This is a genomic window from Streptomyces sp. NPDC037410 (assembly GCF_055602235.1).
Map to the genome: position 1 here is coordinate 65,622 of NZ_JBVJWR010000018.1, position 55,200 is coordinate 120,821.

At 70.0% G+C, this 55,200-nt stretch carries 54 protein-coding genes, 1 tRNA gene and 2 pseudogenes; 46 read left to right on the forward strand and 11 right to left on the reverse strand.

The features are described from left to right. Window positions 1-12: 12 nt before the first annotated feature. On the reverse strand, window positions 13-1,086 hold the full coding sequence (locus tag ACZ7HT_RS27155; protein ID WP_471170742.1) for a helix-turn-helix domain-containing protein: 1,074 nt from the start codon (window positions 1,084-1,086) through the stop codon (window positions 13-15). Window positions 1,087-1,361: 275 nt separating this feature from the next. Between ACZ7HT_RS27155 and ACZ7HT_RS27160 the strand changes: the two genes are divergently transcribed. The 12 genes from ACZ7HT_RS27160 (at window position 1,362) to ACZ7HT_RS27215 (ending at window position 13,099) form a co-directional block, all read left to right on the forward strand. Next, complete coding sequence (locus tag ACZ7HT_RS27160) at window positions 1,362-1,829, forward strand: NUDIX hydrolase (RefSeq protein WP_471170744.1); 468 nt, start codon at window positions 1,362-1,364, stop codon at window positions 1,827-1,829. 3 nt (window positions 1,830-1,832) lie between these two features. Continuing rightward, window positions 1,833-2,480: a hypothetical protein gene (locus tag ACZ7HT_RS27165; protein ID WP_471170746.1), complete on the forward strand. Its 648-nt coding sequence runs from the start codon at window positions 1,833-1,835 to the stop codon at window positions 2,478-2,480. Further along, window positions 2,477-4,276, forward strand: coding sequence for a DUF4254 domain-containing protein (locus tag ACZ7HT_RS27170; RefSeq protein WP_471170748.1), 1,800 nt, complete (start codon window positions 2,477-2,479; stop codon window positions 4,274-4,276). Before ACZ7HT_RS27165 ends, ACZ7HT_RS27170 begins: the two co-directional genes overlap by 4 nt. A gap of 47 nt (window positions 4,277-4,323) precedes the next feature. Then, window positions 4,324-4,899 carry a phosphoribosyltransferase gene (locus ACZ7HT_RS27175; protein ID WP_471170750.1) on the forward strand — a complete coding sequence of 192 codons (576 nt, stop codon included), beginning with the start codon at window positions 4,324-4,326 and terminating at the stop codon, window positions 4,897-4,899. Further along, entirely contained in the window at window positions 4,896-6,053 is a 1,158-nt protein-coding gene (locus tag ACZ7HT_RS27180; protein WP_471170751.1) for a glycosyltransferase family 9 protein, read from the forward strand. The genes ACZ7HT_RS27175 and ACZ7HT_RS27180 overlap by 4 nt, the downstream gene beginning before the upstream one ends. Continuing rightward, a complete protein-coding gene (locus tag ACZ7HT_RS27185; RefSeq protein ID WP_471170753.1) occupies window positions 6,050-7,186 on the forward strand; it encodes a hypothetical protein in 1,137 nt (378 codons plus the stop codon). The genes ACZ7HT_RS27180 and ACZ7HT_RS27185 overlap by 4 nt, the downstream gene beginning before the upstream one ends. Continuing rightward, window positions 7,171-7,932 carry an SDR family NAD(P)-dependent oxidoreductase gene (locus tag ACZ7HT_RS27190; protein ID WP_471170755.1) on the forward strand — a complete coding sequence of 254 codons (762 nt, stop codon included), beginning with the start codon at window positions 7,171-7,173 and terminating at the stop codon, window positions 7,930-7,932. Before ACZ7HT_RS27185 ends, ACZ7HT_RS27190 begins: the two co-directional genes overlap by 16 nt. Further along, window positions 7,925-8,494: a histidine phosphatase family protein gene (locus tag ACZ7HT_RS27195; RefSeq protein ID WP_471170757.1), complete on the forward strand. Its 570-nt coding sequence runs from the start codon at window positions 7,925-7,927 to the stop codon at window positions 8,492-8,494. The genes ACZ7HT_RS27190 and ACZ7HT_RS27195 overlap by 8 nt, the downstream gene beginning before the upstream one ends. A gap of 338 nt (window positions 8,495-8,832) precedes the next feature. Continuing rightward, on the forward strand, window positions 8,833-9,681 hold the full coding sequence (locus ACZ7HT_RS27200; RefSeq protein WP_471170759.1) for an SLATT domain-containing protein: 849 nt from the start codon (window positions 8,833-8,835) through the stop codon (window positions 9,679-9,681). 419 nt (window positions 9,682-10,100) lie between these two features. Then, window positions 10,101-10,538 (forward strand): hypothetical protein, encoded by a 438-nt coding sequence (locus ACZ7HT_RS27205; protein WP_471170761.1) that lies wholly within the window; start codon window positions 10,101-10,103, stop codon window positions 10,536-10,538. A gap of 74 nt (window positions 10,539-10,612) precedes the next feature. Then, entirely contained in the window at window positions 10,613-11,149 is a 537-nt protein-coding gene (locus ACZ7HT_RS27210; RefSeq protein ID WP_471170762.1) for a hypothetical protein, read from the forward strand. Window positions 11,150-11,626: 477 nt separating this feature from the next. Next, window positions 11,627-13,099, forward strand: a complete 1,473-nt coding sequence (locus ACZ7HT_RS27215; RefSeq protein WP_471170764.1) for an AAA family ATPase — start codon at window positions 11,627-11,629, stop codon at window positions 13,097-13,099. Window positions 13,100-13,158: 59 nt separating this feature from the next. Here the strand turns inward: ACZ7HT_RS27215 and ACZ7HT_RS27220 are convergent, their stop codons facing one another. Next, on the reverse strand, window positions 13,159-13,500 hold the full coding sequence (locus tag ACZ7HT_RS27220; RefSeq protein ID WP_471170766.1) for a hypothetical protein: 342 nt from the start codon (window positions 13,498-13,500) through the stop codon (window positions 13,159-13,161). A gap of 558 nt (window positions 13,501-14,058) precedes the next feature. Between ACZ7HT_RS27220 and ACZ7HT_RS27225 the strand changes: the two genes are divergently transcribed. The 4 genes from ACZ7HT_RS27225 to ACZ7HT_RS27240 all read left to right on the forward strand — a co-directional run bounded on the left by ACZ7HT_RS27225 (window position 14,059) and on the right by ACZ7HT_RS27240 (window position 18,331). Continuing rightward, window positions 14,059-16,491, forward strand: coding sequence for a helicase-associated domain-containing protein (locus tag ACZ7HT_RS27225; protein ID WP_471170767.1), 2,433 nt, complete (start codon window positions 14,059-14,061; stop codon window positions 16,489-16,491). Window positions 16,492-16,610: 119 nt separating this feature from the next. Then, window positions 16,611-16,826: a type II toxin-antitoxin system VapB family antitoxin gene (locus tag ACZ7HT_RS27230; protein ID WP_471170769.1), complete on the forward strand. Its 216-nt coding sequence runs from the start codon at window positions 16,611-16,613 to the stop codon at window positions 16,824-16,826. After that, window positions 16,823-17,245, forward strand: coding sequence for a PIN domain-containing protein (locus tag ACZ7HT_RS27235; protein ID WP_471170771.1), 423 nt, complete (start codon window positions 16,823-16,825; stop codon window positions 17,243-17,245). The genes ACZ7HT_RS27230 and ACZ7HT_RS27235 overlap by 4 nt, the downstream gene beginning before the upstream one ends. Window positions 17,246-17,839: 594 nt before the next feature. Continuing rightward, a complete protein-coding gene (locus ACZ7HT_RS27240) occupies window positions 17,840-18,331 on the forward strand; it encodes a hypothetical protein (RefSeq protein ID WP_471170773.1) in 492 nt (163 codons plus the stop codon). Window positions 18,332-18,950: 619 nt separating this feature from the next. Here ACZ7HT_RS27240 and ACZ7HT_RS27245 read toward each other — a convergent pair. Next, window positions 18,951-19,445 (reverse strand): annotated as a pseudogene (locus ACZ7HT_RS27245) (tyrosine-type recombinase/integrase); the annotation flags it as partial. Between the two features lie 94 nt (window positions 19,446-19,539). Here ACZ7HT_RS27245 and ACZ7HT_RS27250 point away from each other — a divergent pair. The 3 genes and pseudogenes from ACZ7HT_RS27250 to ACZ7HT_RS27260 form a co-directional block, all read left to right on the forward strand. Next, a pseudogene (locus ACZ7HT_RS27250) lies at window positions 19,540-19,632 on the forward strand (short-chain dehydrogenase); the annotation flags it as partial. 130 nt (window positions 19,633-19,762) lie between these two features. After that, a complete protein-coding gene (locus ACZ7HT_RS27255) occupies window positions 19,763-20,302 on the forward strand; it encodes an SDR family NAD(P)-dependent oxidoreductase (RefSeq protein ID WP_471170775.1) in 540 nt (179 codons plus the stop codon). Then, window positions 20,295-20,639, forward strand: a complete 345-nt coding sequence (locus tag ACZ7HT_RS27260; protein ID WP_471170777.1) for a histidine phosphatase family protein — start codon at window positions 20,295-20,297, stop codon at window positions 20,637-20,639. Before ACZ7HT_RS27255 ends, ACZ7HT_RS27260 begins: the two co-directional genes overlap by 8 nt. On the opposite strand, the gene ACZ7HT_RS27265 is transcribed toward ACZ7HT_RS27260, so the two are convergent. Next, window positions 20,628-20,984 carry a hypothetical protein gene (locus ACZ7HT_RS27265; RefSeq protein ID WP_471170778.1) on the reverse strand — a complete coding sequence of 119 codons (357 nt, stop codon included), beginning with the start codon at window positions 20,982-20,984 and terminating at the stop codon, window positions 20,628-20,630. The two genes, ACZ7HT_RS27260 and ACZ7HT_RS27265, sit on opposite strands and share 12 nt — an antisense overlap. Before the next feature lie 342 nt (window positions 20,985-21,326). On the opposite strand from ACZ7HT_RS27265, the gene ACZ7HT_RS27270 reads away from it, so the two are divergent. Then, complete coding sequence (locus ACZ7HT_RS27270; RefSeq protein WP_471170780.1) at window positions 21,327-21,701, forward strand: hypothetical protein; 375 nt, start codon at window positions 21,327-21,329, stop codon at window positions 21,699-21,701. Window positions 21,702-21,949: 248 nt separating this feature from the next. On the opposite strand, the gene ACZ7HT_RS27275 is transcribed toward ACZ7HT_RS27270, so the two are convergent. Next, the gene (locus tag ACZ7HT_RS27275) at window positions 21,950-23,581 is read right to left on the reverse strand and encodes an Eco57I restriction-modification methylase domain-containing protein (RefSeq protein ID WP_471170782.1); all 1,632 of its coding nucleotides are present in this window, start codon (window positions 23,579-23,581) and stop codon (window positions 21,950-21,952) included. An 89-nt stretch (window positions 23,582-23,670) separates the two neighbouring features. Here ACZ7HT_RS27275 and ACZ7HT_RS27280 point away from each other — a divergent pair, with 89 nt between their 5' ends. Beyond that, complete coding sequence (locus ACZ7HT_RS27280) at window positions 23,671-24,927, forward strand: phospholipase D-like domain-containing protein (protein ID WP_471170783.1); 1,257 nt, start codon at window positions 23,671-23,673, stop codon at window positions 24,925-24,927. 372 nt (window positions 24,928-25,299) lie between these two features. Here the strand turns inward: ACZ7HT_RS27280 and ACZ7HT_RS27285 are convergent, their stop codons facing one another. Continuing rightward, complete coding sequence (locus ACZ7HT_RS27285; protein WP_471170785.1) at window positions 25,300-27,936, reverse strand: WD40/YVTN/BNR-like repeat-containing protein; 2,637 nt, start codon at window positions 27,934-27,936, stop codon at window positions 25,300-25,302. A gap of 353 nt (window positions 27,937-28,289) precedes the next feature. Between ACZ7HT_RS27285 and ACZ7HT_RS27290 the strand changes: the two genes are divergently transcribed. From ACZ7HT_RS27290 to ACZ7HT_RS27305, 4 genes are all read left to right on the forward strand, one after another. Further along, window positions 28,290-28,652, forward strand: a complete 363-nt coding sequence (locus ACZ7HT_RS27290) for a hypothetical protein (RefSeq protein WP_471170929.1) — start codon at window positions 28,290-28,292, stop codon at window positions 28,650-28,652. A gap of 65 nt (window positions 28,653-28,717) precedes the next feature. Then, window positions 28,718-29,392 carry an ABC transporter ATP-binding protein gene (locus ACZ7HT_RS27295; RefSeq protein ID WP_471170786.1) on the forward strand — a complete coding sequence of 225 codons (675 nt, stop codon included), beginning with the start codon at window positions 28,718-28,720 and terminating at the stop codon, window positions 29,390-29,392. After that, entirely contained in the window at window positions 29,389-31,644 is a 2,256-nt protein-coding gene (locus tag ACZ7HT_RS27300) for an FtsX-like permease family protein (protein ID WP_471170788.1), read from the forward strand. The genes ACZ7HT_RS27295 and ACZ7HT_RS27300 overlap by 4 nt, the downstream gene beginning before the upstream one ends. 99 nt (window positions 31,645-31,743) lie before the next feature. Beyond that, window positions 31,744-32,805 carry an aldo/keto reductase gene (locus ACZ7HT_RS27305; protein WP_471170790.1) on the forward strand — a complete coding sequence of 354 codons (1,062 nt, stop codon included), beginning with the start codon at window positions 31,744-31,746 and terminating at the stop codon, window positions 32,803-32,805. A gap of 20 nt (window positions 32,806-32,825) precedes the next feature. Here ACZ7HT_RS27305 and ACZ7HT_RS27310 read toward each other — a convergent pair whose 3' ends face one another. Then, window positions 32,826-33,839: a helix-turn-helix transcriptional regulator gene (locus ACZ7HT_RS27310; protein ID WP_471170792.1), complete on the reverse strand. Its 1,014-nt coding sequence runs from the start codon at window positions 33,837-33,839 to the stop codon at window positions 32,826-32,828. Between the two features lie 238 nt (window positions 33,840-34,077). Here ACZ7HT_RS27310 and ACZ7HT_RS27315 point away from each other — a divergent pair, with 238 nt between their 5' ends. The 4 genes from ACZ7HT_RS27315 to ACZ7HT_RS27330 all read left to right on the forward strand — a co-directional run bounded on the left by ACZ7HT_RS27315 (window position 34,078) and on the right by ACZ7HT_RS27330 (window position 38,892). Continuing rightward, window positions 34,078-34,869, forward strand: coding sequence for an alpha/beta fold hydrolase (locus ACZ7HT_RS27315; RefSeq protein ID WP_471170794.1), 792 nt, complete (start codon window positions 34,078-34,080; stop codon window positions 34,867-34,869). A 16-nt stretch (window positions 34,870-34,885) separates the two neighbouring features. Further along, window positions 34,886-36,061, forward strand: coding sequence for a winged helix DNA-binding domain-containing protein (locus ACZ7HT_RS27320; protein WP_471170796.1), 1,176 nt, complete (start codon window positions 34,886-34,888; stop codon window positions 36,059-36,061). A 131-nt stretch (window positions 36,062-36,192) separates the two neighbouring features. Beyond that, window positions 36,193-36,609, forward strand: coding sequence for a YciI family protein (locus tag ACZ7HT_RS27325; RefSeq protein WP_471170798.1), 417 nt, complete (start codon window positions 36,193-36,195; stop codon window positions 36,607-36,609). Between the two features lie 222 nt (window positions 36,610-36,831). Further along, complete coding sequence (locus tag ACZ7HT_RS27330) at window positions 36,832-38,892, forward strand: TerD family protein (RefSeq protein WP_471170799.1); 2,061 nt, start codon at window positions 36,832-36,834, stop codon at window positions 38,890-38,892. 25 nt (window positions 38,893-38,917) lie between these two features. Here ACZ7HT_RS27330 and ACZ7HT_RS27335 read toward each other — a convergent pair whose 3' ends face one another. Further along, entirely contained in the window at window positions 38,918-40,324 is a 1,407-nt protein-coding gene (locus tag ACZ7HT_RS27335; RefSeq protein WP_471170801.1) for a DHA2 family efflux MFS transporter permease subunit, read from the reverse strand. Window positions 40,325-40,388: 64 nt separating this feature from the next. Here ACZ7HT_RS27335 and ACZ7HT_RS27340 point away from each other — a divergent pair, with 64 nt between their 5' ends. Continuing rightward, on the forward strand, window positions 40,389-41,036 hold the full coding sequence (locus ACZ7HT_RS27340; protein ID WP_471170803.1) for a TetR/AcrR family transcriptional regulator: 648 nt from the start codon (window positions 40,389-40,391) through the stop codon (window positions 41,034-41,036). Between the two features lie 80 nt (window positions 41,037-41,116). After that, window positions 41,117-41,404, forward strand: a complete 288-nt coding sequence (locus tag ACZ7HT_RS27345; RefSeq protein ID WP_030685455.1) for a metal-sensitive transcriptional regulator — start codon at window positions 41,117-41,119, stop codon at window positions 41,402-41,404. A 59-nt stretch (window positions 41,405-41,463) separates the two neighbouring features. On the opposite strand, the gene wrbA is transcribed toward ACZ7HT_RS27345, so the two are convergent. Beyond that, a complete protein-coding gene (gene wrbA / locus ACZ7HT_RS27350; protein ID WP_471170805.1) occupies window positions 41,464-42,072 on the reverse strand; it encodes an NAD(P)H:quinone oxidoreductase in 609 nt (202 codons plus the stop codon). Between the two features lie 189 nt (window positions 42,073-42,261). Between wrbA and ACZ7HT_RS27355 the strand changes: the two genes are divergently transcribed. The 4 genes from ACZ7HT_RS27355 to ACZ7HT_RS27370 all read left to right on the forward strand — a co-directional run bounded on the left by ACZ7HT_RS27355 (window position 42,262) and on the right by ACZ7HT_RS27370 (window position 46,053). Next, complete coding sequence (locus ACZ7HT_RS27355) at window positions 42,262-42,900, forward strand: TetR/AcrR family transcriptional regulator (protein ID WP_471170807.1); 639 nt, start codon at window positions 42,262-42,264, stop codon at window positions 42,898-42,900. 106 nt (window positions 42,901-43,006) lie between these two features. Next, window positions 43,007-43,576 carry an RBBP9/YdeN family alpha/beta hydrolase gene (locus ACZ7HT_RS27360; protein WP_471170809.1) on the forward strand — a complete coding sequence of 190 codons (570 nt, stop codon included), beginning with the start codon at window positions 43,007-43,009 and terminating at the stop codon, window positions 43,574-43,576. 132 nt (window positions 43,577-43,708) lie between these two features. Next, the gene (locus tag ACZ7HT_RS27365) at window positions 43,709-44,305 is read left to right on the forward strand and encodes an HhH-GPD-type base excision DNA repair protein (protein WP_471170811.1); all 597 of its coding nucleotides are present in this window, start codon (window positions 43,709-43,711) and stop codon (window positions 44,303-44,305) included. Window positions 44,306-44,502: 197 nt separating this feature from the next. Further along, entirely contained in the window at window positions 44,503-46,053 is a 1,551-nt protein-coding gene (locus tag ACZ7HT_RS27370; protein ID WP_471170813.1) for a M28 family metallopeptidase, read from the forward strand. Here the strand turns inward: ACZ7HT_RS27370 and ACZ7HT_RS27375 are convergent, their stop codons facing one another. Continuing rightward, window positions 46,054-47,625: a helicase HerA-like domain-containing protein gene (locus ACZ7HT_RS27375; protein ID WP_471170815.1), complete on the reverse strand. Its 1,572-nt coding sequence runs from the start codon at window positions 47,623-47,625 to the stop codon at window positions 46,054-46,056. A gap of 96 nt (window positions 47,626-47,721) precedes the next feature. On the opposite strand from ACZ7HT_RS27375, the gene ACZ7HT_RS27380 reads away from it, so the two are divergent. Further along, on the forward strand, window positions 47,722-48,018 hold the full coding sequence (locus tag ACZ7HT_RS27380) for a type II toxin-antitoxin system VapB family antitoxin (protein WP_030209440.1): 297 nt from the start codon (window positions 47,722-47,724) through the stop codon (window positions 48,016-48,018). Between the two features lie 112 nt (window positions 48,019-48,130). Then, window positions 48,131-48,757 carry a LytR C-terminal domain-containing protein gene (locus ACZ7HT_RS27385; protein ID WP_471170817.1) on the forward strand — a complete coding sequence of 209 codons (627 nt, stop codon included), beginning with the start codon at window positions 48,131-48,133 and terminating at the stop codon, window positions 48,755-48,757. Here ACZ7HT_RS27385 and upp read toward each other — a convergent pair whose 3' ends face one another. Next, window positions 48,758-49,393 carry a uracil phosphoribosyltransferase gene (upp, locus tag ACZ7HT_RS27390; RefSeq protein ID WP_024756127.1) on the reverse strand — a complete coding sequence of 212 codons (636 nt, stop codon included), beginning with the start codon at window positions 49,391-49,393 and terminating at the stop codon, window positions 48,758-48,760. It lies immediately after the preceding gene. A gap of 92 nt (window positions 49,394-49,485) precedes the next feature. Between upp and ACZ7HT_RS27395 the strand changes: the two genes are divergently transcribed. The 9 genes from ACZ7HT_RS27395 (at window position 49,486) to ACZ7HT_RS27435 (ending at window position 55,165) form a co-directional block, all read left to right on the forward strand. Continuing rightward, window positions 49,486-49,683 (forward strand): hypothetical protein, encoded by a 198-nt coding sequence (locus tag ACZ7HT_RS27395; protein ID WP_471170819.1) that lies wholly within the window; start codon window positions 49,486-49,488, stop codon window positions 49,681-49,683. Between the two features lie 217 nt (window positions 49,684-49,900). Continuing rightward, on the forward strand, window positions 49,901-50,437 hold the full coding sequence (locus tag ACZ7HT_RS27400; RefSeq protein WP_471170821.1) for a tRNA adenosine deaminase-associated protein: 537 nt from the start codon (window positions 49,901-49,903) through the stop codon (window positions 50,435-50,437). A gap of 161 nt (window positions 50,438-50,598) precedes the next feature. Next, window positions 50,599-51,027: a tRNA adenosine(34) deaminase TadA gene (tadA, locus tag ACZ7HT_RS27405; RefSeq protein WP_471170930.1), complete on the forward strand. Its 429-nt coding sequence runs from the start codon at window positions 50,599-50,601 to the stop codon at window positions 51,025-51,027. A 55-nt stretch (window positions 51,028-51,082) separates the two neighbouring features. Then, a tRNA-Ser gene (locus ACZ7HT_RS27410) sits at window positions 51,083-51,167 on the forward strand. Window positions 51,168-51,605: 438 nt separating this feature from the next. Further along, window positions 51,606-51,770, forward strand: a complete 165-nt coding sequence (locus ACZ7HT_RS27415) for a hypothetical protein (protein ID WP_181924568.1) — start codon at window positions 51,606-51,608, stop codon at window positions 51,768-51,770. Between the two features lie 9 nt (window positions 51,771-51,779). Next, a complete protein-coding gene (locus ACZ7HT_RS27420) occupies window positions 51,780-52,073 on the forward strand; it encodes a Dabb family protein (RefSeq protein WP_471170823.1) in 294 nt (97 codons plus the stop codon). A 212-nt stretch (window positions 52,074-52,285) separates the two neighbouring features. Continuing rightward, the gene (locus tag ACZ7HT_RS27425) at window positions 52,286-53,131 is read left to right on the forward strand and encodes an RNA polymerase sigma factor SigF (RefSeq protein WP_471170824.1); all 846 of its coding nucleotides are present in this window, start codon (window positions 52,286-52,288) and stop codon (window positions 53,129-53,131) included. Between the two features lie 235 nt (window positions 53,132-53,366). After that, window positions 53,367-54,308 carry an RNA polymerase sigma factor SigF gene (locus ACZ7HT_RS27430; RefSeq protein ID WP_471170826.1) on the forward strand — a complete coding sequence of 314 codons (942 nt, stop codon included), beginning with the start codon at window positions 53,367-53,369 and terminating at the stop codon, window positions 54,306-54,308. A gap of 50 nt (window positions 54,309-54,358) precedes the next feature. After that, window positions 54,359-55,165, forward strand: coding sequence for a hypothetical protein (locus tag ACZ7HT_RS27435; protein ID WP_471170828.1), 807 nt, complete (start codon window positions 54,359-54,361; stop codon window positions 55,163-55,165). The last annotated feature ends 35 nt before the right edge of the window (window positions 55,166-55,200 follow it).

Consider the following 55,200-nt stretch of genomic DNA (forward strand, 5'->3'; position numbering starts at 1 on the left):
TGCCCCGTGTCCTCAGCCGACGCTCTCGCGCAGCGCGTCCTGTGCGGCGCGCAGCCGCTCGGCCAGTCCGCTGGTCTTCATGATGGCCTCCCGCATCAGGACGTGCTGCGCGGTCTCCTGGGCGCGGGCGGTGGTGAGCCGGGAGTAGGCGGCGCGCAGGAAACGCCAGCCGTACTGCTCGGGCATGGAGGGGTCTTGGCCGTCCTCGATCATCTGCTGGATCTGGCGGGTGAAGCACCACAGGGTCTGGACGGTCAGCTCGCACGTGACCAGCTCATCGATGGTGAGGCTGCGCTCGCGGGAGTGGGAGGCGTAGGCGACGCCGGACCAGCCGGCGTAGGCGGTGGAGACACCCCGTACGCCGAAGGGCACCATGTCCGGGTGGTCGAAGCCGGTGGCGAGGAGCGATGCCTCGACCGCGCCGTCCAAGGGCGCGGGCCCACCCGGGGCGCCGCGGTCGACCAGAACCGAGGGCGTGGACAACAGGCGCAGGGCGGTGTCATGGACGTCTCCGGCCCACGGGCCGGAAGTGAGCCAGTACAAGGAGAGGACGTACTCCGGGTTGGGGACGCGGGTGTGGTCCTCGTCCAGGAGGTCGCGGAGCTTGTCTCGTGCCCAGGGCAGGTCGGAGGCGCAGGAGCGGTAGCGCCAGACGGCGAGTTCGGTAAGCACGGTGGGCTCGTGTGGCTGGACGAGGTGGAAGACGGCTACCCCGCACGCGAAGACGTGCAGGACGCAGTCCTGCGCTTCGGGGTGGTCCACGCAGGCTGAGGAGGACTCCAGCCACTGGTCGTCCGCGCTCGATGTCATGTGTGCGCGGAGCCGGCCGGCGCGCTCGACGCCGATGAAGACCGGCAGGAACTTGTGGGAGTCGACTTCGATCCGGCCTGTGACGGGCGGCGCAGCGCCGTTCGTTCCCAGCGCCGCCGCGAATCGGGCCTTCGCGTCGTCCGGCGCGCGGCCGAGTGCGGTATCGAGGACGGCCTGAGATTCAGCACGCGGCTGGTAACTCGACCCGCCGCCCTCCCAGTTCGACACGGTCCTATCGCTGACGCCCAGGTAGGCGGCGAAGTCCCGCAGGCTCATGCGCAGGGCGTCGCGTAACAGCCGGGCTTCCCGGCCGGACCATCGCTGCACCGTGACCACCGTCGTACCCCCTGTCTGTCACCCGGTGGAACGCCGAAACGCCCAGCGTAGTCAGCCTTGTTCGGCAGCGCTGCGGCATTGCTGCAGCACCCGTACGTCACACCCCGCCATCGGCCTCCACCATGCTGGGTCCACCGAGCCGGGGAGGTGCCCACCGCCACCAGGCGGCCCTCCGCCCGTTCTCTCCTGTACCACCACCAGAAGGAGCAAACGGCATGACCGACATCGTCAAGCGCAACGCCCGCGCGATCCTCCTCGACGGCGACGAGCTCGTCCTGATCAAGCGCACCAAGCCGGGCAGGGAGCCGTACTGGGTGTCGGTCGGCGGAGGGGTCGAGGCGGACGACGCGACCATCGAGGCGGCCCTGCACCGCGAGGTGTTCGAGGAGCTGGGCGGCAAGCTGGAGCGCGCCGAGCTCGTCCACCTGATCACCGACGAGCTGGATGGTGGCGTCGGCGTCCAGCACATCTTCGCCGCGCGCCTGGAGTCGATGGACCTGGCCGCGCGGACGGGGACGGAGTTCGCCAAGCCGGAGCGGGGCGGGTACGAGGTGGTCCGGGTGCCCTTCACTGCCCAGGCCGTCCGTGAGCTGAACCTGATGCCGCCGGAGCTCGCCAAGTTCATCGCCGCGAACACGGAGGCGATCGTCTCCGTCCTCGACACCCCGATCCGCGAGGCGTGAACGATGGCGCAGGTCCCGGACTTCGTCAGCCTCAACGGCCCTGACAACGTGGGCAAGACGACCCACCTGGTGCGGCTGGCCGAGCGGTGGGACGGCTTCCAGCCGCTGGGCGCGGTCCACGAGCACGACCCCGAGCCGTGGGCTCGGGTGGCCGCCGGCGACTACGCCCGGTGGTGGTTCGAGACGTCCACGACTGTCGAGCTGACCGAGATGCTGCTCGTCGGCCACGCCAAGCGGGCCGCCGCCCGCGAGGCCGGGCGCACGGGCCTGCTCGACCGGGGCCTGCCCATGCTCCTCGCCGTGGCCACCGCAACCTGCGTGGTCAAGGACGGACTGACGGTCGGCGAGGCGTCCAAGACCGTGACGGGCATCTCCGGTTCGCGCGCCACCGCAGCAGAGACCGCGATCCTCCTGCTCCCGTCACTCGACGCCGAGCGCAGCTACGCCATCGCCAGCGCCCGCGAGGGCAGCCCCTGGACCGGGATCTACCCGGCCTACCAGAAGACGCTGCACACGGTCCTGCTCCACCAGGCCGACCACGGCTCGTACACCGCGGTCGTGGACTGCGAGGACCGCTCCCTGGACGACATCCACGCCGACGTACTCGGCCACGTCGGCCTCCCCCGACTCACTGACGGGAGTCCCCGATGACCCAGAACTCCCCGCCCCTGGTTTTGCCGCCCGGCCTGTCCCGCGCCATCGCCGCGCTTCAGGACAAGGACCGTCACCGCCTGGACGACGCCATCACCCGGCTCCACACTGTCAACGGGCGCCTGTGGCACACCGAGGACCGGGTGCGCAGCTCCTTACTCTCCGCCGCCCAGGTCGCCGACTGCAAGCGCGAGATCGACCAGCTCAACGCCGAACGCAACGCGCTCGCCGAACGGGCTGACGAGGTCCTCGGCTCGCTGGCCGACGCGGGCCGCGCCGACGCGCCGCTGCACACCGAGACGCTCGCCTCCGTCGTCGACCGCCTGTCGGTGCTGACGCTGCGGATCTGGCACAGCGAGCGGGCGGCAGCCCGGGACGAGCTGGCCCGTCGGCGTGTCCCCGCCCTGCACAGCCAGCGGGAAGAGCTGTGCGCCGCCCTCGACACGCTGATCTCCGACGTCGTCGCCGGCCACCGGCGGCTTCCCATACCGGCCCGCTTCAAGTTGTACGGCCGGGACGACGCCGCCCCTGCAGAGATCAAGCCGAGCCGACACCTCCGCCGGGTCCTCGCCTTCGGCGGGCTGAGCGAGTGCGGCAAGAGCACCAGCGCCGAATTCGTCCAGCGCACGTGCGGCGCCCAGCGCCTCAAGATCGGCTTCCTGCTGCGGCAGGCGGCCCACCAGGAGGGCCTTGCGGACCCGTACGCGCTGTCGGCCCGTCGGCAGGCCGAGCTGCTGCTCGGCGAGCTGAATCGCTTCGCGGACGCCCACGTCGACACAAAGCTGTTCACCATCGAGTCCGTCCACGACGACACCTCGATCGCCGAGCTCAAGCAGCTCATGGGCGACTCGCTCCAGATCGTCTACCTGGACGCCTCCTTCGCCGTACGCGTCGAGCGGTCCGGGACGCCGGCCCAGGCCGTCGCCGCGAAGGACGAGATCAAGATGAGCCGTGGTGCCCACCAGGTCGCCGCGCTCGCCGACCACGTCATCGACAACACCGGAAGCATCGCAGCCCTCCGCGCCCGGCTCCGGCGCATCGCCGCCCCACCCGCCGCCACGGCGCTGCGCGTGGCTACCCCGTACGGGCTGGGCCTGCCGGCCGCCATCGCCTCGGCAACGGCCGACTTCACCGACGCGGTACGGGCGTACGGCCCCGGCGTGCGGCTCGCCGCCCTGACCGGCAGCCCCGGCGAGGGCAGCTGGATCGCCGGCTGGTCCGACCTGGACCTCCTCGTGATCGCCGAACACGAAGCCATCTGCCAGGTCCACGAGGCCCTGGAGCAGTACCGGACCGCCCTGGGCAGTACAACCTCCCTCGGCCCCACCCTCGTCACCCCCGGCGAACTGACCGGCCGACGTCTCACCCCGCGCCTGGCGTTCGTCCTCCACCAGCTCCAGCAGGGCAGCCCCGTCCTGCACGCCACACCCGACCTCGAACTGCCGACGATCAGCCGAGATGAGCTCGCTTTCGCCGCCGTCCGCGAACTCCCCCAGGTCGTCCTGACCATGCGCCGCCTGCGCGCCGAAGCCGGGCCGGCGACGCTGCGGCAGCTCTACAAGCACCTCGTACTCGCCTGCCGCCTCCTCCTCCGCGAGCACAACCAGTGGGAGTCCGGCCCCGACCGGATCCTCGCCGTGGCCTCACGCATGCCGGGCCTGCGCCTCCTCTCGGTGCCCTCCCTGGCCGAGATCGCCAGCGCCTGGCGCGACGGCGAGACCGAACTCGTCCTCAAGCCCGTCACCGCGGCCGTCGACCAGCTCCTCACCTGGTACGCCGCCCAGCTCGCCGCCTGAACGGCCTCCCTCTCCTTCCTCCTTCTCCGTCCGACAGGAGCTTCGCCATGCCCGAAACCATCGCCGTGCCCTCCTTCTCCGCCCGGATCGTCGAACGCCTTAGCGTCGGAGCCACGAGCCGCCGCGAGCGCGTCATCCACTCCCTGGACGGCCTGGAGGACCCGGTCCACCCCACCACCCTCGCCGACACCGGAACCCACCTGTGGCGTCTGCTCCAGGAGCAGGTGACTGACGGACTCGACTCCGTGGACTTCCTCCTCGGCCTGGACGCCGGCGGCATCCTGCCGACCGTCTCCCTCGCCGGCGCCGCCCACCTCCCGTACAAGATCGCCTGGAAGCTGCACCTCCCGCTCGACGGCGCGGTCCGCTTCAGCGAGCCCCACGCGATGCGCACCGACGTCTTCGCGTACGGCATCGCTCCCAGACAGCGCATCGTCATCGTGGACGACGAGATCACCACCGGCCGGACCCTGGCCGACCTCACCCGCCGCCTCCGCGAGGCCGGCGCCGTCCCGCTGGCGGCGGCCTGCCTGGTGGAGGACACCACCCGCGGAGCCCGCGACCTGCTCACCGACCTCGGTCTGCCCCTGGTCTCCCTCACCACGATCGAGGGCACGGCGTGACCGCGGTCGCCCCGGCAGGGATCCGGTTCCACCACGGTTCCCTGGTCATCCCCGCCGGGGCCGTGCACACCACCCCGCTCGGGTACGACCGCGACGGCGTTCCCATCGGCGCACCGCTCCCGCTTGCCGCCTCCGCCGAACTGGTCCACCGCCTGAGCGGGTGCGGTGAGGTCGTGGTGGCCTTCGAGGGGAAGCTCGGCGACACCCTCCTCGCCCTATCGGGTGTCCGCGCGGTCCTCGACTGGCTGCGGCTGCGGTCAGTCCGCGTGACTGTTCGGGCGGTGGGTCCGTACGCGGAGCTGATCGCCCGCACGGGGCTGATCACGCGGCCCCAAGCCACCCCACCCAGCGGCTGGCGGGCCGTGATCGGAGACCGCACGGGAATCGAGGCACACGGCTCGGAAGCGGCGGTGAGCCTGGTGCTCGACCCAGCGGCCCCACCGTGCTGGTCGAGCGACGGCCGCGCCCACCCGGACCTACCCGCCCGCCACTACCTGGCGGTGGAGCGCCGCCTCGGCATCCGCCTGCCCGACACGGCATCCTTCGCTCCCACCGTCGCGACCGGGCCGAACAACCTTGTGGAGGAACTCCGCTCAGTGGGCTGGCTCGGCGGCCTGAACCTCGCCGCCATCACCGCCACCAGCTGGCCGGAACGCAAGGACTACACCGCCCAGCGCTACATCACCCTCGCCGAGCACATCGCCGAGGCCCACCAGGCCCAGGCCCGGCTGCTGCTCATCGGCGGCAACCCGGACGGCGGCCTCCGCATCACCGCGGAGGCTCCCCGACGCCACGTGCAGATCCTCCGCCTCGACGGGATGCCGGCAGACCACCTCACCGACCTCTTCCCGTACTGCCACCTGATCGTCGGCAACGACACCGGCCTCACCCACCTCGCCGCGATGGCCCGCGGCCGGGACGGAACCTCCCCGCCCGTCATCGGCCTGTACGCGCGCCACAGCCACAGCAAGTGGCGCACCGGCCTGCCGCACCACCACGCCGTCGCCACCGCCCTGTCCGACCGCATGCACCAGGGCGACCTCTGCCCCGTCCGCGACGCCATCACCGCGGACACGGACGTTCACATGGACGCCTTCCCGCCCGCCGCGCTGGCCCAGGTCTGCCTCGAACTGCTCAACGGGGTGAGGCCATGACCTTCCAGCCTCTCCTTCGGCTGGGGCCGGTACGGCGCTTCACCCGCAACCTGCTCTGCCCCGTCGACCTCCTCGGCCGCCCGCTGCTCCTGAAGTACACCCGCGACCCGGCCGAGGCCCGCGAGGAGATCCGCGGCCACGCCCAACTGGCCCGGCACTACCGCGTCCCCGCCCTGCACGCCCATCTGCGCGTACCGGGCGGCCACCTCCTCGCGTACGAACGCCTCCCCGGCGGCACCGACCAGGGCCTCCTGCTCGACCTCCTCAACGCGGACGAGCCGAGCAGCGACCTCGACATCTACATGGACCAACTCACAGCCGCGTACCGCGAGGTCATCCTCACCACGGCATGGCCGGCCGATCCGACGCACGTCGTCCGCAAGCTGTACTGGGACCGCGCGGCACCCGGCGGGCGACTCGACACGTACTACGCCGGCAAGGACTTCCTGATCGCCGACGGCCTCATCGACCTCCCGGTCTCCCGCCTCGACACCTACACCCTGAACATCAACGGCCGCCGACACCATCTCGACTGGGCCGCCACCCTCCGCTGGCTCCGCGCCCACTTCGCCACGGCCGAGCCGGTCTGGGCGGCCCTCACCCAGGGCGACCCCACCGACGTCAACCTCGCCCACCCGCTCGCCTGGTTCGACTACGACACCGCCGGGATGAACAGCATCCCCGGCGAGTTCGCCAACTTCCTCTGGTACACCTCCGCCCTCGGCGGCTGGCTGGTCCCCACATACAACCCGACCGCCCTCGCCGACCACCCCGCCACCTTCGCCCACGTCCCGGCCAACACCCCCGAGCTCCAGCGAGCGGGCATCGACCACACCACCAGCACCATCCACATCAACTACACCCCGCGCCTCTCGGCACCCCGGCGAGCCGCGGTGAACGCGTACTGGAACCAGCTCGTACAGCCGGTCGCGGACCGTCTCTGGCCCGGCGAGGACCTGGCGAACCTGCTCCGCCCCTACCTCGCCATGCGCATCCTCGGCGTCTACAACCTGGCCGACCTGACCTCTGAGGACCGGCTCGTCCTCCTCGCCCGGCTCGCCGAAGCCATGAGCCCCGCCTTTGACCCGACCACCTACTTCTGCCCGCTGAAGTCGCCATGCCCGGCCCCCTGAACGGCCGTACCGTCCTGGTCACCGGTGCCACCGGCGGCCTCGGCTCGGCCATAGCCCGACGTCTCGCCGCCGACGGCGCCACGGTCGCCCTCGCCCACCTCGACGACGACCAGGTCGCAGCCGAGCTCGCTGTCCACATCACCGACAGCGGCGGCACCGCAATCCCCCTGGCAGCCGACCTCCGCGAGGCCGAGGCCGTACGCGCCCTCTGCCACCAGGCCCACGACCGGATCGGCCCGATCGACATCCTGATCAGCAACGCCGGCGCCTACCCCCGCCGACCGTGGCCCGAGACGACACCAGCCCATTGGGACGACGTCCTGGCCACCAACCTGACCAGCCACTATCTCCTCGCCCAACAGCTGACCCCCGCCATGACGGTCGTCGGCTGGGGCCGGATCATCACGATCGGATCCGTCCTGGCCACGGCGGGCCGCCATGACCTCTCCGGCTACATCAGCGCCAAGGCCGGGCTCGAAGGACTCACCCGCGCCCTCGCCCGCGAACTCGGCCCCGCCGGCATCACCGCCAACTGCGTCGCCCCGGGCTCCATCCGTGTTCCCGCCGAGGACACCGTCGTCGACGACCCGGAGGCCATGACCGCCCGCCAGCTCGCCCGCCAGTGCATCCAGCGCCGGGGCCGCCCGGACGACGTCGCCGCTGCCGTCGCCTTCCTCGCCACCGACGACGCCGGCTTCATCACCGGCCAGACCCTGCGCGTCGACGGGGGCTGGATCCTTGGCTGACATCTGGCTCATGCGCCACGGCGCCTACGAAGGCCACCGCCCCGGCCACCACGCCCCGCACGAAGCCGCCCTCACGCAGGAGGGCCGCGACCAGGTACGCCGCGCCCTCCCCCTCCCCGACGGCATCACCGCGATCGTCACCAGCCCGATCCCCCGTGCCCGTCAGACCGCCACCCTGGTCTCGCATCTCACGGGCCTGCCGATCGTGGCCACCTCCGGCCTCCTCGCCGAATGGCGCGCCCCGAGCATCGTCCTCGGCCGCACGGCCGAGACCTACCCGCCGGCCTACCGCGCCTGGCGAGCCCGGCGCCTCGCCAACCCCTCCCTACGCTGCGAAGACGGCGAAAGCCTCACCGACCTCCACACCCGCGCCCGCCACTGCGCCGCCTTCCTCCACCACACCACCCAACGCCACGGCCCCCTCCTGGCCGTCTCCCACACCCTCCTCCTCGGCGTCCTCACCCACCTTCCAGAAGGCCCCGCCGCCTTCACCACCGCCGCGAAGACCCCCTGGCAGTTCGCCGAACGCCGTTTCTTCACCCCCCTATCACCGCAGCACTGAGCAGCCGCAAAGCCGCCGATGAACGCTCGTCGTCCGCTGCACACGCCGCATACCGCTGGAGCCTCGTCGACGCGGGATGCCAACCGCATGCCGACGGGAGACCCGGCAGAATCGAGTCGTACCCATACCCGGCTGACAAAGGGGAGCGCCGTAGACCTGTTGCCGACCACCACGAGCGCCGACAGCTCATCCGCGACGGATACGAGGACGCGGACCACGACAGCGGACCCGGCCTCCACGGGAAGGGCAGCGCCATCCGTGGAAGAAGAGCCTCTCGAAACTCAAGCGCTCCTATGATCGGATCGCGAGGTCGTGATGCAGAGTCGTAGTGGGGGGCCATGACACAGTCAGCAGCCGCAGCCGAAAGGGCGATTGAGCAACTCCTTGACCACGACAGGAAGATCCTCGACCTCCGGCAAGAGATCCGCGAAGCCCGCCTTAAGCGGTTCCTACTGGTCTCGACCTACTCCTCTGCACCTGTGCTGCTATTACTCCTATTTGTCGGGAACATCGCTACATGGGGCCGCGTCGACTTGGCCCGCGTCAACCTGGCCTGCATCCCCCTTCTCGTCGCTCTCCTAGTCCTGTGCGCGGTCGTCCGCGCCCACAGCACCAGGGTTGATTTCTGGGACGGCCCTCTCTTCGACGAATGGAAGTCGGGGCACGCGGCGGAAAAGAAGATCGACCTTGAGCTCGCCATCGAACGCAAGCGCCTTTCTGCAGCATCTATCGACCTGCCAACAGAGACCCGCCGCAGCATCTACCGGGAGACCGTGCCAGGAGCCATCGAGCAGTACCGTTCCGACGGACTTCGCTACAGGCGGGTCCACAACCTGTTCCAGAGCGTCGTCATCATCGGCTCGCTGGCGACGTCGACAGCAGCGAGTCTCGCGGAAACCCCACCCCCCTACAAGTGGATCACCGTCGGCACCAGCTTCTCCGTTGGTCTCGCGGCAGGCTTCACCGGCTACTTCAAGTTCCGCGAACGCAGCTTCTACCTCCAGCAGACGGCCGACAGCATCGAGGAGGAGTACGACGCCGTGAACCTGAAAGTTGGCCGCTACAAGAGCAGCGTGGACGACGGAGCTGCCCTTCTGGAGTTCACCGAGCGGGTTGAGACCCTCAAGAACGACCAGCGCAAGCGACAGCAGCAACTGGACCAGCCGACGGAGACGCCCGAGGGCTGACTCCGTTGTCCTGGCCGTTGTCCGGTTCGCTGACGGATGTCACTGTGCGCCGTACACGCACCGCCTTGGCTCGCGCCGCCGGAAGCATGCTGTTCCCAGCGCCAGCGGTCCCATTCCTCGACTTCGGCAGGGTGGTCGGGCCAGTCCTCGCTCCACCTCGCGACGACCTCGTCGGCGCGCTCGCGGTGGAGAATGGCCACAGCATCCCAGGGGCACCACCCGGGTTGGCTGGTCGGCCCCTCGGGCTCAGGGCAGTCCGGACCTTCACCGAAGCATGATTTGCACTGCAACAGGTCCTCTTCGGGGAGGAAACCCTCGAACGAAGGATGAGCTACTCACAGATCGGCCTTTCTGACGCGAAGGTTTTCCAGCGGAGGCATCCGCCTCCAGGCCCTCGGATGAGGAGAAAGGCCACCCCTATGACCACTGGCATAGACCCCGACGCGATCCCTCCGGACAAGCTCATCGTCCAAGACGGCCGCATCACCCCCGCAGGGGAACTGATCATCGCGAAGATGGCTGAGAATCTGGCCGCCCTCTTTCAACAGGCCGACGACCCAATGGCCGCGCTGGAGGCGTTCCGGGAGATCCTCCCCGTGCAGATGAGGGCGATCGTCAACAAGCGTGACGATGCCGAGCCCAGCCCGATGCGGAAGGTACTCTCCTGCCTCGTCGGTTCCGAATGTCTGGAGCGCCGCCCTGGACGCGCCCCTCTGACAGGCGATCGACTCGACGGCGAGCCCGACACCGACGACACCTGGGCAGATCGTCTCCCCTGTACCGAACAGCACGGCCACAACGGCGATCACCAGGACTTCGCCTGCCGAAGCTGGCAGCGGGTGGTGGCGCCCTCATGACGCAGCCCTTCGAGAGCCTCCGCGTCGCACCTCTCCACGTCCACCGAGGCGAAGGTCGTCAGGAGTTGCCCATCATGGCGCGCTACGACGGCAACCGCGTCATCTCCACCTACGACCCGAAGCGGACCTCCGTCGAGACTGCTGCCTACCTCGGTCGTATTCGCCTGGCCTGCGAAGGGATCACCATCTCCGAGGTGATCCTCGAAGGCCATGCACAGGACCTGACAGACCTGTTCCACGCAGCATCGAAACTCTTCCTGGACGTGCAGTTCACCAGCGGGCCGCGGATCACAGACCCCGTCGTGAAGATCATCGATCAGGACACCTCGCAGGCGTCCTACTACATCCCGGAGGGCTGGGACCTGGCTGACGCTCTCCAGCGTCTACCCGACGCTTTCGCCATGGCCCAGCCGGAGGTAGCCCGCGCCCTGCAGCACATCGAGGCGGAGAAGAAAACCAGCAATAAGAAGGTCATCCGCCTCCTCGATCACGTGATTTTGATGATCTTGAAGGCTGGCGATCCATATCCCGTCTTCGCTGATCTGAAGCGCGCACTCGGCCAGGTGGAGACACCGGAGACGGCGGCCCTCACTCCCTCCGGGATGGCTTGAGCGAGCGCCACTTCGAGCACCCGCGATCGGGTACGAGTCGGCCGGCTCCAGGACCACGGTCTCAGGCGGCCGGCAAGGTCTGGTTGCAGTTCTGGTTGCGTTCACCCCTGTCCGGAAGCATCCAGACGGGGCCACCCCGAACGCTCCGCCGCAGGTCAGGACACCTACGCCCCCGCCGGACCCCCGTACGAACATTTGGAAAGCGTGTTGGGGGCAACCCCTCACGAGTTCGAATCTCGTATCCTCCGCAGCCGCCTGAACAGGCGAAACGAAGACCCCGGACCGCTCCAGCGGCCGGGATCTTCGGCATGTCCTGGTCTCAGTTTCGGTCTCATTTACTTGCGACATTCGCGACATTAAACGCATGCGCCAGGGCGCCCTCGAGAGCGGCGGACGTCGAGAACGACGGGGACACGCCATGAACGCCAGAGCTAGGAGTATGTTTTATGTAGGTGTACTTCTATATCTGGAGCCCTCGTGGACAAGCCTGCCGAGATGTTCGACCGGGACTACGAGTGGTCGGCGCTGAGCCGGTTCATCACCGATCCGCAGCCCGGCGCGACTCTGGGCGTGGTCTCCGGGCGCCGCCGCCAGGGCAAGACGTTCCTGCTGGACGCCGCCTGCCGTGCCGCCGGAGGGTTCTATTTCGGTGCGACCGAGGCCGCCGATGCCGAGTCGCTACGGCGGATCAGCACGGCGCTGACAGCCCACGTCCGCCCCGCCAGCCCGTTCCACTTCGCCGACTGGGCAGAGGCCGTCGACGCACTCCTCGCGCTCGGCGCCGAGCGGCCCGTCCCCGTGGTGATCGACGAGTTTCCGTACCTCGCCAAGGCCAACCCCGAGCTGCCCTCGATCATCCAAGAGGCGTTGCGGCCTCTGCGTGACCAGCGCACCGGCTCACGTACCCGGCTGCTGCTGTGCGGCTCGGCGCTGTCCTTCATGGGACGGCTGCTCTCAGGTAACGCCCCACTGCGCGGACGAGCCGGGCTGGAGCTGGTCGTCCGCCCCCTCGACCACCGCCTCGCCGCCGAATTCTGGGACATCACCGACCCTCACCTGGCCATGAAGGTGAACGCGATCGTGGGCGGCACCCCGGCCTATCGGCGCGAATTCGCACGCGGCGACACGCCAAAGGGGCCGGATGACTTCGACGACTGGGTCGTCCGCACCGTCCTCAATCCTGAAACCCCCCTCTTCCGCGAAGCCCGCTATCTGCTGGCCGAAGAACCCGACCTTCGCGACACCGCCCTGTACCTGTCCGTCCTGGCCGCCGTCGCCGACGGCAACGCCACACGCGGGGGCATGGCCGGCTACTTGGAACGCAAGGCCACCGACATCGCCCATCCCATCAACGTCCTCGAAGACGCAGGCCTGCTGCACCGGGACGCGGATGCCTTCCGTGACAACCGTCCCACTTACCGCATCGCCGAACCGCTGATCGGCTTCTACCACGCGATCATGCGACCGGTCTGGGACCAGCTCGAACGCCCGGGCAGCGCGGCACGGGTCTGGCAAGCCAGCCGTCGCCGCTTCGTCAGCAACGTCCTCGGGCCCCACTTCGAGCAGGTCTGCCGGGACTGGACTCTGCATCACGCCGACCCCGAGATTCTGGGCGGTCTGCCCGCCCGCGTAGGACACGGCGTCGTCCACGACCCCAAGGCCCGCACCGGCAATGAGGTCGACGTGGCGGTCATCGGAATCGCGGACGGTGCCAAGCCTCCCCTTCTCGCCATCGGAGAGGCCAAGTGGAACGACACCATGGGCGCCGCCCACATCGAACGCCTTCGGCACATCCGCGACCTCGTCGCTCAGGCAGGACGCTACGACACCACGAATACACAGCTCTTGTGCTTCAGCGGAGCCGGCTTCAACGACAAGGCGCACGCCGCGGCGGTGACCGATCCGAGCATCCATCTGATCAACCTGGCGACCCTCTACGGCCGGGGCTGACATCTCGTTGCCGCCCGAAGGTCTGCCGTTGGCGCCTCGCAGCTCTGCCGACAGTGTCTCTACCCTTCCTTGAACACGGGGAGCAGATAGATCAGCACCAGGGTGAGCGCCGTCGGCAAGCAGAAACCCGCGATTGCTCTCCAGAGTTGGTAACGGCGACCGGTCCACCACTTGGCCAGGAACGAGAGAAGAAAGCTGCTGACGACCAGCAGCAGCGTGCCCTGCGACACCAGAGCCACGTCACCACGCGCCCAGCCGAATATCTGACTGGCCCAGCCGTACAGGAAGGCCCCAACCAGAGCCAAGGCAGGCAAAGAGATGATCGCGAACCGACGTTCTGCCCTCCGCTCCGCAGCGTCCACCTCTGGAGTGACGATCTTGACGCGAACGTAGCGAGGCATGTCTCTCCAGGGACCGCACGTACCGTGTGAGCAGGGCCGCAGCATCGTATCGATCACACCGAACACACGTCCGCAGAATGCGCGATGCCAGACACCCGCCCCTGACCCAGTGGTCTCAGTTCTGGTCTCATTCGCCCCCGTCCGGCCCCGTCCGGACGGGGCCACGCCGAACGCTCCGCCACAGGTCAGAACGGGTGCGGCCACCGCCGGACCCCCGTACGAACATTTGGAAAGCGTGTTGGGGGCAACCCCTCACGAGTTCGAATCTCGTATCCTCCGCAGCCGCCTGAACAGGCGAAACGAAGAGCCGGACCGCTGATTGCGGTCCGGCTCTTCGGCATGCCCTGGTCTCAGTTGCGGTCTCGTTTATATTCGGCATTCACGACATCTCGGCCGGTGCGCCGGAACCGTCGGCGCCCCTGCCCGGTCAAACGGCTCGCCTTCAGGGGTGAACCCTCACGTACGCCACCTGCAGCGGCCATGGGATGCACCATCCTTGATCTGAGCACGGGCCACATCTGGTCCACTCGTGCGATCCCGACCTCGCGAGGTGTTCCTGTGACGTCCCGGTCCACGCTGACGGCCTGGCTGGCCGACCTCGACGCCCCACAGCTGGGGCGTGTGCTCGCCCTGCGGAAGGACGCCTCGGCTCCCCCTGAGCCGCGCTCGCTGGACGAACTGGCGGAACGCCTTCTGCGACCGGGCTCGGTGGCGCTCGCCCTGCCGCAGCTCCCACTGCCGTGCCTCCAGGCGGCCGAGGCCCTGGCCGCCTTGGGGACGCCCATGTCGCGCGGCGCTCTGGCGAAGGCGCTGGGAGCGACGACACCCACCGCCGCTCGGGAACTCGACGCCGTGCTGGAGGCTCTGGCCGATCGCGCGCTGGTCTGGCCCGATGGCGACGGAAGGCTCCACATGGCCGCGCCATTGCGGCAAGCCTGGGAAGCACCCTTGGGTCTTGACGCTCCGTTGGAGGAGCTCCTGGAGGGCGTGACCTCAGAGGAGCTGCGCGGCATGCTCGTCGCGCTGGGCATCAAGCCGCCCGGCACCAGGCAGCAGCGCACTACCGCCGTCCTGCACCACCATGGCGATCCGGAACGCATCGCCTCCATGGTCGCGAAGGCTCCCCGCTCTGCCCGCGAGCTGCTCGAGCACCGAGCGAGGTCCGTACCGCGGCACACCGAGTTCATCGTGTTCGGGGCTCCCGAGCCCGCTTCCCGGCCCGGCGAGCGATGGGCCCTCGACCGGGGCTTGCTGATCCGGAACCGTCACGGATACGGGCCGGCGCGCATGCCCGCCGAAGTGGCACTCGCACTCCGCGGCCCCGACTGGCATGCCCCGTTCGATCCTGTACCGCCTGCCGCAGAGATGGTGTCCGTCGCCGCTGCGGAGGTGGAACGAGAGACAGCGGCAGCGGCTACGGGCTTCGCGGCCCATGCCGCCTCGGTCCTGTCAGTCTGCTCGTCGGCTCCCCCGGCCCGACTGAAGTCCGGTGGTGTAGGCGCACGTGAACTGGGCCGGATCAGCAAGGCCGCACAGGCCGATGACGCCGTGGTGCGCATCGTCTTGGAGGCCGCGTACTCGGTCGGGCTCATGGCCACGGACGGCCACCGCGTCGCGCCCACCGAGAAGTACGACGCCTGGGCGGCGCAGGAACCCGCGGCGCAGTTCGCCGTACTGCTTCAGGCATGGTGGAACCTGGCGCTCACCCCGTCCCAGACCCGCGACGAGGAGAACAAGGCGCTACCCGCCCTGGCCGGAGCGCTCCCCTGCGACGGCTGCCTGCAGGCTCGCAGGGGACTCCTCACCGCTTCGGCACGGCTCCCGGAGGGGCTGGGCGCGCAGATCGCCACGGATCTGGGCCCGCTCGTGGCCTGGCATCGTCCGCTCGCCCACCTGTCATTCCAGGATGAGGCGCCCTTCGCCACCGCGGTCCGCGAGGCCGAGATGTTGGGCGTCATCGCCCGGGGCTCCCTCTCCCCGCTCGGTGCGAGTCTGCTGGCCGGCAACGCCGAGGGACTGGCCACCGAGTGCCGACGACTGCTGCCCGAGGCCACCGGCACGGCCCGGCTCGGCAGCGACCTCACGGCCGTCGTCAGCGGCACGCCCGCGGCGAGCCTCGCCGAGCTCCTGGACGCGACCGCGGACCGGGAGACCAGCGGGATGGCCTCGGTATGGCGCTTCAGCGCCAGCAGCATCCGACGGGCCCTGGACACCGGCCGCGCTCCGGACGAGGTCTCCGCCGAGCTGACCGCCATCGCCGAGGGGCCCCTGCCCCAGCCCCTGTCCTACCTCATCGCCGATGCCGCACGCCGTCACGGCCGTGTACGCGTCGCCCCCGCCGCCTGTGTCATCCACGGCGACGAACCGTCCCTCCTGGCCGAACTCGCCGCCCACCGAGGGCTCTCGCCCCTCGGACTGCGGCAGCTCGCCCCGACGGTGCTCGTCAGCGCCGGCACACCTGACCAGACCCTTGCCGCGCTCCGGGACCAGGGCTATGCCCCCATCGCCGAGGCCCCGGACGGGACCGTACGCGTCGAGAGGGTCCCGACCCAGCGGGCCGCCGCTGTATTGACCGCACGGAAGCCGTCCGCGAAGAACGGCGGACGACTCATGACGCACACGGCAGCCGAGGTGTCGGAGGCCGTCGACTCATACGCTGTGGCTGTCCGACTGCTGGCGGCCCCGCCGACCCTCCCGGACCCCGATCCCTTCGGCGCCGGAGGCCCCTTCGGAACGGACACCGAGGAGATCGTCGCCGGGTATGCGAGGCATTTGACGTACGCCGACGTACGCCAGCTCGGTCACGCCCTCGACGCTGGCACCGCCATCGCGATCGAATACGTCTCCACCTCAGGCAGCCGCACCGTACGTACCCTCAGCCGCCTCGAACTCGACCCGCCCTACCTCGAAGCCTGGTGCCACCTGCGTGAAGCCGAACGAGTCTTCACCCTGTCCCGCATCCACAGCGTCATGCCGCCGGGGCATGCCTGAGGCGCGGCGCGAGTGGTGAACGACGGGAGCGTCACCGTGTACGCCTCCTGACTTCCGACCCTCGATGCATCACTATTGATATACTAGGTGCACACATTGATATACAGCGAGGTGCACCGATGAGTCGCACAGTGATCGATCTCGACGACGACCTGTTGGCCGAGGTGGCCAAAGCCCTCGGCACGGGCACCAAGAAGGAGACTGTCAACACCGCCTTGCGCGAGGTACTGGAGAACAGGCGCAGAGCGCTCGCGCTCACTCGCCTGCGTGCCGCGGCAAGCGAGGGCGCCTTCGATCTTGAGCTCTTCGAAGACAAGAGGAACTACCGTCGGTGAGCTCGTCCCAGTTCCTCATCGACACCAGCGCCCTCGCCCGGTTCTTGCGCGATGACGCCGAGCAGTACGGATGGGACCGGGCCGCAGCGGCCGGTCTCATCGCGACCTGCCCGATCACCGAACTCGAGTTCTTCTACAGCGCCCGCTCCGCCGACGACCGCGCGCAAGGAATCGAGAACCTGCGTCTCATCTTCGGGTGGGTCCCTGTAGACGATCGGGCATACAGCCGGGCCTGGCAGGTCCAGGAAGCCCTGACCAAACGCGGTCAGCACCGCAGCGCGGGGCCGGTCGACCTGATCGTGGCCGCCACCGCCGAACTCCAGGGCCTCACGCTCCTGCACCGCGACCGCGACTTCGAGTGCATCGCCGCCGTCACCGGGCAAGCCCTCCAGTGGTACGGGCCTGACGCCGGCAAGTGACCGTCACGGTCTCAGTTCTGGTCTCATTCGCTCCCGTCCGGGCCCGTCCGGACGGGGTCACCCCGGACGCTCCGTCGCATGTCAGGGCACCCACGGCCCCCGCCGGACCCCCGTACGAACATTTGGAAAGCGTGTTGGGGGCAACCCCTCACGAGTTCGAATCTCGTATCCTCCGCCACGGCTGAACAGCCGAAACGAAGGTCCCGACTGCTGAGCGGTCGGGACCTTCGTCGTTCCGTGGTTGCAGTTTTGGTTGCAGTTGCCGAGATCCGCCGGTTGGCGGCTGGGCTCCCTCTCAACGTGCCGTCAGAACGCAGCACACACGCACTGGCTACCGGGCAGCGGGCAGCACGGCGTCGTCCCGCGCACCGACAGGCCATGTCGCTACACTCTGCCGGTAGCGGCGCATCGTGCGTGCCCGCTTCCGAGCTGCAGACGCGCCCACACCGCCAGTAGCGACGAGGACAAGGGTCAGTGACTCGCACGACACTGTTTGCCCAGGTCAACCGTGATGCGGCGGTGTGTGTGGGGCTCCGTCAGCGAGGACACACGATGACCAGAGATCGCGCCCCCAAGCAAGAAATCCGAGCTCGGATGGCTGAGACGGGCGAGCCCTACAGCGAAGCCCGTCGACAGCTGGCAGCAGAAATCACGGCCTACTGCCAGCAGTGCGGCGAGGTGGTCGCCCCCGGCGAGGGGAAGCTCTCCCTCAGCAGGGGCGAGCATGAGAGCGCGCAGGAAGCCCGCGAGGCGTTCGAACGGGAGCGACGAGAGCGGATCGCCGCCGCCGAGCCCAACGACTTCCAAGCACGCCTGATCAACCCAAACGACGTTCCGCCCCGCGCTCAGTGGGTGGTGTTCCACTATCGGTGCCGTCCGGCAGAGCACTGGGATGGCTACGGGTTCGAGATTGACCGCATGCGGACCTATCGCGACCTAGCGGGCGTGATCATTCACCTGGCCGACAAGGGCTACTTCGAGCACACCGACCTGCCGACGGTCCTGAGGGAGATGCACTACAGGGAGCCGTGGGGAGCAGACGAGCAGAAGCGTCGCTTCCGGTCAGTCCGTCCCGTAGAACTCTGACAGCGCTGCTCTAGACGGGCTGGTTCGAGGACCTTTGGACCTGAACTGAGCATGGCCGAACCATTGGTTGGTTCGGCCATGCTCACGGTCACCACTCGTCTGTGTCGCCGTACCTACCTGGGTTTCGGGCGCGGTCCACAGCCTGTGCACAAGCCTCAGCGAAGGGCGCCTCCACGGCCACCTTGTCCGTGCCTCGGACCTGGGCCTCGACCTCTTGGACCGTGCCGGGGCAGCGAGCCGTGCGCCAGGCCGAGGCGCGGTCGGTGTAACGGTCGGTCTCGAAGTCCCAGGCCGGCACCGACCACTGCTCCGGAACCCCGGTCGCTGTACGTTCGCCGCCAGGAAGGAACAGGGCGCGGGCGTGGAAGACCACGGTCCGCTCCGGCACGCGGTCACGGATGGCGCTCGCGCCACCTGGGCCCTGCTGTTCCCAGCGCCAGCGGTCCCATTCCTCGACCCCGGCATTGCGGTCGGGCCAGTCCTCGCTCCAGCGTGCGACGACCTCGTCAGCGTGCTCGCGGTGGAGGAAGGGAACGCGCCGTTCGCCGAGGCGGGCGACGTGGACCATCAGCTCGGCGGGAACGGGGCTCTGGCCGGCCTCCGGCGCAGCACTACTCCCAGACTGGTCCGTGCCCCACAGGAGGCCGCCGACCTTGGCGGCGGTGTCCTTGAGGACGCGGCTGGTCAGGTGCTGGTAGCGGCGGCGCATCCGGGAGGACTTACCGGGCTCCCAGCCCATGATGGCGTCGACGACTGCGTCCGGAACGCCGAGGACCAGCAGGACCGTCGCCGCGGTGTGGCGGGCGTCGTGGAGGCGGGCGTCACGGACGCCAGCGGCCTTCAGGAGCTCCTTCCACTTGTGGTAATCCGTGTTCGGGTTCAGGGGCTCGCCGGTGGGCGAGGTGAACACGTACCCCTTCTCCGTCCACAGGTCCCGGGCCCGGGCCCGCTCGCGCGCCTGCACCTCGCGGTGCTGCCGGAGCAGTTGGAGGAGCTCATCGGGTACGCCGATAGGCCGATGGCCGGCGCGGGACTTGGCGTTCTTCGTCTCGCGCCGAGTGTTGATCTTCTTGGGACAGAAGCCGGGCTTGCGTCCGCAGCGGTCGCCGCAGCCGTCCCGAGGACCGGCTCGTCCTCCTCGCCCTGCTCACCGAGGCCATGAGCCCCGCTTTCGACCCCACCACCTACTTCTGCCCACTGGAGTCGCCATGCCCGGCCCCCTGAACGGACACACCGCCCTGGTCACCGGAGCCACCGGCGGCCTCGGCTCGGCCATCGCCCGCCGCCTCGCCGCCGACGGCGCCACCGTCGCCCTCGCGCACCTCGACGACGACCAGGCCGCAGCCGAGCTCTCCACCCACATCACCCGAGGCGGCGGCACCGCCGTCCCCCCTGGCGGCCGACCTCCGCGATGCCGAGGCAGTACACGCCTTGTGCCACCAGACCCAAGACGCACTCGGCCCGATCGACATCCTGATCAGCAACGCCGGCGCCTACCCCTGCCGCCCGTGGACGGAGACGACGCCGACCCACTGGGACAACGCATTGGCCACCAACCTGACCAGCCACTACCTCCTCACCCACGAACTCACCCCCGCCATGACGGCCGCCGACTGGGGCCGGATCATCACGATCGGCTCCGCCCTCGTCACGGCGGGAGGACACGACCTTGCCGGCTACATCAGTGCCAAGGCCGGCCTTGAAGGACTCACCCGTGCCCTCGCCCGCGAACTCGGCCCCGCCGGCATCACCGCCAACTGCATCGCCCCGGGCTCCATCCGCGTCCCCGCCGAGGACACCGTCGTCGACGGCCCGGAGGCCATGACCGCCCGCCAGCTCGCCCGCCAGTGCGTCCAGCGCCGGGGCCGCCCGGACGACGTCGCCGCTGCCGTCGCCTTCCTCGCCACCGACGACGCCGGCTTCATCACCGGCCAGACCCTGCGCGTCGACGGGGGCTGGATCCTTGGCTGACATCTGGCTCATGCGCCACGGCGCCTACGAAGGCCACCGCCCCGGCCACCACGCCCCGCACGAAGCCGCCCTCACGCAGGAGGGCCGCGACCAGGTACGCCGCTCCCTGCCCCTCCCCGAGGGCATCACCGCGATCGTCACCAGCCCGACCCCCCGCGCCCGCCAGACCGCCACCCTCGTCTCTCACCTCACGGGCCTGCCGATCGTGGCCGCCTCCGGCCTCCTGGCCGAATGGCGCGCCCCTAGCATCGTCCTCGGCCGCACGGCCGAGATCTACCCGCCGACGTACCGCGCCTGGAGGGCCCAGCGCCTCGCCAACCCCTCCCTACGCTGCTAAGACGGCGAAAGCCTCACCGACCTCCACACCCGCGCTCGCCACTGCGCGGCCTTCCTTCATCACACTGCCCAGCGCCACGGCGCCCTCTTGGCCGTCTCCCACACCCTTCTCCTCGGCGTCCTCACCCACCTCCCAGAAGGCCCCGCCGCCTTCACCACCGTCGCGAAGACACCCTGGCAGTTCGCCGAGCGCCGCTTGTTCACCCTGGCACTGCACCAACACCCCGGCCCCCACCGCGGTACGTTGTCGGCCATCGAGGGCCGGACGTCGACCGCTCCACCGGGCGATCCAGCATCGCGCGGACCGGAGCGTGACCCTGCTTTGGCTGGACAGGTGGATGCGCATCGAGCAGTTCGGTACCGAAAGACGGCAGACCGGACGAGAAGCCCAGCTGACGGTGATGCATGCTCTGACGACCCCGCCCGACCGGGAACGCTGCCGAGCTCTTCGGTACTCTCGTCGGCTGTCCCGGCGCGATACCGCGATAGAGGGCGTTTCACGGAGTTGGGGAGACACATGAGACGACTCTGCGTTGCTGCTCTGGCACTCATCGCCGTGGTCGGGTGCGATACGGCACCAGGCCCCTCTACGGTGGCGGAGGGTGCTGTCGCGACGACGATGCCGGCGCCTCCGGCATCTCCTTCCCCCTCGCCGACACCGACCACTCCGGCTTGCAAAGCGGTGCCGTTGGCCGATGAAGCAGCCAATCTCAGCGGTCACATGCTGCTGGCGGCTGCAAAGACGGACGATGATGCAACCCTCCTCGCGGCAGGAAGGATCGCTCGCGCGGCGACAGGTCTCCAGCACACAGTCACGCACGTGTGCCCGATGGAGACCTCGGGCAATTCGCTGAACCGGAACACCCTGTGCGAAGCGGCCCGGGACTACCTGCAGATGGGCGGCAGCGTCCCCGCCCGCATGGCGGCGGAGTCCGCGGTCGATGATGCCCAGTCCGCCACGCAGGAGGACCGGGACGCGTACAAAGCCGCCCTCAAAGCCGTTGGGGATCCACTCAGTGGAGGGGTGATCAAGCTTGAGGTCGGCTACTGCGACGACCTCTAATTAGTCCGATGCTGATCTCGTTCAGTCCCGTCCGGATGGGGCCACGCCGAATGATCCACCCCAGGTCAGGACGTGTGTAACCATCTCCGGCCCCCCGTACGAGCATTTGGAAATGCGTGGTGGCAGCCCCTCGCGAGTCTGAATATCAGACTCTCTACCCTTTCCTATTACAGGAAGGCAGTTGAAGACCCCGACCGGTTCCTTTTCGGGGCCCTCTTCGTCACGTGATCTCGGGCTCAAACGCGGTCTCAGCCGTAGAACTTCGAATGGGTGCGCTGCAGCCGGCGATTCATCAACGTGTGGCGCGCATCACTCAAGGCGCGCATCGTCTGCGCGTCGAGCGCCGGGATGAGTCGAGTGAGCGCCTCGTCGGTGGCTTCGATCAGGGCCTCCGGGTCATCAGAGGCGCGGGAGATCTTGTCGAGCCTCGCTAGCTCGGAAGCAGCGCCGGGGACGATCGGAACCTGCAGCGCGTTGACCTCGCTGGGCACGAGCTCGAGAACGCCGCCGCCGAAGCTTCGCCCCTCGACTTCCGCAGAGAGCATCGTGAGCGAATTATGGAACGCTGCGGTGAAGTCGTCTGCCGTGATCGGCGAACCCGCGAGGATCTGCCCCTTGTAGATGGTGTCGGTCGTCACGACCTTCGCGTGGTTGGAGATCACGCGTGGGTAGCGGTTGGACCGCTTGGACAGCAGCAGGTCGCCGGCAGGCACGACCGGGACCCTGTACCAGGGCGCGCGCACGCGACACTTGAAACGTTGGTCGATCTCCAGGCGAACTCCGCCGTCGAGGTACTGCTGCGCCAGCTCGTGAGCCTCCGGCGAGGACTTGGTCGCCGCGAAGCTCAGGAGCCAGGCAGGCTGGCTGGCGTCGGCCAAAGCTTGCTGCTCCTCACTGGTATAGACCAGCCCCTCAGCGTGGCGTGACCTCGGCAGCAACGGGATCGCCCACTCCTCAAGGTCGTACGCCTTGACCTTCGCGGAATCGACACAGAAGTAGCCGTTCGCGCCCGTCACGGTCGAGACGCTGAATCGCGCGACGCTGCTGAGCGACTTCACTGCGGAGATCGACTGGACGGCAGCCAGAGCGTCGTTCTGATCAGGCAACAGCAGGTAGTTGGTCCAGGTGCCTGCAGCCGGCGCAACCATATGCGACCAGGATCGGGTGTCGCCGTTGTGGTCGCGAAATTGGATGTTCGAAGGAGCGGTGGCCCCCTTCGACACACGACCGCTGAGAATCAGGACCTCCTGCAGGACCGAGGGGAACGAGCCCGGCTCGAAGAGATCGATGGTGAGGTCGGTCGTGTTGGCCAGGAGCCAGTTGCGGACAGCGTTCGCCGAGATGCCGGTCAGGAACTCGGTCGGGAGGATGACGGAGAAGACGCCGCCGTCACGTAGCTTCGAGAGAGACAGGAGGAAGACAGGGATCCAGAGGTTCGACACGGAAGTCCCCGCTACACCAAGCCCGGAGCTGATCTCCTTGGCGCGCTGCTTGTCCTCGTCCGAGATGAACTGGAACCGCACATAGGGCGGATTGGCAAGCACCCAGTCGAAGTCGGAGCCTCGTCCCTGCGACCACTGGAGCACATTCTGGTTGACCACTCGCCCCTGCAGGCCTGTCGAATCCAACGCATCGGACGCTTTGGTGGCCTCCCCGGCGAAGATCTCAACGGCTTCGACTGTCTGAATGCGGCGAGCCATGTCGCTGCGCCCGATCCCCCGGAGGAAGGCACCGTCTCCAGCGGACGGCTCGAGCACTCGGAGATCCGATCGACCGTCGAGCAATTCGGCAGACCGGCGGATGCAGAGCTCGACTAGGACGTCGGGCGAGTAGAACCCCCCGCGCAGCTTGTCATCGCTTACTTCGTCCCGTGTCCGCATCGAATCTTCTTTCGCTTCAGTTACTGAAGTAAAGACCCTACCTTACCGTTTCCACGTTGCGCAGCACCCCTTGTGGAATCCTCAGCGGCATGAAACTTCGCTTCGTCGGCCAGCCCTTCGCCGATCACCCAAACCTGGTCGACTTCATCGAGCATGCGAGGGATGCCGGTTTCGACGAGCTCAAGATCGCGGTGGCCTGGGCCAAGCGGTCCGGCCTCGGGCGCGTCTGGGACGCGCTCGAGGAGTTCCGGGCCCAGGGCGGCAAGGTGCTGTTGATCCTGGGAGTCAGCGAGGGCGGCGCCACCAGGGAGGGACTGGAGCTCGCCCTCCAAGTCGCCGACGAGGGTTACGTCTTCCACGACCCGCGACGAACCTTCCACCCCAAAGTCTACTTCGCTTGCTCGTCTGGCCAGCGGTCGCTGCTCGTCGGTTCAAGCAACCTCACGGCTGGCGGACTCAGCTGGAACTACGAGGCTTCAACATGGGTGGACTGGGACGCTGGCGAAGGCGAGGACGTGACGGACGAAGTGTCGGCGTGGTTCGACGGCCTCATCGCCAAGACGGAGTCGTGCAGTCCCCTGACGACGGAGCTCATCACGAATCTGGAGAAGAGCGGGGACATCGTCATCGGTTCCGAGTCCCGAGCACGACGCGTCCAGAAGAAGAAGTCGGACACACCGGAAGACAACGACAGCGCGATCGTGGCGACCATCAGCGGCCTGTTCAAGCCAGTGCTGGCTGGCCTGAGGAAGCTGCCGGGCCTGAGTTCCAAGATCGCCCCGATCGCATCCGCTCCCGGCACGACAGTCACGAAGAAGCCTGCGATCAAGGCGGCGGGCGCGTCCGGGACGCCCCCTATGGCGAAGAAGCCGGCACTGGCGGGCCCCGCTCCCTTCCCGACCGCAGACGTTCAGCGGCGTTGGTACAAGCGTCTCGACAACACTGCGGCGCAGCAGGTGAAGTCCGCGGCAAGCAATCCGACCGGGAATCTACGCCTGAGCCAGGAGGACGCTTCCATTGACCACAAGCACTACTTCCGCGACGACTTCTTCGGCGGCCTGCCGTGGACGCCGACCGAGGGCAAGGACACGGAGCAGGAGGTCGTCGTCGGGTTCCGCACATGGATCGACGGCGCGGACCACGGAATCCAAGAGCTCAGGCTCAGCCACGACCCCAAAAGGATCTCCGGGCAAGGAAACGTGCCCACGGTGCTCCATTGGGGCGCGCTGGCACCGGAGATGCGGGAGACCAACTACGTCGGGCTGTACATAAGCCTCGAACGCACGACCGACGACGAGTACAACCTGGTGATCTCGCAAACGCTTCGGGGGGACTACCAGGTCTGATCAGCCTGGAACTCCCTGCCCGAGAACCCCGGCGCGTCGAAGAATTCTTTCGACACACCGAGGTGCCGCACCTTCTACCCGAAGAGCTGTGCGACGCCTGGCGCAGGGCGTGATCAGGGACCGAACTCCTGTGGTTGCAGTTCTGGTTGCATTCACCCCCGTCCGGACGAGGCCACCCCGAACGCTCCGCCGCAGATCAGGACGCCTATGACCCCCTCCGGACCCCCGTACGAACATTTGGAAAGCGTGTTGGGGGCAACCCCTCACGAGTTCGAATCTCGTATCCTCCGCCAGTGCCTCACCGGGCACGTTGTCGAAGGGCCTCACCGTTCGCGGTGGGGCCCTTCGACGTGTGTGGACGTGATGGGTGCGTCAGCTGAGGTCGCGCACCTTGATGCTGTGGATGCCGCGGCCGTGGGTGGCCGCGTACAGGGTGGTGCCGTCCGGGCCGAGCTTCAGCTGGAGCACGGCGACGGCCGGGAGGGAGCCGACCCGCTGCCACGTGGTGCGGCCGGGGGCGCGGTAGACGACGCCCAGGTCGGTGGCGACGGCGAGGCCGCCGTTCGGCGTGACGATCGCGGAGTTCGCCGGTACGTCGGGGAGGCCGGCCGAGATGTTCTTCCAGGTGGTGCCGCCGTCGGTGGACTCGAAGACGTGGCCGACACCGGCGCCGGGGCCTTCGGTCCAGTGCCGGGAGAAGCCGTTGACGGCGAGGAAGACGTGGTCGGCGTTCTTCGGGTCGACGGCGAAGCCGCTCAGGTAGCGGTTGGGCACCGTACCGTCCGCGGGCAGGGTGATGTCGTGCCAGCCGGTGCCGTCCGCGTTGCCGACGGCGATGCCGCGGGCGAAGCCCTTGTTGTTGCAGGGGCCGCACCAGGCCGCGTAGACCTTGCCGCCGGAGGCCGCGACGGCGGTCGCGGTGCGGCCGGCGCCGAGGTCGTACACGCTCTTCCATTCGTCGCCGCTGCGGATGGCGTACCCGTGGGTCTGCACCCACACGTGCCGGCCGCCCGCGATCCACGTCGAGCTGCTCTTCATGTCAGCCGCGAGCGGGGCGATGAAGCGGGCCTCGCTGGTGGCGTTGTCTGCCGGGGCGACGTTGAACGAGGTGATCTTGCCGGGGTCGTTCACCCAGGAGCCGTCGTTGACCGCGCAGTTCTGGGTGACCTGGACGGAGAGGTACACGTACTCCTCGGCGATGTCGCAGCCGTTCGCCGGGTCGGTGAGGGTGTCGCCGCCGTCGCCGCCGAAGTTGGAGCCCATGACCTTGTCGTTGCCGCGCAGGAGGGACTGGCCGTTGTCCTGCAGGCCGCCCGTGATCGACTGGCCGCCGTAGGTCAGGTCCTTGCCGACGCCCACCGAGTAGTACTGGAGGGTGTCGATGGTGCCGTCGTTGAGGGACGTCCAGTCGGTGGCGTGCCCGGAGGCGTCCTGGGAGCCGTCGACCGGGCGCCGGTAGACGCCGCCGTCGTTACCGACGTACACGAAGCTCTTGCCGTGGTAGCGGCCGATCGCGACGCCGTGCTGGTCGGGGTGGGTGGTCTGGTGGCAGTCGCCGGTCTGCTTCGCCGGGTCGATGCTCCAGCAGGAGAACCCGAAGTTCCAGTACGGGCCGACGGCCGACCAGGTGGCGCCGCCGTCCTTGGTCTCGTGGACCTCTTCCAGACCCGCGTACACATGCTGCGGGTCGCTCGGGTCCACGGTCAGGAACTGGTTGTACCAGGCCTGGACGCCCGGCATGTAGCCGCCGGAGGTCAGCGCGGAGCCGTCGGCGGCCAGCTGCCGGTAGTCGGCGATCTTCTTCCACGGGCCGGTCGGGGAGCCGGAGGCGGAGACGAAGATCCCCTCCAGGCCGCTGTCCGGGTTGGTGTTCATCTGCTCGGGCGACTGGTCGACGGCGTAGTAGCGCGAGCCGTCGGCGGAGCGGGCGAAGGTGACGTTGCCGACGCCGTCCGGGTCCGTCGGGAGGTCGCCCATCCCGTCGGTGATCCGCGTCCAGGAACCGTCCTGGGCCTTCGCGTAGAAGCCGTTGTAGTCGTCACCGCTGCGCCAGCCGACCGCGAGCACGACCTTGCCCGGGTTCTTCGGGTCGATCGCGATGTCGTTGGTGATGTTCTTGTACGCGGCCGACTCGTCGTGTGCCTTGGGGCCGCCCGGCAGGTAGTCGGGGTTGGGGGCGAACTCCAGCTTCCAGGCGCCGCTGAGCGTCTTCGTGGAGTGGCTCCACACGCCGGTGCTGGTCGCCGCCCACACCTTGCCGCCGCCGAACCGCAGGTGGTGGACGGTCGTGGAGTCCAGCTCGTCACCGCCGACACGGCCGCGCGCGGAGAACGTGCCGTCGTGCGGGTCGGTCAGGACGTAGACGCCGCTGCCGAGGTAGGCGTCCGCGTTGGTCGTCGCCTCGCCGGTGCCCAGCCACAGCCGGCCGGCGGCGTCGAGCGCGAGCGCTCCGGTGGACTGCGAGGGCAGCCGGTCGCTGATGGGCTGCCAGTGCCCACCGCCCGTACGCGACCGCCAGACGCCGCCGCCCGCGCTGCCCGCGTACACGTACCCGTCGTCGTCCGCCTCCACGGCGGCCATGCGGCCGGTGACGCGGCCCGCGCCGCCGCTGGAGTTGGAGTCGAAGTCGCGGTAGCGCGGGTCGTCGGAGTCGTACGGCCGGTTGGTCACGTGCAGCCAACTGCCGTCGGTACGCGGCAGCTTGGCCATCGCCGCCCATGCGGCGCCGTACGCGCCCGGCGCGACGACACCGGGCGCGGTGCGGGCCTCGGCGAACTGCTCGGCGCCCTCGGCTATCTCGTCGGCCTCGTTGCCGTCGTCCTCCTCGGCCAGGCTGGGACTCATGCCCCCGACCGACTGCTGGCGCTGGGCCGCGAGCCGGGCCAGATCACGCGCCCCGAAGGGGCTGTGCCCGCCGGGCGCCGCGTCGGCGGGTATCGCGACGAGCGCGGCGGATGCGGAGACGGCACAGATCGTGAGCCATCGTCTGTTGCGGGTGGGTGCTGACACCAGGTCCTCCTCGAACCGGCAGTGATACAGCCATCGCGGGAGACCTGATCACAAGGGGCGGGCGGAGTACGCCAGTTGGTGAAGCTTTGACCAGAACCTGTCATCCGATGAGATCGCGGAGCGTCATCAATGCGCGCCGCGGGAGCCCGTAAGGCTGAGGAGGGGGCGCGAGGGGGTGATTCACCGGATCGGGGGGTGATCACGGGGAGGGACGTTCCTTCGCTACCCGGTCTGTAGTGATGCAGATACTTTCTGTGATGACCAGTCGATGACCAGTCGGCATCATCAAACAGGGGACATCTATGAGGAAGTTGGCGGCAGCGGTGATGACTGCGGGGTTGTTCGCAGGGGGGATGGGGGTGGCCGTCGCCGAATCGTGGCACGACGCAGCGCTCTTCAAGACGACCGGAGCACGATTCACGGGAGGAAAGTACAAATGGGAGCCCGCGGAGGTTGAGCAGGGCGCCTTCCACATCAAGGGCACGCTGCGTGACGTGGGCCTGGATGACAACCACAACGTGTATTTGCAGGTGAAGGTCCACGGTTACGGGTGGAATCGCTTCGACGGGGTGCAGAAGAAGGGCGTCTGGATCGACAAGCTCGTCCACGACGGCGCCACTCGGTATACGAACACGGCGGAGGTGCGCGTGTGCCAGAACCGCGGTTCCCTGCACCCTGACAACTGCTCCCCGACGAGGTACTTCAAGCGCAAGTAGTGCAGTTGACCTTTGCGGGAGCCACCGACCAGGCGGCTCCCGCTCTCATAGGAGTGCGCACCACGATGGACGTCATCCTCCGCGCCGAAGGCGTGGATCTCTTCTACGGCACCCAGCAGGCTGTGACTGGTGCCGATTTCACGCTCAAGCGCGGCGAAGTGGCCGCCATCATGGGCAGCAGCGGTTCCGGGAAGTCGTCCCTGCTGTACTGCCTCGCCGGGGTTCTTCCGCCTTCAAACGGCACGGTGACGTTCGACGGACAGCAGCTCTCGTCCCTTCCTGACGGGGAGCTCAGTGCGCTGCGCCGTACGCGCCTGGGTTTTGTCTTCCAGTACGGGGAACTGTTGCCGGAACTGACCGTCGAGGAGAACGCGGCGCTCCCCCTCCGGCTTGCCGGGATCAGCAAGACCCATGCCCACGCCATGGCCGGCCAAGTGCTGGGGCGGCTCGGACTGGGTGATCTACTGCGGCGCAGGACCTCGAAGCTGTCGGGTGGCCAGAGTCAGCGCGTTGCGGTTGCGCGGGCTCTGGTCCACCGGCCGGACGTGGTGTTCGCGGACGAGCCGACCGGAGCGCTCGACAGCGCCAACGCGGCTGCCGTACTCGATGAGTTCCTTCAGCTGGCGAGACGGCAGAAGACAGCCGTCGTCATCGTCACGCACGACGCCGACGTCGCCGCGAAGGCTGACACCCAGTACACGATGTCGGATGGCGTACTGGCCCAACGGGTGACCGTGTGAACGCGTTCGTCCTCGGCGTGCGTCTGCTGTGGGGAAGCGGGCGCCGGGCTCGGGTCCGCTTCCTCCTGATGGCGCTCGGATCCGCACTCGGTGTTTCCTGCCTGGCCGCCGCGCTCACCATTCCGACGATCATCGCCGCCAACGATGCCCGGGTGACGAGTCGCGCCGTTTTCCCCGGCGCGAACAAGAACGCCGTCTACCAGGAATTCCTGGACCCCTACGGCTCGCAACCACTGCGGCGTGTCTTCATCGGTCACAAAGGGGTCGGCCCCTTGCCGGTTCCTCCGGGAATCAAGGCACTCCCTCACGCGGGCGAAGCGCTCGTCTCGCCGAAGCTGGACGAGATCCTCGCGGCCAATCCCCGCGCCGCAGGACTCGTGCCCGGCCATGTGATCGGCACCATCGCCCCGGAGGGATTGGGCGGACCGGACGAGTTGTACGCCTATATCGGCACCGACGCCGACGAACTGAGCGAGGCGGCACCACTCGGCCACTTCGGCGCCACGTACACGCAGCACCAGGTCATCGACCCCTCCACCCTGGACATCCTTCGGTTCACTCTCGGCTGCATCGTGTTGCTCCCGCTCGTCATCTTCCTCTCCGTCTGCGCCCGGCTCTCCGGCGAGTCACGTGCGCGTCGGCTCGCCGCACTCCGGCTCGTCGGCCTCAGCATGCGGGACACCCTGCGGGTCAATGCCGGAGAGAACGTGGTCGCCGCCTTCGTCGGGGCTGTGGTCGGGCTCATCGGCTATCTCGGGATCAATGAAGTCATGGCGCGGATCGGCTTGCCCGGGTTGCGCTGGTACCCGGCCGATGGGCGACCGGACGGAACGACCATCGCCGCATGCCTGCTGGGGTGCCCTGCCCTCGCCTGGGTCGTGGGGCAGTTCAGTGCGCGGCGAGCCGCCCAGTCGCCCATCAGCGTGCGCCGGACCGGGGAGCGTAAGCCTCCGAAGAAGTACGGAACGCTGATGCTGATCCCCGGTCTCGGAATCATCAGCGGATACTGCCTGCTCAGCGCGATGGGACGGGATCCGTCAGGCGGATCGGCCGGCGCCGTGCTGGTTCCCAGCGCTGTGCTGCTGACCGGCGCAGGGCTTGTGTTCGGTCTGGCACCGATCACGGCATGGCTCTCACGACGCCTGGCGGGAATGTCGCGATCATTGCCGCTGGCGCTGGCCATGCGACGCACGGAGGTCGATCCGGGGAGCGCTCTGCGGGTAGTCACCGGTCTCGTGCTGCTGGTTTTCGGTGCCTCGCTCACGCAGGGGGTGCTCATCGAGTTGGATCAGGTCAGTCGTCGGACGGCGCCGGTCCAGGAGTACAGCATTCCTGCAGCTGAGCTGAGTATGCGACAGCGCGTGGATATGACCGCGCTGAGTGGCGTGCAGGCACACAGCCTGGTGGTCACATCATGGGTGGCAACGTTGGAAGAGGACGTGCCCAGCATCCAAGGCGTCGTTGCCACATGCGCTCAATTGTCTGCCTTCACCAAAACTGCGCACGGATGCATCGATGGCAAGGTCCTGCGGATGGAGGATCCGACGTTCTTGTTTGATGCGAATGCCCGCGTCGGCCGCAGCTTCCCCTTCCTCCTCAGCAACGGACAAAAGCTGAATGTGTCCGTCCCCCGGGAAAGCGTGACCATTCAGGCGTACGACCCCTCAGAGTTCGCCGGGCCAAGTCTGCTCATTCCCCCCTCCCTGCTCCCCCAAGGCACTGAGCCCAAGGACGCCCATTTCGTTCTCGTCAGTCCTTCCGACCCCAGCACCGTCCGTGCCGTTCTCGACGGCATCGGGGCCGTCGCGCCCACCGCCTCCGTCGAGCCCGTCGGCATCGTCATCGACTCGCTCGCCCAGCTGACCGTCATCCGGAGTCTGCTGGTCGTCGGGATGGTGCTCGGGCTCGTCATCGGGGTTGCCGCGTTCGTCGTGTCCGTGGCCGATCGGGCCATGGAGCGGCGGGGGCAGGTGGCCGCGCTCGTCTTGTTGGGGGCTCGGGCGGGGACGTTGCGGGTGGTGCAGGTGGTGCAGGTGTTGTTGCCGTTGGTGGTGGGGCTGGGGGCGGCGATCGTCACCGGGTGGCTGGCCGAGTCCAGCTATCTGATCACCGGGGGTGGCGCCGTGCACTGGGACTGGGACGGGCTGCCCCTGCTGTTCGCCTCCGCCCTGGGCGTCATGCTCGCCGCCGCGGTCGCCTCCCTCCCCATGGTGAGGCGCCACATCGATCCCGAGCACATTCGGCGCGATTAGACCGCGACCTCCGCGCCCTCACTCCCGTCGATCGTCTTGAGCAAGGCGGATCTCTCCCGGTCTTGCCCTGGAGTGCGCTCCAGTTCCTAGAGTGCCGCCATGCGCTATCGGATACTCGGCGGGACCGGGATCGACGTCAGCACCTACTGCCTCGGCACCATGATGTTCGGAGCCGTGGGCAATCCGGACCATCAGGAGTCCGTACGGATCATTCACGCCGCCCTCGACCAGGGCATCAACTTCGTCGACACCGCCGACATGTACTCGGGCGGCGAGTCCGAGGAGATCGTCGGCAAGGCGCTGCGCGACCCGCGGCGCCGCGAGGCGACCGTCCTCGCCACCAAGGTGTACTTCCCCGTCGGCGGCGAGGGCCCCAACCGTGGCGGCAGCTCCCGGCGTTGGATCACCCTCGCCGTCGAGAACAGCCTCAAGCGGCTCGGTACGGAGTGGATCGACCTGTACCAGGTCCACCGGCCCGATCACCGGACCGACATCGAGGAGACCCTCGACGTCCTCGGTGACCTCGTCGGTCAGGGGAAGATCCGCGCCTTCGGCTGCTCCACCTTCCCCGCCGAGCAGATCGCCGAGGCGCACACCGTCGCCGAGCGGCGCGGGCTGCGCCGCTTCCGCTCCGAGCAGCCGCCGTACTCGCTGCTCGCGCGCGGCGTGGAGACGAACGTGCTGCCCATCGCCCAGAAGTACGGGATGGGGGTGCTGACCTGGAGCCCGCTCGCGTCCGGCTTCCTCACCGGGAAGTACCGCAAGGGGCGGGCGATCGACCTGACCAGCGGGCGGGCCGCGCTCACCCCGCACCGCTTCGACCCCTCGCTGCCCGTCAACGCCGCCAAGCTCGACGCCGTCGAGGAGTTCGTCGCGCTGGCCGACGAGATCGGGTGCTCCCTGCCCGAGCTCGCCATCGCCTTCGCCGCCGCCCACCCGGCCGTCACGTCCGTGATCATCGGGCCCCGGACGATGGAGCAGCTGGAGGGGCTGTTGAAGGGCGCGCCCGTACTCCTCACCGACGAGGTTCTCGACCGGATCGACGCGATCGTTCCGCCGGGGACGAATCTGTATCAGCCGGACGGGGCCTGGCGGCCGCCCGTACTCACCGATCCTTCCCTGCGGCGGCGGCCCGTTGGCGAGCGGGCCGCCGCCGGCTGAGTCCGCCAGGCGAACGTCCGCTAGGCGAACTGTTCCGTGCCCACCACCCGCAGCAGCGCCAGGCGCTCCCCCGCGTCCGTGCCCGGCGGCGGGGTGTAGAGGACGAGGCGCTGTTCGCCCTCCGGGGCGAGCAGCACCTGGCAGTCCAGGTCGACCGCGCCGATCACCGGGTGCGCGACCCGCATCCGGCTGTGCCGGCGGACCGCCACCTCGTGCCGCTCCCACAGTTCCGTGAACTCCTCGCTCGCCCCGCGCAGGCGTTCCACCAGGCGCAGGGAGGCCGGGTCGCCTGAGCGGCGGCCGACGGCCGCGCGCAGGTCGGCGACGTGGAGGCGGCTGTAGTACGCGTGCTCCTCGGCCGGGTACGCCGCGCGGTTCGCCGCGTCGGCGAACCAGCGCCACACCACGTTCCGTCCGTGCTCCGACACCGTGCACACCCCGCCCAGCAGAGACTGGGCCATCGCGTTCTGGGCGAGGACGTCCCCGAGGTCGCTCAGGATCTGCGCGGGGGTCGTCTCCAGCTGGTCCAGGAGGTGGAGGAGGCCCGGGGCGACGTGGTCGCCCGCCGTGGCGCCGGCGGGCGGGCGGTGGCCGGCGAGGAGGTGGAGGTGGTCGCGCCCGTCGTTGTCGAGGCGCAGCGCGCGGGCGAGCGCGGCGAGCATCTGCGGCGAGGGCTGCGGGCCGCGGGCCTGCTCCAGGCGGATGTAGTAGTCGGCGGACATGCCGGCGAGCTGGGCGACCTCCTCACGGCGCAGTCCGGGCGTGCGGCGCCGTGGTCCGGCCGGGAGACCCGCGTCCTGGGGGCGGACCCGTTCGCGGGAACGCCGCAGGAAGTCGGCGAGTTCGCGCCGGTCGATGCGGTCCGTGCGGACGGTGCGGACGGTGCGGACCGCAGGGTCGGGGCAGTCCGCACGGTCGGTGCGGTCCGCACGGTCCGCACGGTCGGTGCGGTCGGTGCGGTCGGTGCGGTCGGTGCGGTCGGTGCGGTCCGTACCGTTCGTGCGGTCCGTGCGGTCCGTGCGGGCGGTCGTCATGCCGATCATGGTGCCGGGTGCGCGGAGTCGTATCCAGGGATCGGCGGTCCCAGGCTCGGAAGGGCTCTCCCAGGCGCTTCCGGGCGTCGGCAGAGTCCTCGGTGTCAGCCACCGGCCGAACCGCCGAGGGGGGAAAGGCCGGGGCCCGCCGCCACCGGCCGGACGCCCCCGCGGGGAACGGCCGGGGCCCGCCACCGTCCTCCCCGTCAGGGAGCCGCGTCCGCTTGGAGTTGAGATCATGGCCACCGTCACCGTCGGCACCGCCCGCGTCCACTACGACATCGAAGGCTCGGGCGACGGGCCCGCGCTCCTGCTCGTGCACGGCACCGGTTCCGGTGGCGCCGTCGTCAACTGGGGGCAGACCGCGCCCCGTCTCACCGGAGACCGCCGGGTGATCACTCTGGACCTGTCCGGTGCCGACCGGACCGTCGACGACGGTGGGGCGCTGACCGTCGAGACGCTCGCCGCGCAGGTCGTCGCGGTGATCGAGGACGCGGGCACCGGCCCGGTCGACCTCCTCGGGTTCTCGATGGGCGCCCCGGTGTCCGCGGCCGTCGCCGCGCTCCGGCCGGACCTCGTCGAGCGGCTCGTACTGGTCGCGGGGTGGGCGTACACCGATGGCGACGAGTACCTGCGGAACCTGTTCACGCTGTGGCAGCGGCTCGGCGCGTTCGACCCGGCGGGCTTCGGGCGGAGCGTGACGATGACCGGGTTCAGCCGCGGCTTCCTCAACTCGATCGGCCGCGAGGGCGTCGAGGCCCTCATCCCGAACATGCCGCCCACGCCGGGCACCCTGCGGCACGTGGCGCTCGACCTGACGGTCGACATCCGGGCCCTGCTGCCCCGGATCACGGCCCGGACCCTGGTCGTCGGCGGTACGCAGGACATCACCGTGCCGGTCGAGAACAGCCGGGAGCTGCACGCGGCGATCGCCCGCAGCACGTACGAGGAGATCGACGCCGGTCACGTCATGTTCTTCGAGAAGGAGGACGAGTTCGTGAAGACCGTGACCGGGTTCCTGGGCTCCTGACGCCATCATGGGGCCCATGGGAGACACGAGGTTCATCGACGCGGCGGAACGGCGGGCCCGGCTCGGAGTGCGGCACCGGCTGGCGGGGAGCGTGCGGGCGGGGTCGGCGGCGGAGGCCGGGGGCGCGCTCGTGGCGCTGCACGGGACGGATCCGGCGAGCGTGTTCCTCGCGGTGGCGGCTCGGCTCCGCGCGGGCGTCGAGCCGGTCGGCGCGGTGGAGCGGGCGCTGTACGAGGACGGGGCGCTGGTCCGGATGCACGGCATGCGGCACACGGTGTTCGTCTTCCCGTCCTCCCTCGCCGCCGCCGTCCAGGCCTCGACGACCCGGCCCGTCGCCGTCCGCGAACGGACCACGCTCCTCAAGCAGTTGGCGGCCGGCAGCGACTTCGACGGGGCCTGGCTCGCGGAGACGGAGCGGCTCGTCCTCGCGGAGCTGTCCGTACGGGGAGAGGCGACCGGGGCCGAACTCGGGGATGCCGTACCGAGGTTGAGGTCGACGTACGTGTACGGGCCCGGCACCCGGCAGGAGGGTGTGCAGTCGGTGGCGAGCCGGGTGCTGCGGGTGCTCGGCATGGAGGGGCGGATCGTACGGGGGCGGCCGCAGGGGACGTGGACGTCGAGCCGCTTCCGGTGGGCGCTCGCCGAGGCCCATCCCGAACTGGACCCGGCGGAGGCGCGGGCGGAGCTGATGGGGCACTGGCTCGGGTCGTGCGGACCGGCGACCGAGGCGGATCTGACCTGGTGGACGGGGTGGAAGGTCACGGACGTGCGGAAGGCGCTCGCGGCGGTCGGGGCGCTGCCGGTGACGGTGGAGGAGGGGACGGGTCACGTCCTGCCGGACGACCTGGCGCCCGTACCGGAGCCGGAACCGTGGGCGGCGCTGCTGCCCGCGCTCGACCCGACGGCGATGGGCTGGCAGGCCCGCGACTGGTACCTGGACCCGGCCCACCGGGCGGCGCTCTTCGACCGCAGCGGGAACATCGGGCCGACGTTGTGGTGGAACGGCCGGATCGTCGGCGGCTGGGCGCAGCGGCCGGACGGCGGCATCGCCCGCCGGCTCCTCGCCGACGTGGACGCGGGGGCGGAGCGGGCGATCGCGGCGGAGGCGGAACGGCTAGCGGGGTGGCTGGGGGACGTCCGGGTGACGCCCCGCTTCCGGACGCCGCTGGAGCGGGAGCTGAGCGCGGGGTAACCCCTCCTCGTACGGGCCGGTCGGGTGATTTCTTTCGTTTTCCCGGTTTCTTTCCGCGCGGTGTCGAGAACGGCGCCCCGGCTCCGACTCTGCTGCGAGAGGCAGTACAGCCCGACGAGCGAGGAAGAGTCATGAAGTACCTGGTGATGGTGCAGGGTGCCCAGGCCGACTACGAGGCGATGGTGGGGCGCGGCAACGCGCAGTACCCCTCCTGGGACAAGACGCAGCTCAAGGCGATGTTCGCCCACATGAACGCGATCAACGAGGAGGTCTCCGCGCGCGGAGAGATGGTCGACGCCCAGGGCCTCGCCACCCCGTCCACGACCCGCTTCGTCACGGTGGACGCCGACGGCGAGCCGGTCGTCACCGACGGCCCGTACGCCGAGACCAAGGAGGTCCTCGCCGGCTACTGGGTCCTGGACTGCGCCTCCCTGGACCGCGTCACGGAGATCGCCGCCCAGGTGGCCCGCTGCCCGGTCCCGCCCGGCTCCCCGGAGTACCCGGTGGTCATCCGCCGGATCGACGAGACCGGCCCGAGCCAGGACTGAGTCAGGACTGAACCGATCCGAGACCGGCCCGAGCCAGGACTGAGCCGTGACCGGACGTGAAGCCCCGAGCGGACGTGAAGCCCCGAGCGCCCCTTGCGGAACGGTTCGGGGCCTCACCCCCCGAGGTTCGTCCGACTTTCACTTTTCCTCCCCGACCTCCCGTTGCGGACGCTACGGTTCCCCCTGGGGCGCACATCACATCGCGAGGGTCCGGGGGGACACATGCACGAGATGTCCAAGGGGGCCAACATCGGGCTGGCCACCCTCAGCGAAGACACCGGCGCGGTCGTCGTCGGTCTGAGCTGGAGCAGTGCGGCGGGTGACGGCGACGCGGACGTCTCGGTGCTGCTCGTCGGCGCCGACGGCAAGGTGCGCGGCGACACCGACTTCTACTTCTACAACCACCCCGCCGCCGAGGACGGCAGCGTGCAGCTGCTCGGCAAGGTTCCGACGGAGAACGGCAGCGAGGACCGGATCAGCCTGGACCTCACGGCGATCCCCGAGGAAGTCGCCACCATCGTGGTGGCGGCGAGCCAGGACGGCGGCGCCCGCTTCGGCGATCTGGACGACCTGCGCATGACGGTCACCGACCGCTCGGGCGAGGCGCTGCTCGGCTTCTCCATCGAGGACGCCACCATCGAAACGGCCTTCATCTTCGGTGAGCTCTACCGACGGAACGCCGAGTGGAAGTTCCGTGCCGTGGGTCAGGGTTACGAGACCGGACTCGCCGGCCTCGCCACCGACTTCGGCATCGCCGTCGACGAGGAGGACGAACCTTCCACGGCCGCCCCCTCCACCGGCCCCGCCGAGGCCGACGGTTCCCGCGCCCCCGGCGCCGACCCCGTTCCGCAGGCCGCAGGCACCGTCACGATCCCCGCGCAGGCCGGCGCGGAAGGTGAGCCCGCGGTCGGCGCCACCCCCGCGCCCGCGCGGCGTCGTGCCACGCGTACGGCCAAGAAGAAGGTCACGCTGCCGAAGGCCGCGAAGAAGTCGCTGGCGGAGAACGACACCTGGAAGCCCGCCCGCCTCTTCCCCGTTCCCTCGTACAAGAGCGACCGGGAACGCGAGGTGCGCGCGACCTCGGTCCTGCTCTCGGTGATGGCGGAGGTTCCCGAGTTCGGCAGGCGCCTCACCGCCGGTTTCGGGGCGCCCGCGGGCCGGATGCAGACCTTCACCGAGGTGTCGCTCCCCCACGGGGACAGCCCGAAGCGCCCGGACGGCGTCATCCGGACGGAGCGCGCCGGGAAGCTCTGGACGGCGCTCGTCGAGACGAAGACCAACGGCAACCCGCTGAAGTCGGAGCAGGTCCAGAACTACATGGACATCGCCGCGCGGCGCGGATACGAGGCCGTCATCACGCTGTCCAACGACGTGGCCCTGGAGGGCAGTCCGCTCGTCGAGTTCAAGACGGACGGCAGGCGCAAGCACAAGGTCTCGCTCTGGCACCTCTCGTGGGCCGAGGTGGCGCACCAGGCCCAGATGCTGATCCGACACGAGGGCGTGGGCAACGCCGCGCACGCCTGGCTCCTCCAGGAGCTTCTCCACTACCTCCAGCACGAGAACTCCGGCTGTCACGGCTTCCAGAACATGGGGCCGTCCTGGGTGCCCGTACGCAACGGACTCGACGCCGAAACGCTGTGCCAGGGCGACCCGCGCGCAGTGGATGTGGTGGAGAGCTGGGAGCGGCTGGTCCGTCAGGTCTGTCTGCGGCTGGGCGGTGAGCTCGGGCAGAAGGCCCTGCCCGTGCAGCGGGCCAGGCGCGGCACCGACCCCAAGTCCCGGCGTACGGCGCTCGCCGACCGGCTCTGCGAGGAGGGGAAGCTCTCCGCGGAGCTGCGCGTCGACGGCGCGCAGAGCATCCTGGCCATCACCGCGGACCTCCGTACGGGGAAGATCCGTACGTCCATCGACGTGCCTTCCCCGGACGGCGCCTACCCCCTCTCGGTCGCGAAGCGGCTCCTGCGGGTCCTGGACGAGGCCCCCGCCGACCTGCACGTGGAGACGCTCCTCGAGGGCCGGAACGGCCCGCGAGGGACGCTCGAGCGCCTGCGGCCCGAGCCGGGCGACCTGCTGCCCAAGGACAGTGCGGTCATCACCGGATTCCGGCTGTCGCTCTTCAAGGGCATGGGCAGCAGCCGGGGCAGCACGGAGTCGGGCTTCATCCGCAGCATCGACGAGGCGGTCGACCGCTTCTACGGCTCGGTGGTCACGCACGTGGGCCAGTTCGAGCAGCGCCGGACGCCACGGGCACGATCCGCCGCCGAGCCGTCCGGTACGGAGTAAGTCCCTCCGACCGCCCCCTCCGGTCTCAGTGCATCCCGTGGGCCCCGCCGGTCGTGTGGGGCCTGCCTCGGGGGATGAGGGCCGTCAGGGCCGCTGCCGCGGCCGTCAGGGCGCAGGCCGTGAAGGCCGTGGTGAAGCCGGACGGGGTGGGGGGTGTGGTGGTGAGGGCGAGGGTGGAGGCGAGGGCCACGCCGATCGTGCCGCCGACCTCGTGGAAGGTGTTGACGATGCCGGAGGCGAGCCCGGCCTCGTGCGGGGGGATCAGGCCGAGGGCCGTCGTGGTCGCCGTGACGAAGACCGCGCCCAGGCCCAGGGCCGCCGTGGCCAGGGCCGGGAGGAGGGTGGTCCACGGGTCGGCGGCCGGGCCGAGGAACGCGAGGGGCGCGCAGCCCGCGGCCGCCAGGGCCATGCCGCCGGTGGCGCAGGCGCGCGGGCCGGCCGTGGTGACCAGGTGGGAGCCGAGGTGCGCGCCGATCGCCGTGGTGAGGGCGACCGGGAGGAAGAGGAGTCCGGTGCGGAAGGCGTCCATGCCGTCGACGTGCTGGAGCCGCATCGAGCCCAGGAAGAAGAACGCGATCAGCAGCGCGGTCGCGACCAGCATGAGCAGGGAGCCCGCGACGACCGGGCGCCTGGTCAGCATCCTCAGGTCCATGAGGGGGGTGCGGGCCCTCCGTTCCACCGCCGCGAAGGCCGTGTACGCCACCGCCGCGCCCAGGAGCGGCAGCAGGGTCGCCGGGGCCGTCCAGCCGGAGTCGCCCGCCTGGACGAGGCCGTAGACGAGTGCGCCGGTGGCGGCGGTGACGAGGACGGCGCCCGGGACGTCCAGGTGCCGGGTGGCCGTCGGAGCGGGGTCCTTCGGGAGCAGCTTCGGGAGTACGGCGAGCAGCGCCAGGCCCGTCGGGACGTTCACGTAGAAGATCCACGGCCAGCCCGGGCCGGAGGTGAGGGCGCCGCCGAGGAGGACGCCGACGGCGGAGCCGGTGCCGCCGACGGCCGCCCAGACGCCGAGCGCCCGGGCCCGTTCGGCGCCGTGGAAGGTGAGGGTGACGAGGGCGAGGGCCGCCGGGGAGAGCAGGGCGGCGCCGATGCCCTGGGCCACGCGGCCGGTGAGGAGGACCGTGGCGTTCGGCGCCAGGCCGCAGACCAGCGATGCGGTGGTGAAGAGGGCGAGGCCGGCGAGGAGGGTCCGGCGGGCGCCGAGGGCGTCCGCCAGGCGGCCGCCGAGGAGCATCAGGCCGCCGAAGCAGAGGGTGTACGCGGTGACGACCCAGGTCAGGGCGGTGCGCCCGAGGTCCAGGTCGGCGGCGAGGGCGGGCAGGGCGACGTTCACGACGGTGACGTCGAGGATCAGCATGAACTGGGCCGCGCAGATCAGCGCGAGGGTCGTCCAGCGGCGGGAGCGGAGGCCGGGAGGGGCGATGTCGGTCGGCATAACTGAACTGTACGGCACAGTACAGTTGAACTCAACAGTACAGTTCGCTTGGTACGCTCCGGCCATGGAACCCAAGCCCGCCGAACCCAGGCCCGCCCCCACCGGCCCCCGCGCCGCCCGCAAGCGCCAGGCCGTCGTGCGGGCCGCCCGCGACCTCTTCCTCCGCGAGGGCTTCGGCGTCGGCATGGACGCCATCGCCGCCGAGGCGGGCGTCTCCAAGGTCACCGTCTACAACCACTTCGGCAGCAAGGAAGCCCTCTTCACCGCCGTCGTCGCCGGCGCCCTCGACGAACCGCTGCACGCGGAGACCGGCGGCCCCGACCTCTCCGCCCTCGCCGACGCCGAGGACCTGCGCGCCGCCCTCACCGAGGCCGGGCGCGCCTGGGCGCGGGCCGTCCGCGCCGACGAGGAGGGCCGCGCCCTGCGCACCCTCGTCGCCACCGAGCTCCACCGCTTCCCCGAGCTCGGCCGCGCCTGGCACGCGCACGGCCCGGCCGGCCACCACCCCGCCGTCGCGGACGCCCTGCGCGCCCTCGCCGACCGGGGCCGGCTCGCGATTCCGGACCTGGAGGTCGCGGTGCTCCAGCTGTACTCGCTGCTGGTCTTCCCGCAGATGGTGTTCGAGCAGTACGGGGCGGAGGTCACCGAGGAGCTGAGCGAGCGGCTCGTCGTGGACGGGGTCGAGATGTTCCTCCGCCGCTACACGCCCTGACGGGTGCGATCCTTGGTCTTCGACGGACCCCGAGCCGGGGGAGTAAAATTACCCCCTGGGGTATCTGTGGAGGAGTGGCAGTGGAACTCGATCTCGCGGGCGCCGAGCTCAAGGCGGTCCTGAACCGGCTACGCCGGGCCCAGGGCCAGATCTCCGGTGTGATCCGGATGATCGAGGAGGGACGGGACTGCGAGGAGGTCGTCACCCAGCTGGCCGCCGCCTCCCGGGCCCTCGACCGGGCCGGGTTCGCGATCATCGCGACCGGGCTCCAGCAGTGCCTGACCGACATCGAGGGCGGACGGAAGAACGGCGAGGATCCCGAGGCGATGCGGGCCCGCCTGGAGAAGCTGTTCCTGTCGCTGGCCTAGGACGAAACGGGAAGTACCCCCGGGGGCCTCGCCCCCGGGGGTACTTCCGCATCCGGCCGTCAGTCGTCCGCCAGGCCGTTCAGGCGCTTGGCGATACGGGTCAGGCGCCGGCCCTGGTAACGGGCGGCCTCCAGGACCTCCTCCGCCGGGGCGCCGTTGGCACCCGGGTGCGCGGTGCCGTACGGGTTGCCGCCGGCCGCGTAGACCGCCGGGTCGGTGAAGCCGGGCGAGACGATGACCGAGCCCCAGTGGTGGAAGGTGTTGTAGAGCGCGAGCAGCGTCGACTCGTTGCCGCCGTGGACGTTGTGCGCGCTGGTGAAGGCGGTCGCGGGCTTGTCCGCCATGACGCCCCGCTGCCAGAGGCCGCCCGTCGTGTCGACGTACTGCTTCAGCTGCGCGGACACGTTCCCGAAGCGGGTCGGGGAGCCGAGCGCGTACGCGTCAGCCCACTCCAGGTCCTCCAGGGTCGCGACCTCCACGTCGCCGGTGGCGTCCACGTGTGCGCGCCAGGCCGGGTTCGCGTCGATGGCGGCGTCGGGGGCGAGCTCGGGCACCCGGCGCAGGCGGACCTCCGCGCCGGCCTTCTCGGCGCCCTCGGCGACGGCCTGGGCGAGCTGGTGGACGCTACCCGTGGCCGAGTAGTAGATGACGGCGACCTTGACGGACATGGCGGACTCTCCTCAGCCGAACGTGCCGAACGTGCCAGACTTCCGAGAAGCGGAATATTTTCCGCTTCCTTGCTGCGCCGAGCCTAAGTGGATCACTATCCGGTTTGCAAGGGGAACGGGTATGCTGACTGCAGAAGGCGACAGCACACGAACCACGGGGGAACGGGGCTCAGGGACAGGAGTCGGCAGATGAGCACGGAGAACCCGCAGGCCGGAGACAAGGCGGCGGCGCCGGTACTCAGCCTGCTCCCCACCCTCGACGAGCCCGCCCCCGAGCGCGCCGACGCGGCCCGCAACCGGCGCCGGATCCTCGACGCGGCCGCCCGGATCGTCGCCGAGGAAGGCCCCGACGCCGTCACCATGAACCAGGTCGCCCACGCCAGCGGCATCGGCGTCGGCACCGTTTACCGGCGCTTCGGCGACGTCTCCCAGCTGCTCTGGGCGCTCCTCGACGACCGCGAGCGCCAGTTCCAGGAGGCGTACATGAGCGGCCCTCCCCCGCTGGGCCCCGGCGCCCCCGCCGCCGAACGGCTCGACGCCTTCCTCGACGCGCTCGTCGACCGGGTCGCCGCCCAGCGCGCCCTGCTGCTCGCGGCGCACTCCGCCGCGCCCCGCGCCCGCTACCACAGCGGCGCCTACCGGCTGATGCACACGCACATGGCCCTGCTCATCGGCCGGCTCAGGCCGGGCAGCGACAGCACGCTCCTCGCGCACCTCGCGCTCGCGCCGTTCTCGCCCGACGTCATGCACCACCTGACGGTCGAGCAGGAACTGTCGGCCTCCCGGCTCAAGGCGGGCGTGAAGGAGCTGCTGGCCCTCAGGAGCTAGTCCGCCGGCCCAGGCGGCCCCGTCCGGCGGATCAGGGCCGGACAGGAGCCGGACCGCTCCGTGGACGGTGGTGGACCGGCGGGCCTCGCCGTCGCAGGATCCTGCCATGACCACGTATCTGATCCTGCACGGCTTCCAGAACCACCGCCCGCCCGCCCACTGGCAGCACTGGCTCGCCGGGCAGCTGCGCGAGCGCGGCCACGAGGTCCGCTACCCCCAGCTGCCCTCGCCCGACGCGCCCGGCCTCGGCGAGTGGCTCGACGCCCTGGAGGAGCACGGGCGGCGCCCGGCCGAGGGCGCGTTCGTGGTCCTCGCGCACAGCCTGTCGGTACTCCTCTGGCTGCGCGCCGGGGACCGGCGGCCGGACGCCGACCGGGTCCTCCTGGTCTCCCCGCCCTCCCCGCAGGTCACCTCCTCGATCCCCGAGATCGCCGCCTTCGCCGACGGCCTCGACCTCACGGAGGCGGGACTCAAGGCGCGCCTCGTGTACGGGGACGGGGACCCGTACTGCCCCGAGGGCGCCGACCTGCACTACGGCATCCCCCTCGGCCTCGACCTGGACCACGTACCGGCCGGCGAGCACCTCAACCCCGACTCGGGGTACGGGGAATGGCCCTCACTCCTGCAGTGGTGCGAGGACCCGGCGGTACGGGTACGGGCGAACACGAAGCCGTAGGACCACCTGACCCATCGGCCCCACGGACCCACGGACCCACCGGACCCGGCGAACCCGCCGCACCCGCCGCACCGCTTCGCGAAGGGGTGAACCCACCGGGCGGCCTTCACGCGCGCGCGTGATGATCGGTCCATGACCCCCGAGATCCACCTCGCCCAACAGCCCGAGGCCGACGAGCTCCTCGGCCGCTCGCCGCTCGCCGCGCTCGTCGGCATGCTCCTCGACCAGCAGGTCCCGATGGAGTGGGCCTTCTCCGGCCCGTACACGATCGCCTCCCGGCTCGGCGCGGACGATCTCGACGCGCACGACATCGCCGCCCGGGACCCGGAGGACTTCGCCGCGCTGCTCTCCGAGAAGCCGGCCGTGCACCGCTATCCGGGGTCCATGGCGGGCCGGATCCAACAGCTGTGCCGGTTCCTCGTCGAGGAGTACGGGGGTGACGCAGAGGCCGTCTGGGCGGACGCGGCGACCGGGAAGGAGCTGCTCGCGCGGCTCCAGGCGCTGCCCGGCTTCGGGAAGCAGAAGGCGCAGATCTTCCTGGCCCTGCTCGGCAAGCAGTACGGGGTGCGGCCCGGGGGCTGGCGGGAGGCGGCGGGCCCGTACGGCGAGGAGAACTGCCACCGCTCGGCGGCGGACATCACCGGGCCGGAGTCGCTGGCGAAGGTGCGGGCGCACAAGCAGGAGATGAAGGCCGCGGCCAAGGCCGCCAAGGCGGCCAAGACGGCGTAGACGGCCAAGCGGCCAAGCGGCCAAGCGGCCAAGCGGCCAAGCGGCCAAGCGGCCAACGGCGCCTGGCAGGGCGGGAATTGATAATTCCACATCTCATTCCTGTGCGACCTGACAGGAATTGCGACGGATCAGTTCACAGCATGCCCCCGATATCGCTAACTTCCCCTCAACCTCATCCGTACCGGGAAGGGACTTCTGTGAACGCATCCCAGCGCCGAGCCGCGGCCATCCTCGCCGCAGCCGCCCTCGCCACCCCTCTGGTCCTCGCCTCCCCCGCCACCGCGGGTCAGGACCCCTCGGCCGCACCCGCCCGCGATGCCGCCCGGCTGGCGAAGAAGCTGGTCCGCGAGACCAACGCCCAGGACGCCTACCGGCACCTGCAGAAGTTCCAGGCGATAGCCGACTCCGCCGGCGGGAACCGCGCCGCCGGCACCCTCGGCCACGACGCCTCGGCCGCCTATGTGTACACGCGGCTCAAGAAGGCCGGATACGACGTCCGGTACCAGCAGTTCGACTTCATCTACACCCAGACGCTCGAAGAGAAGGCCTCCGTCCTCGCCCCCGCGCCCCGGGCGCTCGACATCAAGGCGATGACGTACACGACGTCCACCCCCGTCGGCGGCATCACCGCCGAGCTCGCCGCCGTGCCCGTCGACGCCGACGGCTCCACCGGCTGCGAGCCCGGCGACTTCGCCTCCGGCGCCTTCACCGGGAAGATCGCGCTGATCAAGCGCGGCGTCTGCTCCTTCGCGATCAAGCAGCAGAACGCCGCCGCGGCCGGCGCCGCCGGAGCGATCGTCTACAACAACGTCGCCGGCGCCCTCTCCGGCACCCTCGGCACCCCCGAATCCGGGAAGATCCCCACCGGCGGGATCAGCCTGGCCGAGGGCACGCAGCTCGCCTCCGACCTCGCCAACGGCCCGGTCTCGCTCTCCTTCGAGATCCGCCAGCTCCAGGAGAAGCGCACCACCAACAACGTCATCGCCGAGACCCGCGGCGGCAACGCCGCCAACACCGTGATGCTCGGCTCCCACCTCGACTCCGTCACCGCGGGCCCCGGCATCAACGACAACGCCTCCGGCTCCGCAGGCCTCCTGCAGACCGCCCTGGAACTCGCCAAGTCCAAGGAAAAGGTCCGCAACAAGGTCCGCTTCGCCTGGTGGTCGGCGGAGGAGGTCGGCCTCCTCGGCTCCGAGCACTACGTCAACAGCCTCTCGGACCTCGGCCGGAAGGAGATCAAGCTCTACCTCAACTTCGACATGATCGCCTCGCCGAACTACTGCCTGTTCGTGTTCGACGGCGACAACTCGGACGGCGTCGGCGCCGGCGCGGGCCCCGAGGGCTCCGCCCAGCTGGAACGCGACATCACCGACTTCATGGACCGGCGCGGAGTCCCGCACGAGGGCGCCGACTTCACCGGCCGCTCCGACTACGGCCCCTTCATCAAGGTCGGCATCCCCTCCGGCGGCACCGACACCGGCGCCGAGGGCATCAAGACCCCTGCTCAGGCGGCCAGGTTCGGCGGCACGGCGGGCGTCGCGTACGACGTGAACTACCACACCAAGGGCGACGACCTCAGCAACATCGACATGACCGCCTTCGACGTCAACATCGACGTCATCGCCAACGCCGTGGGCACCTACGCCCACGACATCTCCTCCCTGCGCAAGCCGGTCGTCTCCACCCCGACCACGGGCGGCGCGGGCGGCGGCGGGCTGCAGGGCGACCACGACGAGGTGGCGTCCTAGTCAGCGCCTGCGGCGGGCCGTCCCGAAGAGGGAACGGCTGATCTCCCGGCCCAGCTGGGTGCCGACCGAGCGGGCCAGGGACTTGAAGATCCCGCTGCCCACCACCTGTTCGGCGAGCGAGGGCTCCTCCTTCTTCTCCGGAGGAGTCCTCGCGGCTTTCTTCTCCGCCTCCTTCTCCTGGGCGGCCCGGAGCGCCGCCTCCTCCGCCGCCCGCTGCTCGGCGGTCAGCTTCTCGTACGCCGACTCCCGGTCCACGGCCTCGGCGTACCGCCCGTACAGCGGCGAGGCCTTCACCGCCGCGTCCAGGGACGCCGCGTCCACCGGTCCCATCAGCGACTCGGGGGCCCGCAGCCGGGTCGCCGCCACCGGAGTCGGGGCGCCCTTCTCGCCCAGTACGGTGATCACCGCCTCGCCCGTACCGAGGCCGGTCAGCACCTCCTCCAGGTCGTACGGCGAGTTCGGGAAGGTCCGCACCGTCGCCTTCAGGGCCTTCGCGTCGTCCGGGGTGAACGCGCGCAGCGCGTGCTGCACCCGGTTGCCGAGCTGCGCGAGCACGTCCGAGGGGACGTCCTTCGGGGTCTGCGTCACGAAGAACACCCCGACGCCCTTCGAGCGGATCAGCCGCACCGTCTGCGTGATCGACTCCAGGAACGCCTTCGAGGCCCCGCTGAAGAGCAGGTGCGCCTCGTCGAAGAAGAAGACCAGCTTCGGCTTCTCCAGGTCGCCGACCTCCGGGAGGTCGCCGAAGAGGTCCGCCAGCATCCACATCAGGAACGTCGAGAACAGCTGCGGCTTGTCCTGCACCGCCGGCAGCTCCAGGACCGAGACGATCCCCCGCCCGTCCGGCGCCGTCCGCAGCAGCTCCGCCGTGTCGAACTCCGGCTCCCCGAAGAAGCCCCCCGCCCCCTGCTGTTCGAAGGCCGTGATCGACCGCAGGATCACCCCGGCCGTCACCGTCGACAGGCCGCCGATCCCCTTGAGCTCGGCCTTCCCCGTGTCCGACACCAGGAAGGCCACCACCGCCCGCAGGTCCTTGAGGTCGACCAGCTCCAGGCCCTTGGCGTCGGCGTAGTGGAAGATCAGGCCGAGCGACTGCTCCTGCGTCGGGTTGAGCTGGAGCACCTTGGACAGGAGCACCGGGCCGAAGCTGGTGACCGTGGCGCGGACCGGGATGCCGGGGCCGGTGCCGCCGAGCCCGTAGAACTCACAGGGGAAGCCGCGCGCCCGCCAGTCCTGGCCCACCTCGCCGGCGCGCTCCCGGACCTTCGCGCCGTCCTGGCCGGGGGCCGAGATCCCGGAGACGTCGCCCTTGATGTCGGCGAGGAAGACCGGCACGCCGTTCGCCGAGAGCTGCTCGGCGATCAGCTGGAGCGTCTTCGTCTTGCCGGTGCCGGTCGCTCCGGCGACCAGACCGTGCCGGTTGAGCACGGGCAGCGGGATGCGGATGCGCGCGTCCGGGTGACAGACGCCGTCCCAGAGCAGAGCCCCCAGTTCGAGTGCGGGTCCGTCGAAGGCGTACCCGGCGACGATGCCGGTCACCTCGGTACCCGGCGACTGCCCGCTCACGCTCATGACGGCACCCCAATTCCGTTTTGTCACGGTTCGCACCAGCATCCCACTGCCCGCGCGTGGCTGCGCCGGGGACCGCTCGCCCGGTAGGCTTTCCGTGTGATCTTCAAGCGCATCGGAAACGGAAAGCCGTATCCCGACCACGGCCGGGAAAGCACCCGGCAGTGGGCGGACGTCGCCCCGCGCCCGGTCCGCCTCGACCAGTTGGTGACCACCAAGGGCCAGCTGGACCTGGAGACCCTGCTCGCCGAGGATTCCACCTTCTACGGCGACCTCTTCGCGCACGTCGTGAAGTGGCAGGGCGACCTCTACCTCGAGGACGGACTGCACCGCGCCGTCCGCGCGGCACTCCAGCAGCGCCAGGTGCTGCACGCCCGCGTCCTGGAACTCGACTGAGCCGGCCGGGACCCGCTCCCGCTGAGCCTTTCGGGGTCAGTTCGCCCCCATCCGGACGCGATCACATGATCATCAAGTAGGCATCGCCGACGGGCGGCATTACGCTGCGTTCATGAGCATGCTCACTCCCCCCGGCATGGGCGGAAAGTACCGCATCACGGGGGATGTCTACCCCCGCATGCGTCGCCCCCACCGCCGGCGCAGGATCGTCCTCGCGTCCGCCGCCGCCGTGGTCGTGCTCGGCGCGGCCGGCTGGGGGACGCTCCAGCTCGTCGACGTCTTCTCCGGCGACGGGGGTACGAAGACGACGGCCGGGAAGCAGGCCGACTGCAAACCCGCGCCCAAGCCGACCCCCGCGCCCGCCGCCTTCCCCAAGCCCGCGCAGATCACGGTCAACGTCTACAACGCGACCCCGCGCAGCGGGCTCGCCAAGACGACCGCGGACGAGCTCAAGAAGCGCGGCTTCAAGATCGGCAAGGTGGGGAACGCGCCGACCGCCTACGACAAGAAGGTCCCCGGCACCGGCCTGCTGCTCGGCGCGCCCACCGCCACCAAGGGCGTCTTCCCGGTCCTCGGCACCCAGCTCGCGGGCGCCACGACCAGGACGGACACCCGGGCCACGGCGGACGTGGACCTGATCATCGGGACCGCGTTCAAGACGCTGTCCCCGAAAACGACGGCGGACGCGGCCCTGGTCGCCCTGACCAAGCCCGCGCCCGTACCGCTTGGGAAGTGCTGACTACTCCGCGGACCCGTACATGCGGTCGCCCGCGTCGCCCAGGCCCGGGACGATGTAGCCGTTCTCGTTGAGCCGCTCGTCGACCGAGGCCGTCACGACGGTCACCGGCGTGCCCGCGAGCTCGCGCTCCATGATCTCGACGCCCTCCGGGGCGGCGAGGAGCACGACCGCGGTCACGTCGTCGGCGCCGCGCTTGATGAGCTCCCGGATCGCCGCGACCAGCGTGCCGCCGGTCGCCAGCATCGGGTCCAGGACGTACACCTGGCGGCCCGAGAGGTCCTCCGGCATCCGCGTCGCGTAGGTCGACGCCTCCAGCGTCTCCTCGTTGCGGATCATGCCGAGGAAGCCGACCTCGGCCGTCGGGAGCAGCCGGACCATGCCGTCGAGCATGCCGAGACCGGCGCGCAGGATCGGGACCACCAGCGGACGCGGGTACGACAGCTTCACGCCGGTCGTGGGCGTGACGGGGGTCTCGATGTCGACCTGCTCGGTCCGCACGTCCCTGGTGGCCTCGTAGGCGAGCAGGGTGACCAGCTCGTCGGCGAGACGGCGGAAGGTCGCGGAGTCCGTGCGCTTGTCGCGCAGGGTGGTGAGCTTGTGGGCGACCAGAGGGTGGTCGACGACGTGGAGACGCATGACTCAACAGTAGCCCGCCGAGCACTGGCGTCGACCCACGGCGCCGGGGCAGAGTGGGGGCACAGGGACCCAGCGATGGGGTGGTGTGGCCGATGCCCGACCCGGCGGACACGCGCGGCGAACCTCCCGAGGAGCCGCGCCCGGAGACCGACGCGGAGCGCCGCAGGCGCCGCGCCCAGTTCCTCCGCGAGCTGGGCGAGGCCAAGGCGCTGCGCGAGCGCGTCCAGCCGCGGCGCGCCCGGGCCGCCCGGATGCGCCAGGCCATGCGCATGCGGACCTTCCGCTGGTGAGGCCATACGGGGAGCCGGGCAGCGGTAACCGGCCATGCGCCCCCCTCGTGCGCCGGGGTCGCACGCCCACCCGATCGCGGGGTCGTTCAGACTGATGCACGACGCAAGAGCCGAAGACCTCTCCTGACGGCGACGTTTCTGTCACGATGCCGATTGGGCGGGGCATCAGGCTCGCGCCGCCGGAACGTCACACCTCTGATCAGTGGGAGAGAGTCAGGTGTACTTCGCCGCACTGCTCGCGCGCACCGAAGACGGGTGGGAAGCGAGCGACACGGAGCTCGACGACGTGGAGACCCTGTCGGATCTGGCCGAGCTGGCCCGTGAGGCCTCGGACGACGACACGGTGATCGTCTTCATCGAGCAGGAGGACGCGTGGTTCGGGATCGTCCGGATCGAGGGTGAGGAAGACCCTCGCATCTACGTCTCGGACGGGGCCGCCGCCGCCCGTTCCTCGTACGGGGAGATGCTCACCCGGGAACTCCTCGGCGACGACCTGGACGACCTGGTCGACGACCTGGACGACCTGGACCTGGACGGCACCGAGGACGGGGAGCCGCTCGACGCCGACGAGGACGAGGACGACGAGGCGGGCTCCGTCGCCGCCGAGGCCGTCCCGGCCGCGCCGGTGGGCGACCGGCTGATCCTGGCCGACCTCGGGATGTCGGCGGAGGACCTGCTGGCCCTCGACACCGACGCGCTCTCGGAGATCGCGGACGCGCTGGGCGCCGCCGAGGTCCTGGAGGCCGTCCGCTAGTGGCAGCCGCGGTACCCGTACCCGAGCCGACGACCGAACCGCCGGGCGATCCCGTACGGGACTCCGTACAGGGGCCCGTGGGGGATCCCGTACACGAACCCGTGGGCGAACCCGTGGGCGAACCCGTGAACGATCCCGTACGGGATCCCTGGCGGGACGCCATGCGGCTCGCCCTCGCCGAGGCCGATGCGGCCGCGCCGGCCGGTGACGTACCGGTCGGCGCGGTCGTGCTCGGCCCGGACGGGGCGGTGATCGCCCGCGCGCACAACGAGCGGGAGGCCACCGGCGACCCCACCGCGCACGCCGAGGTGCTCGCCCTGCGCCGGGCGGCCGCGGCGACCGGCGAGTGGCGGCTGACGGGCTGCACGCTCGTCGTGACCCTGGAGCCGTGCGTGATGTGCGCCGGCGCACTCGTCCAGTCGCGCGTCGAGCGGGTGGTGTTCGGGGCGCTCGACGAGAAGGCGGGCGCGACCGGTTCGCTCTGGGACCTCGTGCGCGACCGCCGGCTCAACCACCGCCCCGAGGTGATCCAGGGCGTCCTCGCCGAGGAGTGCGCGGAGCAGTTGACGGCCTTCTTCCGCACGCGCTGACCTGCGACGCGATACGGATTTCATGCCAGGGCCAACTTCGGCTAAGCTCTCTCTCGGTAGCGTGTCCGAGCGGCCGAAGGAGCTCGCCTCGAAAGCGAGTGTGGCGCAAGTCACCGAGGGTTCAAATCCCTCCGCTACCGCTTCGACCGAAGGGCCCGGCGCATCAGCGCCGGGCCCTTCGGCGTACGTACGGAAAGCCCGTGTGCTTCCCGTACGTACGGAAAGCCCGTGTGCGTACGGGAAAGGCCCCGACCGCGCTCGTCGCGCGGCCGGGGCCTTCTCACGTAGGACGGGGGGAACGGCATCGGGGGGACAAGCCGCTCCCCCCGATGAGAACCGGTCCGGCAAGTCCTGCGCCACGGTCAGGGGGGAAGCTCGCGGCGCGGACCCCGCAGTGCGGGCCGGTTCCTTCGACCCCCGCGGATTCCTGCCAGATCCGCCGGGCTCGACATCCATACTGCTCCCCCGTCACTCTTCCGGGGGACGGCGAAAGGCCCGGATCGCCGGGCCCTTGGTCCATAAGGCCTCGGTTAGAGTGGCGCGGTCGTACGACGGGGGAACAGGGGAGGGCTGGACAGATGGCGCAGGCGAAGAAGATCGCGCTCTACGCGGTCGTGGTCTTTGTGCTGTACACGATCGTCAACTCCCCCGCCCGGGCGGCCGACCTGGTGCAGGTAGGGTTCGAGGGCATTTCCAGCGCCGCCCAGGGCGTCGGTCAGTTCATGACCGAGCTCGTGAACTAGGAGCCCACCGTGATCCGCCATCTGGTCCTCTTCAAGCTCAACGACGGCGTCTCGCGTGACGAGCCTCGTGTGGTCGCCGGTGTCGAGGCGTTCCGTGCGCTCGGCGGGCAGATCCCGGAGCTGACGTTCTGGGAGTGCGACTGGAACATCACGGACCGCCCGATCGCGTACGACTTCGCCATCAACTCGGCCGTCGAGGACACGGACGCGCTCCAGCGCTACCTGGACCACCCCGCGCACCAGGACGGTGTCGCGCAGTGGCGCGAGTTCGCCACCTGGGTGATCGCGGACTACGCCTTTTAGTCCTCTCTTCACCCCGAGGCCCCCTGCCGTCGCGGCGGGGGGCCTTTTCCGTGCGTGACCTCCCCTTTTCCGCCACCATGCCTTCAACACGTCGCTATGCGGTGCTTGCACACAGTGGACATGTCTTGTGATGCTATGACCGCTTTTGACGGATGAGTTGACCGTAGTTGACCCAGTCGACCAGCAAGACCAGCCAAAGGGGTGGCGTGAACGTGCCGGCCAGTACAGCACCTCAGGTCCCGCCCCAGCACGAGGCGGCCGCGCCGGAGGCCCCGCGTCCGCGGCCCCAGAGCACGCGCGGCGCCGACACCCGGGCCCTCACCCAGGTGCTCTTCGGGCAGCTGAAGAACCTGGAGCCGGGCAGCCCCGAGCACCACCGGGTGCGCGGGGCGCTCATCGAGGCCAACCTGCCGCTCGTGCGGTACGCGGCGGCCCGCTTCCGCTCCCGCAACGAGCCGATGGAGGACGTCGTCCAGGTCGGCACGATCGGGCTCATCAACGCGATCGACCGCTTCGACCCCGACCGGGGCGTCCAGTTCCCCACCTTCGCGATGCCGACCGTCGTCGGCGAGATCAAGCGGTACTTCCGCGACAACGTCCGCACCGTGCACGTGCCGCGCCGGCTGCACGAGCTCTGGGTCCAGGTGAACGGCGCCACCGAGGACCTGACGACCGCCCACGGCCGCTCCCCCACGACCGCCGAGATCGCCGAGCGGCTGAGGATCGCCGAGGACGAGGTGCTCGCCTGCATCGAGGCCGGCCGCTCCTACCACGCCACCTCCCTGGAGGCCGCGCAGGAGGGCGACGGACTGCCCGGACTGCTCGACCGGCTCGGCTACGAGGACCCCGCCCTGGCCGGCGTCGAGCACCGCGACCTCGTCCGGCACCTGCTCGTCCAGCTGCCCGAGCGCGAGCAGCGGATCCTGATGCTGCGCTACTACAGCAACTTGACCCAGTCTCAGATCAGCCAGGAGCTCGGCGTCTCCCAGATGCACGTGTCAAGGCTCCTCGCCCGCAGCTTCGCCCGCTTGAGATCCGCAAACAGGATCGAGGCGTAACCGAAACGGGTAGACCGGTTCGGAGCAGTTCTCGCCCGGCCCAAATGCCGTACACCCCTTGTTTCCTGCGGAAATGTCAGCTCTCCGTGTCGACAAGTCACTACAGCGTGTTGCCGACATGTGACATTCTGCTGGAACCGAGTTTGCCGCAGCCCCGCCGCCGGTATTCAGGTGGAGGCTGCGTTCCTCAGATGGTCGCGGCCACCGCGACCGTCCGCGACCTCAAGGGGGTGGCATGTCCACAGAACTGGGCAGCTCGAAGGTGCTCACGCTCACGCCCGTTCCCGTGCCCGCGCAGACGACCGCGCCGACCGCGACCGACAGCACGGAGACCGTGAACACCGCGAACACCGCCGAGACCACCGAGACCGCGCCTCCGCCGATGCCCGTCACCACCGGCGCCCTCGACACCCGCACCCTCTCGCGCTCCCTCTTCCTGCGGCTGCGCGCCCTCGACGCCGAGGGCGCCGCCGCCGACAGCCCCGAGCGGACCTACGTCCGCGACACCCTCATCGAGCTCAACCTCCCGCTCGTGCGGTACGCGGCGGCCCGCTTCCGCTCCCGCAACGAGCCGATGGAGGACATCGTCCAGGTCGGCACCATCGGCCTGATCAAGGCGATCGACCGCTTCGACTGCGAACGGGGCGTGGAGTTCCCGACGTTCGCGATGCCGACCGTCGTCGGCGAGATCAAGCGCTTCTTCCGCGACACCTCGTGGTCGGTGCGGGTCCCGCGCCGCCTCCAGGAGCTGCGCCTCGCCCTCACCAAGGCCAGCGACGAGCTCGCGCAGAAGCTCGACCGCTCCCCCACCGTTCCGGAACTCGCCGCCGTGCTCGGGGTGTCGGAGGAGGACGTCGTCGACGGCCTCGCCGTCGGCAACGCGTACACCGCGTCCTCGCTCGACTCCCCCTCGCCCGAGGACGACGGCGGCGAGGGCTCGCTCGCGGACCGCCTCGGCTACGAGGACTCGGCCCTCGAAGGCGTCGAGTACCGCGAGTCGCTCAAGCCGCTGCTCGCCAAACTCCCGCCCCGGGAGCGGCAGATCATCATGCTCCGCTTCTTCGCGAACATGACGCAGTCGCAGATCGGCGAGGAGGTCGGCATCTCCCAGATGCACGTCTCGCGGCTCCTCACCCGCACCCTCGCCCAGCTGCGCGAAGGCCTCATCTCGGACTGACTTCCGCAAAACCCGGGCTTGTTGACGCCACGTCAGCCAGACTGGGGCGCATGTGGCGCAGGAAGCCGGGACTCGTGGCGGTGGCGCTCTGCCTCGGCGGGGCGCTGACCGCGTGCGGCGGAGGAGGAGACGGCGAGGGGTACGCGGCGGTCGGCGCCGGCCCCTCCCCGAAGGGCGCGGTCGCCCCTTCGGGCGTGGTCACCCTGGTCCCCCTGGAGCCCTCGGAGAGCGGGACGACGTCCAGCACGTCCTCCCCGTCCCCGGGGCCGTCCGGGCTGCCCGCGCCGCCCGGGGCGCCTTCCACGGGCCAGAACGGGACTCCTCCCGGCCCGTCGGGGACCTCGTCGGCCCCCGGGACCCCCGAAACCTCTGGGTCCTCCGGTACGGACACGGGATCCGGTACGGCTCCGACGGCCGCGCCCGGGCACGGGGGCACCGGCGGCGGCACCGGAACCGGCACCCCGCCCCGTACCCCCTCCACGACGCCCGGCCCCACGCCGTCCGGCACCGGCACGCCCCCGACGGCGCCCACGCCGACCCCCGCGCCCGGGCCCGCCGTGCTCACCCTCTCCGCGCCCGGGCTCGCCGCGGGCGACCACCGCTGGTGCCAGCGGGTCACCCTGACCTTCCGCAACACCGGTGGCTCCGCCGCCACGACGGGCACGGTCACGTTCGCGACGCACATCATCGGCCTGCTCGGCACCGACTGGGGCACGGTCCTCACCCATCAGCCGCTTCCCGCGCCGATCGCCGCCGGGGCGGCACGCACGCAGACGTACACCGTCTGCGTGGAGTCGTGGCGGGTCCCGCTCGGAATGACCGTCGACACCCGGAAGGTCACGGCGGCCTGGTCCTGACACGCGATCGCTTCCACGGAGCCGTAAAGGACGCA

Coding starts and splice junctions, on each gene's coding strand:
- wrbA (WP_471170805.1), bottom strand. CDS start 42,072: ATGTCCGTCAAGGTCGCCGTCATCTACTACTCGGCCACGGGTAGCGTC.
- ACZ7HT_RS27385 (WP_471170817.1), top strand. CDS start 48,131: ATGAGCATGCTCACTCCCCCCGGCATGGGCGGAAAGTACCGCATCACG.
- ACZ7HT_RS27170 (WP_471170748.1), top strand. CDS start 2,477: ATGACCCAGAACTCCCCGCCCCTGGTTTTGCCGCCCGGCCTGTCCCGC.
- ACZ7HT_RS27220 (WP_471170766.1), bottom strand. CDS start 13,500: ATGCCTCGCTACGTTCGCGTCAAGATCGTCACTCCAGAGGTGGACGCT.
- ACZ7HT_RS27320 (WP_471170796.1), top strand. CDS start 34,886: ATGGGAGACACGAGGTTCATCGACGCGGCGGAACGGCGGGCCCGGCTC.
- ACZ7HT_RS27165 (WP_471170746.1), top strand. CDS start 1,833: ATGGCGCAGGTCCCGGACTTCGTCAGCCTCAACGGCCCTGACAACGTG.
- ACZ7HT_RS27360 (WP_471170809.1), top strand. CDS start 43,007: ATGACCACGTATCTGATCCTGCACGGCTTCCAGAACCACCGCCCGCCC.
- ACZ7HT_RS27265 (WP_471170778.1), bottom strand. CDS start 20,984: ATGCGCATCCACCTGTCCAGCCAAAGCAGGGTCACGCTCCGGTCCGCG.
- ACZ7HT_RS27355 (WP_471170807.1), top strand. CDS start 42,262: ATGAGCACGGAGAACCCGCAGGCCGGAGACAAGGCGGCGGCGCCGGTA.
- ACZ7HT_RS27200 (WP_471170759.1), top strand. CDS start 8,833: ATGACACAGTCAGCAGCCGCAGCCGAAAGGGCGATTGAGCAACTCCTT.
- ACZ7HT_RS27340 (WP_471170803.1), top strand. CDS start 40,389: ATGGAACCCAAGCCCGCCGAACCCAGGCCCGCCCCCACCGGCCCCCGC.
- ACZ7HT_RS27210 (WP_471170762.1), top strand. CDS start 10,613: ATGGCGCGCTACGACGGCAACCGCGTCATCTCCACCTACGACCCGAAG.
- ACZ7HT_RS27280 (WP_471170783.1), top strand. CDS start 23,671: ATGAAACTTCGCTTCGTCGGCCAGCCCTTCGCCGATCACCCAAACCTG.
- tadA (WP_471170930.1), top strand. CDS start 50,599: ATGCGGCTCGCCCTCGCCGAGGCCGATGCGGCCGCGCCGGCCGGTGAC.
- ACZ7HT_RS27175 (WP_471170750.1), top strand. CDS start 4,324: ATGCCCGAAACCATCGCCGTGCCCTCCTTCTCCGCCCGGATCGTCGAA.
- ACZ7HT_RS27335 (WP_471170801.1), bottom strand. CDS start 40,324: ATGCCGACCGACATCGCCCCTCCCGGCCTCCGCTCCCGCCGCTGGACG.
- ACZ7HT_RS27290 (WP_471170929.1), top strand. CDS start 28,290: ATGGGGGTGGCCGTCGCCGAATCGTGGCACGACGCAGCGCTCTTCAAG.
- ACZ7HT_RS27415 (WP_181924568.1), top strand. CDS start 51,606: ATGGCGCAGGCGAAGAAGATCGCGCTCTACGCGGTCGTGGTCTTTGTG.
- ACZ7HT_RS27315 (WP_471170794.1), top strand. CDS start 34,078: ATGGCCACCGTCACCGTCGGCACCGCCCGCGTCCACTACGACATCGAA.
- ACZ7HT_RS27205 (WP_471170761.1), top strand. CDS start 10,101: ATGACCACTGGCATAGACCCCGACGCGATCCCTCCGGACAAGCTCATC.
- upp (WP_024756127.1), bottom strand. CDS start 49,393: ATGCGTCTCCACGTCGTCGACCACCCTCTGGTCGCCCACAAGCTCACC.
- ACZ7HT_RS27325 (WP_471170798.1), top strand. CDS start 36,193: ATGAAGTACCTGGTGATGGTGCAGGGTGCCCAGGCCGACTACGAGGCG.
- ACZ7HT_RS27295 (WP_471170786.1), top strand. CDS start 28,718: ATGGACGTCATCCTCCGCGCCGAAGGCGTGGATCTCTTCTACGGCACC.
- ACZ7HT_RS27330 (WP_471170799.1), top strand. CDS start 36,832: ATGCACGAGATGTCCAAGGGGGCCAACATCGGGCTGGCCACCCTCAGC.
- ACZ7HT_RS27155 (WP_471170742.1), bottom strand. CDS start 1,086: ATGAGCCTGCGGGACTTCGCCGCCTACCTGGGCGTCAGCGATAGGACC.
- ACZ7HT_RS27275 (WP_471170782.1), bottom strand. CDS start 23,581: ATGCGGACACGGGACGAAGTAAGCGATGACAAGCTGCGCGGGGGGTTC.
- ACZ7HT_RS27435 (WP_471170828.1), top strand. CDS start 54,359: ATGTGGCGCAGGAAGCCGGGACTCGTGGCGGTGGCGCTCTGCCTCGGC.
- ACZ7HT_RS27240 (WP_471170773.1), top strand. CDS start 17,840: ATGGCTGAGACGGGCGAGCCCTACAGCGAAGCCCGTCGACAGCTGGCA.
- ACZ7HT_RS27375 (WP_471170815.1), bottom strand. CDS start 47,625: ATGAGCGTGAGCGGGCAGTCGCCGGGTACCGAGGTGACCGGCATCGTC.
- ACZ7HT_RS27185 (WP_471170753.1), top strand. CDS start 6,050: ATGACCTTCCAGCCTCTCCTTCGGCTGGGGCCGGTACGGCGCTTCACC.
- ACZ7HT_RS27230 (WP_471170769.1), top strand. CDS start 16,611: ATGAGTCGCACAGTGATCGATCTCGACGACGACCTGTTGGCCGAGGTG.
- ACZ7HT_RS27430 (WP_471170826.1), top strand. CDS start 53,367: ATGTCCACAGAACTGGGCAGCTCGAAGGTGCTCACGCTCACGCCCGTT.
- ACZ7HT_RS27190 (WP_471170755.1), top strand. CDS start 7,171: ATGCCCGGCCCCCTGAACGGCCGTACCGTCCTGGTCACCGGTGCCACC.
- ACZ7HT_RS27310 (WP_471170792.1), bottom strand. CDS start 33,839: ATGACGACCGCCCGCACGGACCGCACGGACCGCACGAACGGTACGGAC.
- ACZ7HT_RS27395 (WP_471170819.1), top strand. CDS start 49,486: ATGCCCGACCCGGCGGACACGCGCGGCGAACCTCCCGAGGAGCCGCGC.
- ACZ7HT_RS27365 (WP_471170811.1), top strand. CDS start 43,709: ATGACCCCCGAGATCCACCTCGCCCAACAGCCCGAGGCCGACGAGCTC.
- ACZ7HT_RS27160 (WP_471170744.1), top strand. CDS start 1,362: ATGACCGACATCGTCAAGCGCAACGCCCGCGCGATCCTCCTCGACGGC.
- ACZ7HT_RS27305 (WP_471170790.1), top strand. CDS start 31,744: ATGCGCTATCGGATACTCGGCGGGACCGGGATCGACGTCAGCACCTAC.